This is a genomic window from Streptomyces sp. NBC_00775 (assembly GCF_036347135.1).
Classification (GTDB): domain Bacteria; phylum Actinomycetota; class Actinomycetes; order Streptomycetales; family Streptomycetaceae; genus Streptomyces; species Streptomyces lutosisoli.
This window is the reverse complement of record NZ_CP108938.1, coordinates 2,801,031-2,858,701: the sequence shown is the minus strand read 5'-3', so window position 1 is coordinate 2,858,701 and position 57,671 is coordinate 2,801,031. Positions and strand designations below refer to the sequence as shown.

At 70.3% G+C, this 57,671-nt stretch carries 43 protein-coding genes (1 of these 43 only partly in view); 31 read left to right on the top strand and 12 right to left on the bottom strand.

What is annotated here, in order from left to right:
- On the top strand, nucleotides 1–1,193 hold the 3' portion of the coding sequence (locus OIC96_RS12720) for a sensor histidine kinase (RefSeq protein ID WP_330307719.1). Its footprint begins 214 nt before the window's first position; the window shows 1,193 of its 1,407 coding nt (coding positions 215–1,407); its start codon lies beyond the left edge, outside the window; it ends in the stop codon at nucleotides 1,191–1,193.
- A gap of 76 nt (nucleotides 1,194–1,269) precedes the next feature.
- On the opposite strand, the gene OIC96_RS12715 is transcribed toward OIC96_RS12720, so the two are convergent.
- The gene (locus tag OIC96_RS12715; protein ID WP_330307720.1) at nucleotides 1,270–2,268 is read right to left on the bottom strand and encodes a TAXI family TRAP transporter solute-binding subunit; all 999 of its coding nucleotides are present in this window, start codon (nucleotides 2,266–2,268) and stop codon (nucleotides 1,270–1,272) included.
- A 117-nt stretch (nucleotides 2,269–2,385) separates the two neighbouring features.
- Between OIC96_RS12715 and OIC96_RS12710 the strand changes: the two genes are divergently transcribed.
- From OIC96_RS12710 to OIC96_RS12700, 3 genes are all read left to right on the top strand, one after another.
- Complete coding sequence (locus OIC96_RS12710; RefSeq protein WP_330307721.1) at nucleotides 2,386–2,790, top strand: MazG nucleotide pyrophosphohydrolase domain-containing protein; 405 nt, start codon at nucleotides 2,386–2,388, stop codon at nucleotides 2,788–2,790.
- Nucleotides 2,791–2,830: 40 nt separating this feature from the next.
- Nucleotides 2,831–4,357 carry a tRNA (N6-isopentenyl adenosine(37)-C2)-methylthiotransferase MiaB gene (gene miaB, locus OIC96_RS12705; RefSeq protein WP_330307722.1) on the top strand — a complete coding sequence of 509 codons (1,527 nt, stop codon included), beginning with the start codon at nucleotides 2,831–2,833 and terminating at the stop codon, nucleotides 4,355–4,357.
- 84 nt (nucleotides 4,358–4,441) lie between these two features.
- Nucleotides 4,442–5,170, top strand: a complete 729-nt coding sequence (locus OIC96_RS12700; protein WP_330307723.1) for a class III extradiol dioxygenase subunit B-like domain-containing protein — start codon at nucleotides 4,442–4,444, stop codon at nucleotides 5,168–5,170.
- A 247-nt stretch (nucleotides 5,171–5,417) separates the two neighbouring features.
- On the opposite strand, the gene OIC96_RS12695 is transcribed toward OIC96_RS12700, so the two are convergent.
- Together OIC96_RS12695 and OIC96_RS12690 are read right to left on the bottom strand one after the other, a co-directional pair.
- Nucleotides 5,418–5,681: an antitoxin gene (locus tag OIC96_RS12695; RefSeq protein ID WP_330307724.1), complete on the bottom strand. Its 264-nt coding sequence runs from the start codon at nucleotides 5,679–5,681 to the stop codon at nucleotides 5,418–5,420.
- 24 nt (nucleotides 5,682–5,705) lie between these two features.
- Entirely contained in the window at nucleotides 5,706–5,900 is a 195-nt protein-coding gene (locus OIC96_RS12690; protein WP_330307725.1) for a gliding motility protein, read from the bottom strand.
- A 246-nt stretch (nucleotides 5,901–6,146) separates the two neighbouring features.
- Here OIC96_RS12690 and miaA point away from each other — a divergent pair, with 246 nt between their 5' ends.
- The 6 genes from miaA to hflX all read left to right on the top strand — a co-directional run bounded on the left by miaA (nucleotide 6,147) and on the right by hflX (nucleotide 14,491).
- Nucleotides 6,147–7,085: a tRNA (adenosine(37)-N6)-dimethylallyltransferase MiaA gene (gene miaA, locus OIC96_RS12685; RefSeq protein WP_327432195.1), complete on the top strand. Its 939-nt coding sequence runs from the start codon at nucleotides 6,147–6,149 to the stop codon at nucleotides 7,083–7,085.
- 107 nt (nucleotides 7,086–7,192) lie between these two features.
- The gene (locus OIC96_RS12680) at nucleotides 7,193–7,729 is read left to right on the top strand and encodes a hypothetical protein (RefSeq protein WP_330310311.1); all 537 of its coding nucleotides are present in this window, start codon (nucleotides 7,193–7,195) and stop codon (nucleotides 7,727–7,729) included.
- Between the two features lie 100 nt (nucleotides 7,730–7,829).
- Complete coding sequence (dapF, locus tag OIC96_RS12675; RefSeq protein ID WP_330307726.1) at nucleotides 7,830–8,699, top strand: diaminopimelate epimerase; 870 nt, start codon at nucleotides 7,830–7,832, stop codon at nucleotides 8,697–8,699.
- A 302-nt stretch (nucleotides 8,700–9,001) separates the two neighbouring features.
- On the top strand, nucleotides 9,002–11,215 hold the full coding sequence (locus OIC96_RS12670) for a RelA/SpoT family protein (protein ID WP_330307727.1): 2,214 nt from the start codon (nucleotides 9,002–9,004) through the stop codon (nucleotides 11,213–11,215).
- A gap of 109 nt (nucleotides 11,216–11,324) precedes the next feature.
- Nucleotides 11,325–12,821, top strand: a complete 1,497-nt coding sequence (locus OIC96_RS12665) for a M1 family metallopeptidase (protein ID WP_330307728.1) — start codon at nucleotides 11,325–11,327, stop codon at nucleotides 12,819–12,821.
- 173 nt (nucleotides 12,822–12,994) lie between these two features.
- A complete protein-coding gene (gene hflX / locus OIC96_RS12660) occupies nucleotides 12,995–14,491 on the top strand; it encodes a GTPase HflX (RefSeq protein ID WP_330307729.1) in 1,497 nt (498 codons plus the stop codon).
- 113 nt (nucleotides 14,492–14,604) lie between these two features.
- Here hflX and OIC96_RS12655 read toward each other — a convergent pair whose 3' ends face one another.
- The 3 genes from OIC96_RS12655 to OIC96_RS12645 form a co-directional block, all read right to left on the bottom strand.
- Nucleotides 14,605–15,780 carry a trypsin-like serine peptidase gene (locus tag OIC96_RS12655; RefSeq protein ID WP_330307730.1) on the bottom strand — a complete coding sequence of 392 codons (1,176 nt, stop codon included), beginning with the start codon at nucleotides 15,778–15,780 and terminating at the stop codon, nucleotides 14,605–14,607.
- Between the two features lie 190 nt (nucleotides 15,781–15,970).
- A complete protein-coding gene (locus OIC96_RS12650) occupies nucleotides 15,971–17,200 on the bottom strand; it encodes a trypsin-like serine peptidase (protein WP_330307731.1) in 1,230 nt (409 codons plus the stop codon).
- A gap of 263 nt (nucleotides 17,201–17,463) precedes the next feature.
- On the bottom strand, nucleotides 17,464–19,032 hold the full coding sequence (locus tag OIC96_RS12645) for a carbohydrate-binding protein (protein ID WP_330307732.1): 1,569 nt from the start codon (nucleotides 19,030–19,032) through the stop codon (nucleotides 17,464–17,466).
- Between the two features lie 402 nt (nucleotides 19,033–19,434).
- Here OIC96_RS12645 and OIC96_RS12640 point away from each other — a divergent pair, with 402 nt between their 5' ends.
- The 5 genes from OIC96_RS12640 to OIC96_RS12620 all read left to right on the top strand — a co-directional run bounded on the left by OIC96_RS12640 (nucleotide 19,435) and on the right by OIC96_RS12620 (nucleotide 28,491).
- A complete protein-coding gene (locus tag OIC96_RS12640) occupies nucleotides 19,435–20,979 on the top strand; it encodes a diaminobutyrate--2-oxoglutarate transaminase family protein (RefSeq protein ID WP_330310312.1) in 1,545 nt (514 codons plus the stop codon).
- 476 nt (nucleotides 20,980–21,455) lie between these two features.
- Nucleotides 21,456–23,432: an IucA/IucC family protein gene (locus tag OIC96_RS12635; RefSeq protein ID WP_406502130.1), complete on the top strand. Its 1,977-nt coding sequence runs from the start codon at nucleotides 21,456–21,458 to the stop codon at nucleotides 23,430–23,432.
- A 39-nt stretch (nucleotides 23,433–23,471) separates the two neighbouring features.
- Nucleotides 23,472–24,389: a GNAT family N-acetyltransferase gene (locus OIC96_RS12630; protein ID WP_330307733.1), complete on the top strand. Its 918-nt coding sequence runs from the start codon at nucleotides 23,472–23,474 to the stop codon at nucleotides 24,387–24,389.
- A gap of 57 nt (nucleotides 24,390–24,446) precedes the next feature.
- Complete coding sequence (locus OIC96_RS12625; RefSeq protein ID WP_406502131.1) at nucleotides 24,447–26,426, top strand: IucA/IucC family protein; 1,980 nt, start codon at nucleotides 24,447–24,449, stop codon at nucleotides 26,424–26,426.
- An 88-nt stretch (nucleotides 26,427–26,514) separates the two neighbouring features.
- A complete protein-coding gene (locus OIC96_RS12620; RefSeq protein ID WP_330307734.1) occupies nucleotides 26,515–28,491 on the top strand; it encodes an ATP-dependent DNA helicase in 1,977 nt (658 codons plus the stop codon).
- Between the two features lie 635 nt (nucleotides 28,492–29,126).
- On the opposite strand, the gene lexA is transcribed toward OIC96_RS12620, so the two are convergent.
- Complete coding sequence (gene lexA / locus OIC96_RS12615) at nucleotides 29,127–29,903, bottom strand: transcriptional repressor LexA (RefSeq protein WP_189188217.1); 777 nt, start codon at nucleotides 29,901–29,903, stop codon at nucleotides 29,127–29,129.
- A gap of 518 nt (nucleotides 29,904–30,421) precedes the next feature.
- On the opposite strand from lexA, the gene nrdR reads away from it, so the two are divergent.
- The 3 genes from nrdR (at nucleotide 30,422) to OIC96_RS12600 (ending at nucleotide 34,936) form a co-directional block, all read left to right on the top strand.
- Complete coding sequence (gene nrdR / locus OIC96_RS12610) at nucleotides 30,422–30,976, top strand: transcriptional regulator NrdR (RefSeq protein ID WP_330307735.1); 555 nt, start codon at nucleotides 30,422–30,424, stop codon at nucleotides 30,974–30,976.
- Between the two features lie 150 nt (nucleotides 30,977–31,126).
- Nucleotides 31,127–34,030: a vitamin B12-dependent ribonucleotide reductase gene (locus OIC96_RS12605; RefSeq protein WP_330307736.1), complete on the top strand. Its 2,904-nt coding sequence runs from the start codon at nucleotides 31,127–31,129 to the stop codon at nucleotides 34,028–34,030.
- Nucleotides 34,031–34,246: 216 nt separating this feature from the next.
- A complete protein-coding gene (locus OIC96_RS12600) occupies nucleotides 34,247–34,936 on the top strand; it encodes a DUF6215 domain-containing protein (RefSeq protein ID WP_330307737.1) in 690 nt (229 codons plus the stop codon).
- 132 nt (nucleotides 34,937–35,068) lie between these two features.
- Here OIC96_RS12600 and OIC96_RS12595 read toward each other — a convergent pair whose 3' ends face one another.
- Nucleotides 35,069–35,602 carry a TerD family protein gene (locus OIC96_RS12595; protein ID WP_330307738.1) on the bottom strand — a complete coding sequence of 178 codons (534 nt, stop codon included), beginning with the start codon at nucleotides 35,600–35,602 and terminating at the stop codon, nucleotides 35,069–35,071.
- 155 nt (nucleotides 35,603–35,757) lie between these two features.
- On the opposite strand from OIC96_RS12595, the gene OIC96_RS12590 reads away from it, so the two are divergent.
- From OIC96_RS12590 to OIC96_RS12580, 3 genes are all read left to right on the top strand, one after another.
- Entirely contained in the window at nucleotides 35,758–36,363 is a 606-nt protein-coding gene (locus tag OIC96_RS12590; RefSeq protein ID WP_327432209.1) for a DUF4937 domain-containing protein, read from the top strand.
- 104 nt (nucleotides 36,364–36,467) lie between these two features.
- Entirely contained in the window at nucleotides 36,468–37,127 is a 660-nt protein-coding gene (locus tag OIC96_RS12585) for a histidine phosphatase family protein (RefSeq protein WP_330307739.1), read from the top strand.
- Nucleotides 37,128–37,139: 12 nt separating this feature from the next.
- Complete coding sequence (locus tag OIC96_RS12580; RefSeq protein WP_330307740.1) at nucleotides 37,140–38,069, top strand: ADP-ribosylglycohydrolase family protein; 930 nt, start codon at nucleotides 37,140–37,142, stop codon at nucleotides 38,067–38,069.
- Between the two features lie 429 nt (nucleotides 38,070–38,498).
- Here the strand turns inward: OIC96_RS12580 and OIC96_RS12575 are convergent, their stop codons facing one another.
- The gene (locus tag OIC96_RS12575) at nucleotides 38,499–40,055 is read right to left on the bottom strand and encodes an MFS transporter (RefSeq protein ID WP_330307741.1); all 1,557 of its coding nucleotides are present in this window, start codon (nucleotides 40,053–40,055) and stop codon (nucleotides 38,499–38,501) included.
- 172 nt (nucleotides 40,056–40,227) lie between these two features.
- On the opposite strand from OIC96_RS12575, the gene OIC96_RS12570 reads away from it, so the two are divergent.
- The 3 genes from OIC96_RS12570 to OIC96_RS12560 all read left to right on the top strand — a co-directional run bounded on the left by OIC96_RS12570 (nucleotide 40,228) and on the right by OIC96_RS12560 (nucleotide 42,402).
- The gene (locus tag OIC96_RS12570) at nucleotides 40,228–40,839 is read left to right on the top strand and encodes a TetR/AcrR family transcriptional regulator (protein ID WP_330307742.1); all 612 of its coding nucleotides are present in this window, start codon (nucleotides 40,228–40,230) and stop codon (nucleotides 40,837–40,839) included.
- A 166-nt stretch (nucleotides 40,840–41,005) separates the two neighbouring features.
- A complete protein-coding gene (locus OIC96_RS12565; RefSeq protein WP_330307743.1) occupies nucleotides 41,006–41,707 on the top strand; it encodes a ribonuclease HII in 702 nt (233 codons plus the stop codon).
- Nucleotides 41,708–41,775: 68 nt separating this feature from the next.
- A complete protein-coding gene (locus OIC96_RS12560) occupies nucleotides 41,776–42,402 on the top strand; it encodes a hypothetical protein (RefSeq protein WP_330307744.1) in 627 nt (208 codons plus the stop codon).
- Between the two features lie 375 nt (nucleotides 42,403–42,777).
- Here OIC96_RS12560 and OIC96_RS12555 read toward each other — a convergent pair whose 3' ends face one another.
- Both OIC96_RS12555 and OIC96_RS12550 read right to left on the bottom strand, forming a co-directional pair.
- Entirely contained in the window at nucleotides 42,778–43,410 is a 633-nt protein-coding gene (locus OIC96_RS12555) for a hypothetical protein (RefSeq protein ID WP_330307745.1), read from the bottom strand.
- Between the two features lie 223 nt (nucleotides 43,411–43,633).
- Entirely contained in the window at nucleotides 43,634–45,838 is a 2,205-nt protein-coding gene (locus OIC96_RS12550) for a RecQ family ATP-dependent DNA helicase (RefSeq protein ID WP_330307746.1), read from the bottom strand.
- Between the two features lie 133 nt (nucleotides 45,839–45,971).
- On the opposite strand from OIC96_RS12550, the gene OIC96_RS12545 reads away from it, so the two are divergent.
- From OIC96_RS12545 to OIC96_RS12515, 7 genes are all read left to right on the top strand, one after another.
- Entirely contained in the window at nucleotides 45,972–47,627 is a 1,656-nt protein-coding gene (locus OIC96_RS12545) for a DUF4192 domain-containing protein (protein ID WP_330307747.1), read from the top strand.
- 681 nt (nucleotides 47,628–48,308) lie between these two features.
- Nucleotides 48,309–50,270, top strand: coding sequence for a glycogen debranching N-terminal domain-containing protein (locus OIC96_RS12540; RefSeq protein WP_330310315.1), 1,962 nt, complete (start codon nucleotides 48,309–48,311; stop codon nucleotides 50,268–50,270).
- Nucleotides 50,271–50,401: 131 nt separating this feature from the next.
- Nucleotides 50,402–51,160, top strand: a complete 759-nt coding sequence (locus tag OIC96_RS12535; protein WP_327432220.1) for an NUDIX hydrolase — start codon at nucleotides 50,402–50,404, stop codon at nucleotides 51,158–51,160.
- A gap of 123 nt (nucleotides 51,161–51,283) precedes the next feature.
- Complete coding sequence (locus tag OIC96_RS12530) at nucleotides 51,284–53,044, top strand: ABC transporter ATP-binding protein (protein WP_330307748.1); 1,761 nt, start codon at nucleotides 51,284–51,286, stop codon at nucleotides 53,042–53,044.
- A gap of 162 nt (nucleotides 53,045–53,206) precedes the next feature.
- Nucleotides 53,207–54,094, top strand: a complete 888-nt coding sequence (locus OIC96_RS12525) for a FadR/GntR family transcriptional regulator (RefSeq protein WP_330307749.1) — start codon at nucleotides 53,207–53,209, stop codon at nucleotides 54,092–54,094.
- A 429-nt stretch (nucleotides 54,095–54,523) separates the two neighbouring features.
- Nucleotides 54,524–56,062: an RNA polymerase sigma factor gene (locus tag OIC96_RS12520; RefSeq protein WP_330307750.1), complete on the top strand. Its 1,539-nt coding sequence runs from the start codon at nucleotides 54,524–54,526 to the stop codon at nucleotides 56,060–56,062.
- A 131-nt stretch (nucleotides 56,063–56,193) separates the two neighbouring features.
- Nucleotides 56,194–57,012, top strand: coding sequence for a S1 family serine peptidase (locus OIC96_RS12515; protein ID WP_330307751.1), 819 nt, complete (start codon nucleotides 56,194–56,196; stop codon nucleotides 57,010–57,012).
- 188 nt (nucleotides 57,013–57,200) lie between these two features.
- On the opposite strand, the gene OIC96_RS12510 is transcribed toward OIC96_RS12515, so the two are convergent.
- Nucleotides 57,201–57,434, bottom strand: a complete 234-nt coding sequence (locus OIC96_RS12510; protein ID WP_330307752.1) for a DUF7455 domain-containing protein — start codon at nucleotides 57,432–57,434, stop codon at nucleotides 57,201–57,203.
- Nucleotides 57,435–57,671 lie beyond the last annotated feature (237 nt).

Below are 57,671 nucleotides of genomic sequence, written 5' to 3'. Positions count from 1 at the left end.
CCCTGCGCAAGGAACTCGCCCGCTACTACAGCGTGTACGGCATCCGGGCCGGTGTCTTCTACCGCAACGGCACGGCCATGGCCAACGCGCCGGATGCCTGGCTCCTCCCCAAGACGGGTGAGGGACGCGACGCCTTCAACGAGGCGCGCCTGAGCCGTCGCAGCCATGACCCGCGGCAGGTCTGGCCGTGGCAGCGCCACCGTCTCGTCGTGGCCTCCCCGGTGATCAGGGACGGCGACGTCATGGCCGTCGTCGTCACCGACTCGCCCACCGGGCAGATGCGTTCGAAGACCCTGCACGGCTGGCTGATCATCGGCGCGGGCGAGGTGTTCGCGATGCTCCTCGCCCTCGGTGCCGCGCTGCGCCTCACCGGCTGGGTGCTCAGACCCGTACGCGTCCTCGACGCCACCACCCACGACATCGCGACCGGACGCCTGAAGTCCCGGGTCGCGGCCGCCGGCGGTCCACCGGAACTCAGGCGCCTGGCCCGGTCGTTCAACGAGATGGCGGACAACGTCGAGGACGTGCTGGAGCAGCAGCGCGCCTTCGTCGCCGACGCCTCGCACCAGCTGCGCAACCCGCTCTCCGCGCTGCTGCTGCGCATCGAGCTGCTCGCCCTCGAACTGCCGGAGGGCAATGAGGAGATCGCCTCGGTCCGCACCGAGGGCAAGCGCCTCGCCCAGGTCCTCGACGACCTCCTCGACCTGGCGCTCGCCGAGCACGCCGAGGCGGACCTGTGCCTCACCGACATCGGCGCGCTCACGGCCGAGCGCGTGTCGTCCTGGCAGCCGCTCGCCGAGAGCAAGGGCGTGCGGCTGGCGGGGACCTGCCCGGCCACCACCGCCTGGGCCGATCCCATCACGCTGTCGAGCGCCCTGGACGCGGTGATCGACAACGCGTTGAAGTTCACGCCCGAGGGGGAGAGCGTCGAGGTGAAGGTCGCCTCGAACGGCGAGGTCTCGACCGTCGTGGTCACCGACGGCGGCCCCGGCCTCAGCGACGAGGACCTGGCCCGCATCGGCGACCGCTTCTGGCGCAGCACCGGGCACCAGAACATCAAGGGATCGGGCCTCGGTCTGTCGATCTCACGCGTGCTGCTCTCGGCGGGCGGCGGCTCCATCGCGTACGCCCACAACGAGCCGCACGGCCTGAGGGTGACGGTGACGGTGCCGAGGTCGGGGCCGGCCACCTGAGCGGCTCGCCGGGGACCGGGGAGCGCCGACGAGATACGCATGCCGCACCACGTGAACGGCTATGCGAGGCGAACGGCTAAGGCTTGATCGACCGGTAGTAGCGTCGCGCGCCTTCGTGCAGCGGCAGCGGATCCGTGTAGATCGCCGTGCGCAGGTCCACCAGCTGCGCCGCGTGCACCCGGGCGCCGATGTGGTCGCGGCTGGCGATCACCGTGCGGGTGAGGGCCTCGGTGAGGTTCGCGTCCGCGTCCTCCCGGGTGATCAGGAAGTTGGCCACGGCCAGCGTCTGCACGGACGAGCCGCGCTGCGCCTTGGGGTAGGCATCGGCGGGCATCACCGCGGCCCGGTAGTAGCGGGCGGCGTCGCCCTGCTCGTGCAGCTTCTTGATCAGGCCACTGCCGATCGGCACCAGCCTGATGTCGTACGCCTTCGAGAGCTCCAGCACGGGGCTCGTCGGGAGGCCACCCGACCAGAAGAAGGCGTCGATCTTGTGCTGTTTCAGCAGGTCGGGCATGGTCGCGATGCCGTCGGCCAGCGGCTCGATGTCCTTGTCGGGGTCGAGTCCGGCCGCCTGGAGCACATGGTTCGCTATCAGCCGCACCCCGGAGCCACTCGGCCCCACGGCGACCTTCTTGCCCCGTAGGTCCGCCACGGACCGTACGGACGACGAGCGCGGGACGACCAGGTGCACATAGTCGTCGTAGAGCCGGGCGCAGCCGCGCAGCCGGCCCGATCCCGGCTTGTTCTGCAGTATGTACGTCTCCACCGCGTCGGCCGCCGCGATGGTGAAGTCGGCCTTGCCCGTCGCCACACGCCGGACGTTCTCCTGCGACCCGTCGCTGTCCAGCAGCTGTACGTCCAGGCGCGGCATGTCCTTGGCGATGGCACCCTTGAGGAGCTTGCCGTACTTCTGGTAGACCCCGGTCGGGCTGCCCGTACTGAAGGTGATCGTCCCGCTCGGGGACTCCTCGCCCAGCGGCAGCAGCCACCACAGCAGCAGCCCGAAGACCGCGAAAGCGGCCGCCGAGCCGAACAGCGCGCGGCGCCGGCCGATACGGGGGAGTGCCTGGAACATGCGCGCGATCCTGCCAGCACGGGGGCGGTCCTGACCAGGGCGGGGCTCTGACCTGGCCAGGGTGCCGAAGCCGTCGGGCGCTCCAGGGGCCCGGCCTCCCGTCGATAGGCTCGTCGGATGCAGCCCTCTCCCGCCTCCCTGGTCCGTGAATTCCACCGCGCCTTCGGCCTCGACGCCCGCAGCACGCCGACAGAGGTCTCCCCGGAGCTGGCCGCCCACCGTGGCGAGCTGCTCGCCGAGGAGGCCGCGGAAGTCGCCGAGGTCTCGGTCACCGGCCCGCTGGACCGGCTGGCGCACGAGCTGGCCGACGTCGTGTACGTGGCGTACGGCACCGCGCTCGTCCACGGGATCGACCTCGACGCCGTGATCGCCGAGGTCCACCGGTCCAACATGACGAAGCTGGGCCCCGACGGCCGGGTCGCCCGCAGGGACGACGGCAAGGTCCTCAAGGGGGAGCACTACCGTGCCCCGGATGTCTCGGAGATCCTCCGCAGCCAGGGCTGGAGGGCCGCTGAGGCATAGGGCGACGGGAGCCACTCCGGGCACCGCCTACCCTTGTCACATGAGCAGCAGCGACCGGAGCCAGGCAGTGGACGTTCAGGAACCCAAGACTTACGAAGTACGCACTTACGGGTGCCAGATGAACGTCCACGACTCCGAACGGCTCTCGGGGCTCCTGGAGGGCGCCGGTTACGTGCGCGCGCCCGAGGGTTCGGACGGTGACGCGGACGTCGTCGTCTTCAACACCTGCGCCGTACGGGAGAACGCCGACAACCGGCTGTACGGCAACCTCGGCCGCCTCGCCCCGATGAAGACGAAGCGTCCCGGGATGCAGATCGCCGTCGGCGGCTGCCTCGCGCAGAAGGACCGCGACACCATCGTGAAGAAGGCGCCCTGGGTGGACGTCGTCTTCGGGACGCACAACATCGGCAAGCTGCCGGTCCTCCTGGAGCGCGCCCGCGTCCAGGAAGAGGCGCAGGTCGAGATCGCCGAGTCGCTCGAGGCGTTCCCGTCGACGCTGCCGACCCGCCGCGAGAGCGCCTACGCCGCCTGGGTCTCCATCTCGGTCGGCTGCAACAACACCTGCACCTTCTGCATCGTCCCGGCGCTGCGCGGCAAGGAGAAGGACCGCAGGACCGGCGACATCCTGGCCGAGATCGAGGCTCTGGTCGGCGAGGGCGTCTCCGAGATCACGCTGCTCGGGCAGAACGTCAACGCTTACGGCAGCGACATCGGCGACCGCGAGGCCTTCAGCAAGCTGCTGCGGGCCTGCGGGCAGATCGAGGGTCTGGAGCGCGTGCGCTTCACCTCGCCGCACCCGCGCGACTTCACCGACGACGTGATCGCCGCCATGGCGGAGACGCCGAACGTGATGCCGCAGCTGCACATGCCGATGCAGTCCGGCTCGGACACGGTCCTGAAGGCGATGCGCCGCTCGTACCGCCAGGACCGCTACCTGGGGATCATCGAGAAGGTGCGGGCCGCCATCCCGCACGCGGCGATCACCACCGACATCATCGTGGGCTTCCCCGGCGAGACCGAGGAGGACTTCGAGCAGACCCTCCACGCGGTCCGCGAGGCCCGCTTCGCGCAGGCGTTCACCTTCCAGTACTCCAAGCGCCCCGGAACCCCGGCGGCCACCATGGAGGGGCAGATTCCCAAGGAGGTCGTCCAGGCGCGCTACGAGCGTCTCGTCGCCCTCCAGGAGGAGATCTCCTGGGACGAGAACAAGAAGCAGGTCGGCCGCACCCTGGAGCTGATGGTCGCCGAGGGCGAGGGCCGCAAGGACGGCGCCACGCACCGCCTCTCCGGCCGCGCCCCCGACAACCGCCTGGTCCACTTCACCAAGCCCGACGAAGAGGTGCGCCCCGGCGACGTGGTCACGGTCGAGATCACGTACGCCGCCCCGCACCACCTCCTCGCCGAGGGCACCGCCCTGAACGTGCGCCGCACGCGCGCGGGGGACGCCTGGGAGAAGCGCAACGCCGCGGAGGCCGCGAAGCCGGCGGGTGTGATGCTGGGGCTGCCGAAGATCGGCGCTCCCGCGCCGCTGCCGGTCGCCACAGGCAGTGGGTGCGGCTGCGACTGAGTTCCTGAACTCACGGACGTGCCGATCGAGACGTACTGACCGAGGAGTGACGCTCGGCCGCTCAGCGGGGTTACGCTGCCGATCATGCTTGTAGCCGCCGCAGTTCTTCCCTGTCCGCCGCTGCTTGTCCCCGACGTCGCCGCCGGCGCGGCGCCAGAGCTGGACGCCGCGCGCGCCGCGTGCACGGACGCGCTCGGTGTACTCGCCGCCTCCCGACCCGACCTGCTGGTCGTCGTGGGCCCCGCCGAGCAGAGCGGGCGCGGACCGCACCCGCAGGGCACGCGGGGCTCGTTCCGCGGGTTCGGCGTCGATCTCGACGTACATCTCGGGGGCGACCAGCTGAGCCCCGGGGCGTCGGAGCGTGAGCTGCCTCCCTCGCTCGCCGTCGCCGCGTGGCTGCTGGAACGCACGCGCTGGTCCGAAGCGTCCGACGCTCCCGTCGAGGGGCTCGGCGTGGGGGAACCTCTCGCGGCTGAGCGGTGTATCCAAGTGGGAGGGGAAATCGTCGGGCGGGCCAAGCGGGTGGCACTGCTGGTGATGGGCGACGCCAGCGCGTGCCGGACGCTCAAGGCGCCGGGCTATCTCGACGAGCGCGCGGCGGGCTTCGACGCGGAGGTCGCGCGTGCGCTGGGCGCGGCGGACGTGGCGGCCCTCAAATCGCTGGACGCCGAACTGGCGCACGAGCTGAAGGCCTCCGGGCGAGCTCCCTGGCAGGTCCTCGCGGGCGCGGCGGAGGGCGCCGGGCTGGGCGGCGCGCTGCTCTACGACGATGCGCCTTACGGGGTGGGGTATTTGGTCGCGGCCTGGTCCTAGCGGGCCTTCTGAAGAAAGTCGCCGCTCTCTGGGCCGTACGGGCGTGTACGGGGTCTCCGGGCTGTCTCCGCGGTCAGTGACCACACAAGCGGGAACCGGGTCTCCGAGCGGACCCCGGCGTCAGTGGCCGTAGCGGTGTGAGCGTGGGTTTCCCGGCGGACTCGATCCTCAGGAGCCCTACGGGCCAGGACACGGCGGACGGCCGGGAGCCCTGAGTGCTCCGCGGCCGTCCGCCGATGTGTGTCGCTCAGGATGCCGGAGGCGGGGACGGTGCGTCCGGCGGAGGCGTGGCGCCGCCACTGTCCTTGTGCGCGAGTCGGTCCATGGCGCCCTTCGCCTTGCCCGTGCCCGTCTGGATCTTGTCGCTGTACTTGTGCTTGGTCTTCTCGTCGACCACCTTCGCGGCCTTGTCGAGACTCTGACCGACCTTGTCCCCGTGCTGCTGTGCGAGGTCAGAGACCTTGTCCTTGGCAGGCGCAAGCTTGGCTTTCAAATTGTCCAGGAGACCCATGGTTCACCTTCCCTCGCGGGCCAGTTACTTGCGGGCGCCCTCGCCTGCCTCATTGTCGGCGGCCTTCTCGGCGGTCTGTTGCTGGGGGATCTCGACGTCGTCCGCGGCGGCGGCTTCGGCGGTCTCCTCCGCCGGCGCCTCGCTCTCGGCCGGGGATGAACCCTTCGCCTCTTCCGCCACCTCCGCCTCGGTCTCGGCCGTCAGTGTGTCGGCCTGCACCTCGGCGGTTGACGCCTCCTCCGTAGCCTTCGACCTCCGGAGAAGTCGTGCAAAAACGCCCATATCCACTCCATACGTTACTCGTGAGGGCGAAATCCCGCGTTGCCCGGTGCGTCCCATTGCGTCGCCCGGGTCACCGGTCCTCGAAAACCGGCGGCTGGAACCTCGCAACAGGCAACGACCCCGGACGCGTGGCGTCACGTAGCTCGTTCGAGGAGAGGTCGTGAGGTTTGCGAGACTGGGGCGGTGAGTAGCGCACCCCCCGCCCCCCGGGTCATCGCAGTCGTCGGACCGACCGCGGCAGGAAAGTCCGATCTGGGCGTTTTCCTTGCCCAACGTCTCGGCGGCGAGGTCGTCAACGCCGACTCCATGCAGTTGTACCGAGGGATGGACATCGGCACCGCCAAGCTGACGCCCGAGGAGCGGGGAGGGATCCCGCACCACCTCCTGGACATCTGGGACGTGACTGTCACGGCCAGCGTCGCCGAGTACCAGCGGCTCGCCCGCGCCCGTATCGACGCGCTGCTCGCCGAGGGCCGCTGGCCGATCCTGGTGGGCGGCTCCGGGCTGTACGTCCGCGGGGCCGTCGACAACCTGGAGTTCCCCGGCACCGACCCCGAGGTACGGGCCCGCCTGGAGGAGGAGCTCACCCTGCGCGGCTCCGGCGCGCTGCACGCGCGGCTGGCCGCGGCGGACCCCGAGGCCGCCCACGCGATCCTGCCCAGCAACGGCCGCCGTATCGTCCGCGCCCTCGAAGTCATCGAGATCACCGGCAAACCCTTCACCGCCAACCTCCCGGGCCACGACTCGGTGTACGACACCCTCCAGATCGGCGTCGACGTCGCGCGCCCCGAGCTCGACGAGCGCATCGCGCGCCGGGTCGACCGGATGTGGGAGGCGGGGCTCGTGGACGAGGTGCGCGCGCTGGAGGCGCACGGCTTGCGCGAGGGGCGCACGGCATCGCGTGCGCTCGGCTATCAGCAGGTGCTCGCGGCGCTCGCGGGGGAGTGCACCGAGGAAGAGGCGCGAACCGAGACCGTGCGCGCTACCAAGCGCTTCGCGCGCCGTCAGGATTCGTGGTTCCGGCGCGACCCGCGCGTGCATTGGCTCAGTGGGGCTGCGGCGGATCTCACAGAACTCCCGCAGCTCGCACTGGCGTTGGTCGAACGACCGGTTACAGCCTGATCACGTCCTGGCATCGGGACGCTCCGGCCGTCATCCCGGCCTCCGACGCCGTGCCATCATCGAGCTTCGATCGACCAGTGAAGTCCGAGTTGGGAGGGCGCGTGGCGATGGAGGCCGGCCCTCGCGACACTGCACGAGACACTGAGCACGGGACCGATCCGGACGGAGATCGTCCGGGCATCGATCCTGATGTGGAGCGCCTCGACATCGACCCGGACGGAGAGCGTCTGAGCTCCGACGGGCCCGAGGACACCCCGGGCGGGGTGACCGCCGACGGGCCCGGGCCCGACGAGATGTCCGCGGGACCCGAGGTGGAGGTCGAGCTGCGCCCGCAGCGCAGGCTGCGCATCTGGCAGCTCGCGCCCATCGTGACGCTGGCCGCGATCGGTTCGCTGATGTTCGCCTTCCCGCTGGCCTTCGAGTTCGGTGACGGCGGTGCCGTGGTCGCCATGCTCGGTCTGCTGATCTGCTCGTGCGCCGCGGGCTGGGGAATGATGGCCGCCCGCCGGGTCGGCTACACCTGGCCGGGCTTCCCGCAGCGCGGCTCCGGGCGCCGCCCGGACTGGCGGATCGTGATCGCGTACGTCGTGGTGGTCGCGATGGTGGCGGTGCTCGCCGTGGGGCGCGTGGCCCGGCTGCGCTGAGCCCACCGCGGCCCAGCTGCTCAGGCCCCACCACGTGACCGGTCTGCTCTGATCACCCCGCGCGGGCCGGAGTGTCGTACCGACCCCTTACGATCGAGGAATGAGCACGCGGATCGCCTTCCTCAAGGGCCACGGGACCGAGAACGACTTCGTGATCATCCCGGACCCGGAGAACGCCATCGACCTGCCCCCGACCGCCGTCGCCGCCCTGTGCGACCGCCGCGCGGGCATCGGCGGCGACGGTCTGCTGCATGTCGTACGGTCCGCCGCGCACCCCGAGGCCAAGGCGATGGCAGCCGAGGCGGAGTGGTTCATGGACTACCGCAACGGCGACGGCTCGATCGCGGAGATGTGCGGCAATGGAGTGCGTGTGTTCGCGCACTACCTGCAGCGTGCCGGGTATGTGGCCGAAGGAGACATCGCCGTCGCCACGCGCGGGGGAGTGAAGTCCGTGCACCTCTCCAAGGACGGAGATGTCACCGTCGGCATGGGCAAGGCGCTCTTCCCCGAAGGGGACGTCACCGTGAGCGTCGGCGAGCACAGCTGGCCCGCGCGCAACGTCAACATGGGCAACCCGCACGCCGTCGCCTTCGTGGAAGACCTCGCGCAGGCGGGCGACCTGTTCACGCCGCCGCCGTTCAGCCCGGCGTCGGTGTACCCGGACGGGGTCAACGTCGAGTTCGTGGTCGACCGGGGCCCGCGCCACGTCGCCCTGCGCGTCCATGAACGCGGTGCCGGAGAGACCCGCTCATGCGGCACGGGCGCGTGCGCCGTGGCCGTCGCCGCGGCCCGCCGTGACGACGCCGACCCGGCCGTGACCGGCACCCCGGCGACGTACACCGTCGATGTGCCCGGCGGACGCCTGGTGATCACCGAGCGCCCGGACGGCGAGATCGAGATGACGGGCCCCGCGGTGATCGTCGCCGAGGGCGAGATCGACGCGGAGTGGCTCGACGCCGCGCAGCGCTGAGCTTGCGCCGCCGCACCTCTGTGGGACCCGGCGCCGTACCTTTCGGCTCTTCTGCGCCGGGCACCGGCCGAGCACCCTGACGCTCGCACCGTACGCCACGGCTGTTCCAAAAGTTCGAAACCGTAAACCCCTGAACCTTCGCTCGAATGGGTGATCCGTTTCACGCTCGGCGAGAGGCGGTCAACCGGGCGTGGTGGGCTCGGTAGCATCAAGCACCGGCCCGGACGGGGGATCGATGCCATCCCCTGAGCCGTGTTCGCCATGGGGCACCCGTCCGCCGGTCTACGCAGCCGGAGGTGCCCATGAGTGCGGAGGCGACGAATCCCGCGACGCCAGGCCCTGTAACGCCCTCCCCCAAGCTCTCGGCCTCTCCCCCGCTCCCGACTTCGCTCGAGCGGGGGGACCCCCATGAGCAGGGGGTGCCCCCAACGCACCGCAGGAAGGGCCGTCCCCGGATCGACCTGCGCCGCCTGGGCCGGGCCGCGCTGCTCGGCCCCGCGGCCCGCGACCGGCTGCCCGACGCCATCGGCCACGTGGCCGAGGCCCACCGCGCCCACCACCCCGACGCCGACCTGGAGCCGCTGCGCCGGGCGTACGTCCTGGCCGAGTCCTCGCACCGCGGCCAGATGCGCAAGAGCGGCGAGCCGTACATCACGCACCCGCTCGCCGTGACCCTGATCCTCGCCGAACTCGGCGCGGAGAACACGACGTTGACCGCCTCCCTGCTCCACGACACCGTCGAGGACACGGAAGTGACGCTCGATCAGGTGCGGAAGGAGTTCGGCGACGAAGTCTGCTACCTGGTCGACGGCGTCACCAAGCTGGAGAAGGTCGACTACGGGGCTGCCGCCGAGCCCGAGACGTTCCGCAAGATGCTGGTCGCGACCGGCAACGACGTCCGCGTGATGTCGATCAAACTCGCGGACCGGCTGCACAATATGCGGACCCTGGGCGTCATGCGCCCCGAGAAACAGGCGCGCATCGCCAAAGTGACCCGGGACGTTCTGATCCCGCTCGCCGAACGCCTCGGTGTCCAGGCGCTCAAGACCGAGCTGGAAGACCTCGTCTTCGCGATCCTGCACCCCGAGGAGTACGAGCACACCAGGGAGCTGATCGCCGACAACGCGGCGCGCGACGGCGACCCGCTCGCGGAGATCGCCGATGAGGTGCGCACGGTTCTGCGTGACGCCGGGATCCAGGCCGAAGTCCTCATAAGGCCACGGCACTTCGTCTCCGTGCACCGCGTGTCGCGCAAGCGCGGTCCGATGCGCGGCGCCGATTTCGGACGGCTCCTGGTGCTCGTGAACGAGGACGCCGACTGCTACGGAGTGCTCGGCGAACTGCACACCTGCCTCACCCCGGTGGTCTCGGAGTTCAAGGACTTCATCGCCGTCCCCAAGTTCAACCTGTATCAGTCGCTGCACACGGCCGTCGCGCGCGGGGACGGCGAGGTCGCCGAAGTCCTCATCCGCACCCACCAGATGCACAAGGTCGCCGAGGCCGGGGTCATCGCGCTCGGCAATCCCTACGCTCCTCCTTCGGAGGAGCAAGCGGACGGCGACGCGGAGCGCCCCTTCGACGGCGAGCGCGCCGACCCCACCCGCCCCGGCTGGCTCTCCCGCCTCCTTGACTGGCAGGAAGGCGCCCCGGACCCGGACACGTTCTGGTCCACGCTGCGCGAAGACCTGGCGCAGGACCGCGAGATCACTGTCTTCCGCGCCGACGGCGGCTCGTTGGGCCTTCCCGAGGGCGCCAGTTGTGTGGACGCGGCGTACGCGCAGTACGGCGAGGACGCGCACGCCTGCATCGGTGCCCGCGTCAACGGCCGCCTGGCGACGCTGAGTACCGTCCTGAGGGACGGCGACACCGTCCAGCTCCTCATGGGGCAGGACCCCGCCTCCGAGCCCTCCAGAGAGTGGCTGGAGCACGCGCACACGGCTGCCGCGCGGATCGCCATCCAGCGCTGGATGGCCGCCCACCCCTCACCCAGCGGCACGGAGACCCCGGAGGCGCCCCCCGCGACCCCCCGGCCGGCCGCCGACGCGCGCGCCGCACGGCCCTCCGCGAACGCCGTCGTCGACCAGCCCGGCGCGTCCGTACGACTCGCGGGCTGCTGTACGCCCGTACCGCCCGACGAGGTGACCGGCTTCGCCGTACGCGGGGGTGTGGTGACCGTGCACCGCGTGCAGTGCGCCGGAGTGGACCGCATGAAGAGCGGGGGGCGCGCGGAGGTCGGCGTGCGCTGGGGTGACACCACCGAGTGCCGGGTCACTCTGGTCGCCGAGTCCTTCGGGCGCCCCCATCTGCTCGCCGACCTCACCGAAGCCATCGCCCTGGAGGGCGTCGCCATCGTCTCGGCGACCGTCGAGCCCCCCAGCCAGCAGCGCGTGCGCCACACGTACACGCTCCAACTCCCGGACGCGGCGCACCTCCCCGGGCTGATGCGGGCGATGCGCAACGTGCCGGGGGTGTACGACGTGAACCGGGCGCAGCATCAGGCGGCGGCCGCCCCATGAGCCCCGGTATCAGCCGGCGGCCGCGCAAAAAGCCTCCGTACCGACCCGTTCGGGTGGGCCGGGCGCGAGTCGTCACCGCGGGACGGGTGAGCGCTGGTAGCCGTGGTGCATGCTGCTCACCCCCCGCCCAAGGATTCCTCGTCCCCGAACCCGCCGCATCAAGGCGGCGCTGCTCGCCTCGGCGGTCTCCGTCTGTCTGATCGCCGCGAGCGCCCCCTCACCGGCCACGCCCCTGGGTGTCGGCGACCGCCTCTTCCCGCACCTGGGCAACCCCGGATACGACGTCGAGTCGTACGACCTCGCCTTCACCTACCCCGGCACCAACACCCAACCGCTCGCGGCCGTCACCACGATCGACGCCGTGACGTCCGCCCGGCTCGACCGGATCAATCTCGACTACGCGCACGGAAAAGTGGGATCGGTCGAGGTCAACGGGGTGCCCGCGGCGTTCACGAGCGCCGGGGAGGACCTGGTCGTGACGCCCGCGGAGCCGCTGCCGGCGGGCAGCTGGATGCGCGTCACCGTGCACCACACCAGTGACCCGGTCGCCGCCAAGGACCAGGACGGCGGCTGGGTGCAGACCAAGGACGGGCTCGCGATGGCCAACCAGGCCGACGCCGGACACCTGGTCTTCCCGTGCAACGACCACCCCTCCGACAAGGCGATGTTCACCATCCACGTGACCGCGCCCAACGGGTACACGGCCGTCGCCAACGGTCTGCCGGTCGGAGCGGACCGTACCCGCCGGTCCACCACCTGGACGTACCGCACCGAGCACCCCATGGCCACCGAGCTGGCCCAGGTGTCCATCGGACGCTCCACCGTGCTGCACCGGAGCGGGCCGCACGGCCTGCCCGTACGCGATGTCGTGCCCACCAAGGACCTCAAGACGCTCGAACCGTGGCTCAAGAAGACCCCCGACCAGATCGCCTGGCTGGAGGGGAAGGTCGGCCGCTATCCGTTCGAGACGTACGGGCTGCTCATGGCCCAGGCGCGGACGGGCTTCGAACTGGAGACACAAACACTCTCTCTCTTCGAGAGAGACCTCTTCACCGAGCCGGCCTACCCGAAGTGGTACGTCGAGTCGATCATGGTGCATGAGCTGTCGCACCAGTGGTTCGGCGACAGCGTCAGTCCCCGCGCCTGGTCCGACCTGTGGCTCAACGAAGGGCACGCCACCTGGTACGAGGCCCTGTACGCCGAGGAGAAGGCGCACAAGCCCATGGAGGCACGGATGAAGGCGGCCTACCGCGCGTCCGACTCCTGGCGGGCCGCCGGAGGGCCGCCCGCCGCGCCGAAGGGACCCAAGCCCGGCCAGAAGATCAGCATCTTCCGGCCGAACGTCTACGACGGCGCGGCGCTGGCCCTGTACGCGCTGCGCCAGGAGATCGGGCGCCCCGCGTTCGAGCGTCTGGAGCGGGCCTGGGTGGGCGTGCACCGCGACGGGGTCGCCTCGACGGCCGACTTCGTGGATCTCGCGTCCGGTATCGCGGGCCGCGATCTGAGCGGATTCTTCCAGGGGTGGCTGTACGGGAAGACGACACCGCCGATGCCCGGCCACCCGGACTGGAAGAGCGACGCCCCGCAGGCCCGTAAGGGCGCCTGATAAGTCGCGTGACGAGACGGGCCGTGCCGTGCGACCATCTTCGAGCCGGCGGCGCGGCCCCTCGGGGGGTTGGCCCGGCGGAAACCGGGAATCTCCCGGTGGCCTCGGACGTTGTTCTCTGTGACGGGCGGCGTCCGTCGCCGCATCGCTGACCCCATCGACGTAAGGATCCAATGACCTCCTCTTCTTCCCCTTCCCAGGACGCGCAGAGCTTCGCGCAGAACTACCCCGAAGGTCTTCGGGCCGATGCCCTGATGGAAGAGGACGTCGCCTGGAGCCACGAGATCGACGGAGAGCGGGACGGCGAGCAGTTCGACCGCTCCGAGCGCGCGGCCCTGCGTCGCGTGGCGGGCCTTTCCACCGAGCTCGAGGACGTCACCGAGGTCGAGTACCGACAGCTCCGCCTGGAGCGCGTCGTACTCGTCGGCGTCTGGACCACGGGGACCATTCAGGACGCGGACAACTCGCTCGCCGAGCTGGCAGCACTCGCGGAGACCGCGGGCGCGCTCGTGCTCGACGGCGTCGTCCAGCGCCGTGACAAGCCCGACGCGGCCACCTACATCGGTTCCGGCAAGGCCAATGAGCTGCGGGACATCGTCCTGGAGACCGGCGCCGACACCGTGATCTGCGACGGTGAGCTGAGCCCCGGCCAGCTGATCCACCTCGAAGACGTCGTCAAGGTCAAGGTCATCGACCGTACGGCCCTGATCCTCGACATCTTCGCTCAGCACGCCAAGTCCCGAGAGGGCAAGGCACAGGTCGCGCTCGCGCAGATGCAGTACATGCTGCCGAGGCTGCGAGGCTGGGGTCAGTCGCTGTCCCGTCAGATGGGCGGCGGCAAGGGCGGCGGCCTCGCCACCCGTGGTCCCGGTGAGACGAAGATCGAGACGGACCGGCGCCGTATCCGCGAGAAGATGGCGAAGATGCGCCGGGAGATCGCGGACATGAAGACCGGCCGCGAGATCAAGCGCCAGGAGCGCCGTCGCAACAAGGTGCCCTCGGTCGCCATCGCCGGATACACCAACGCGGGCAAGTCTTCCCTGCTCAACCGCCTCACGGGCGCGGGCGTGCTCGTCGAGAACGCGCTGTTCGCGACCCTCGACCCGACCGTGCGCCGGGCCGAGACCCCGAGCGGGCGGCTGTACACGCTGGCCGACACGGTCGGGTTTGTACGCCACCTGCCGCACCACCTGGTCGAGGCGTTCCGCTCCACCATGGAGGAGGTCGGCGACTCCGACCTGATCCTGCACGTGGTGGACGGCTCGCACCCGGCGCCGGAGGAGCAGCTGGCCGCCGTGCGCGAGGTGATCAGGGACGTCGGCGCGACCAAGGTGCCCGAGATCGTCGTGATCAACAAGGCGGACGCGGCCGATCCTCTGGTGCTCCAGCGGCTGCTGCGGATCGAGAAGCGCTCCATCGCCGTCTCGGCCCGTACCGGCCGGGGCATGGCGGAACTGATCGCGCTCATCGACAACGAGCTGCCGCGCCCCTCGGTCGAGATCGAGGCGCTCGTGCCGTACACCCACGGCAAGCTGGTGGCCCGCGCGCACAACGAGGGCGAGGTCATCTCCGAGGAGCACACCCCGGAGGGCACGCTGCTCAAGGTGCGGGTGCACGAGGAGCTGGCGGCGGATCTGACGCCGTACGTTCCGGCACCGGCGCTCCCGTAGCGACGGACGCACACCGTCGTAAGACCGTATGAAGGCCCGCCCCCTTTCCCAGGGGGCGGGCCTTCATGGTGCGTACGCGCACAGGACCTTCGTCGTGTGTACGCGCGGGGCGCCTACTGGCCGCCGTACTCCTTGCTCATGGTCTCGTAGAGCTGCTCGGCGCCCTTGCCCAGCTGCGGTCCCGCCAGCCAGGTGTTGTCGGACGGGCCGATCGACGTGTTCGAGACGAGCTTCGTCTCGCCGTCGACGACGCGGAACCAGCCGCCGCCGGACGAACCGTCGGTCATGGTGCATCCGATGCGGTACATCGTCGGCAGGGTCGGGTCCAGCGAGAGCCGGCCCGGCTTGTCGACGCACTTGAACATGTTCAGACCGTTGTACGGCGGTGCGGCCGGGTAGCCCCAGGCGCCCATCGCGCTGACGTCCTGGGCGGACGGTGCGGAGAAGTCCACGTCCAGCGCGTTGCCGACGGTCTCCTCAAGGGACTTGGTGCCCTGCTCCGGCTTCACGTGCAGCACGGCGTAGTCGTACGGAGCGCCCGCGCCGCCCGTCTCGTCGCCGCCCGAGATCCACTCGTTCGAGGTGGAGGCCCAGTCCGCCCACCACTGGCCGTACGGGGCGATCTCCGACGCCGTGGCGCTGCCCAGCTCGGACTCGGACTTGCCCTGGTCGTTGTAGGAGGGCACGAAGGCGATGTTGCGGTACCAGCCGCCGCTGCCGCCGGCGTGCACGCAGTGGCCGGCCGTCCACACGAGGTTCGACTTGCCGGGGTGGTTCACGTCCTTGATGACCGTGCCCGAGCAGACCATCGAGCCCTCGGGGGAGTCGAAGAAGACCTTCCCGACCGGAGCGGCGTAGTCGTGGTACGGAGTCTTCTCGGCCTTGGCGTCGACCGGCGCCGGATCCGGGTCGCTGATGCCCTGGTCGGCCGCCGCGTCCTTCGCCGAGATCGTCTTGTCCGGGTCCTTGGCCGACGTCATCCGCTCGGGCTTCCACAGCCCCTCGATCACCGGGTTGACGAAGTCCTTGGCCTCACTGAGCCACTTGTCCTTGTCCCAGTTCTTCCAGCCGCCCTTCGCCCACTGGTCGACGTCGATGCCGTGCTCTTTGAGCTTGTCCTTGATGTCGTCCGGGATCTTGATCTTGTCGTCGCCGCTCTGCGACGAGGAGGCGGGGGAATCACCGCTCGCCTTGTCGTCACCCGAGTCGCAGGCGGTGGCGGTCAGTGTCAGGACCGCGACCAGACCGGTGGCGGCGAGGAAGGTGCGCCGCCTTCTTGAGGAACGCATGGTGTTGAAACCCCCGATGGTGCCGTTGTGTCATGTGCTCGTCGGGCGAAGGCGGGCCCGCCGCGGAACCCCGCTCGAACGCGACACCCCCACCATGTCCGTGCAGTTGGGGACGAACGGCGGTGGGCCGTCGAAGGTGCCCGTGAGCGGGCCCACCGCCGTCTGTCCGATCCCTGTTACGTCCTGCGCGTCACTGCCCGGCGAACTTCCCGCTCACCGAGTCGTACACACCCTTGGCCACATCGCCCAGCCGCGGACCCGCCAGCCAACCGGACTTGACCGGTCCGATCGAGGTGTTGGACACCAGCGCGGGCTTGCCGTCCGAACCCGTGGCCACCCAGCCGCCGCCGGACGAACCACCGGTCATCGTGCACCCGATCCGGTACATCGTCGGGTCGGACTGCGCGACGGACAACCGTCCCGGCTTGTCCGTGCACTGGTACAGCTTCTGGCCGTCGAACGGTGCCGCCGCCGGGTAACCCGTCGCCGTGATGCTCGACACCTTCGGCACGGCCGGAGCCGAGAAGTTCACCGGAAGCGCCGAACCGACCGTCTCCTCAAGGGACTTGCCGCCACTGCCCTTCTCCGGAGTCACATGCAGTACGGCGAAGTCGTACGAGGCTCCCTGGCCGCCCGTGGAACCGCCCTGCTCGATCCACTGGTCCGAGGTCTGCGCCCAGTCGCTCCACCAGACACCGTACGGAGCGACCTCCGTCCGGGCGGCCTTCTCCAGCTGGGCAGCCGTCTCGCCGGAATCGTTGTACGACGGCACGAAGGCGATGTTGCGGTACCAGCCGCCCTTCTTGCCGGCGTGGACACAGTGGCCCGCGGTCCACACGAGGTTGGACTTGCCCGGATGCGCCGGGTCCTCGACCACCGTCGCCGAGCAGACCATCGTGCCCTCGGGGGAGTCGAAGAACACCTTGCCCGCCTCGGGCGCGTTGGCGTGGTACGCGGTCTTCACGGCCTGCGCGGTCACGGCGGCCGGAGTCGGGTCCGTGACGCCCTGGTCACCGGAGAGGTCGCTGTCGTCGACCCCGTTGTTCTTGTCCGGGTCGTCGGCGCCGCGCATCCGGTCCGGGTCCCACAGCCCCTTGATGATCGGGTTGATGTAGTCGTCGGCCTCGCGCAGCCAGTCGTCCTTGTTCCAGTTCTTCCAGGCGCCTTTCTTCCACTTGTCGATGTCGATCCCGTGCTGCTTGAGCTTGTTCTTGATGTCGTCCGGGATCTTGATCTTGTCGTCGCCGCTCTGGGTGGCGGACGCGGTGGAACCGCCGCTCGCCTTGTCGTCGCCCGAGTTGCAGGCGGTGGCCGTCAGCGCCAGCGCCGCGGTGAGGCCGACGGCGGCCAGCACGGGGGAGGTTCTGCGGCGCGCGCTCCTCCCTCGACGAGCGGCGAAGGGCGGGCGTATCGATCGCATGGTGTAACTCCCCCTGAGCGTATGGGAACTGAGCGCTGCACGGCTGAACGGTTCGTTCGGCACGGCTGAACGGCACCAAAGACTATGCGGTCGCTGTGGGGGACATCTGCCGGAACGGCAACGGTTTCGCTACGGGCTGTCTCACCACCTGCGTCCAGTTGCGGACGCGTAGGGCGGGAACAGCGGACCGGCCCGTCCGGGTGAGGCGGACGGGCCGGTCAGGGGCATCACCGGCCCCGGCACGCTCGACGGGGCCGAGCCGGTTACGGCGTCACCACGGTGCCGCCGAATGTGACGGCGAGGTGGCCGTCCGAGGCGTAGGACCAGCCCAGGGCGCCGGAGTACGAGGAGCAGCGGGACCCGTTCGAGCCGGTCCAGAACTGGTTCGAGCTGTCGGCGTCACCGATGGTCTTGTCGTTCGAGCCGCTGACGCTGAACCGGCACGAGGTGTTGGTCCGGAACACCGAAGTGCCGGCGTCGAACGAGAAGTTGCGCTCCGCGTTGTCGATGCTGGCGTTGTTCGAGATGGTCATCGTGCCGGGGTTGCTGTTGTAGGTGAACCCGTGATGGCCGTTGCCGTAGGCGATGCTGTGCTGGACGACGTGGTTGACCGCGATGTCGTCGCCGCCGAGCTTGTAGCCGTTGCGGTCGCCGTTGGAGTTCACGGTGCCGTCGGAGAGCGTGCCGTTGTTGTAGGACAGGGAGTACTCGATGGTCACCGGGCCGATGGCACCCGTGTCGGTCTTGGTGTAGAGGTCCCAGCCGTCGTCGATGTTGTTGTGGGAGACGTCGTACCGGAAGACGTTCCCGGTGCCGGTGGTGAGCTTCGCGGCGAAGCCGTCGGCGTCCTCGCCGTCGGAGTCGGCGTTGTCGTGCGACTCGGCGCTCACGATCAGGTTGTTGGACGGCCACTGGGAGCTGGGGGTGCTGGAGGAGATCCGGCCGAGCTGCAGCCCCGTGTCGCGGTTGTAGCGGGTCACCGTGCGCTCGATGACGTTGTTGCTGCCGCCGACGTAGATCCCGTTGTCACCGGCGTGCTCGACGACGATGCCGTAGACGTGCCAGTACGAGGCGTTCAGCTGGAGCCCGCGGTTCGACGAACTCTCGCTCTGCGCCGAGAAGTTCAGCACCGGGGTCTCGCCCGGGTAGGCGGACAGGGTGGTGCGGGCGCTGGAGGTGCCGTCGGTGCCGGCCGGGACGGTGACCGTGGACGAGTAGCCGTACGTCCCGCCCCGCAGGTAGATCGTGCCGCCGGAAGTGATGCGGCTGATCGCCGAGGTGAGCGTCGTCGGGGCCGACTCCGTTCCGGCCGCGCTGTCGGTGCCGCTCGGGGACACGTACAGCACGGTGCCCGCCGCCGTCCCGGACACCTCGGCGTCGAGGTAGTCGACGTTCGGCAGTCCGGCTGAGCCGGTCGGGTTGAGCCGGATGGTGTTGCTGCCCGCGGCCACCGGGACCGTGAGCGTTTTGGTCGTCCACGTAGACCAGGCGCCAGTGCCCTCGAACGACGCCGACGTGGCCGTCGAGCCGTTCACGATGATGTCCGCGGGCCGTGCACTGGTGGTTCCGTTGGCGAAGCCGACGTTCAGTGTCGCCGTGCCCGCGCTGGCGGCGTTCACGGTGAACTGCGCGTACGCGCCGACCGCGTTGGTGCCGTTGCAGAACCCGCTGCCGGAGTAGCCGGCCCAGTCGGAGTCGAGGGTGCCGGTACAGACCGCCGGGGAGCTCTCGGCCTCGTAACGGGTGGACGCGGCCTGCGCCGTGTTGCCGGACAGTGCGATGAGCGCGCCGGCTAACAGGCCGACGGACGCGATGACTGGTCTCAGTTGCATCGTTCGCCTCCAGGTTGGTTGTTTCGTCTGAACAGGGGTGGGGCCGACCCCTTTCTGCCGCGGTTGTGGGTGTGGCAACGTGACAGGTGGGGAAAGCGCTTTCATCGAAAGTTAAATGCGTGTGACGTGAGCGCGTCAATAGACGTGTACGTGATTTTTGTTCACGAACATGAACCTGAATGTGAGCTGCTGTCGAGGGTGGGGCGAGGGCTGTGGACCCCGCCGAGATCGCTCACGGTTCCGTCTCGGCAAGGATCTTCGACTCACCCGCTTCCCCGCGCGGGCCGCGTCGTTGGTACGTACGGGGGACCTGCCGCCTGCGCTCAGAGCCCCCTGCCAACTCGCCTCTGGACAGCGGGAGGACCTGTAGTCGTGGCCGTGACCGAGTCTGCGGTGGTGCCGATGGGGGCGCCCGGAGTTTCTGAGGGGGCGCGCGAGGGGGGTCCGGGAGCGTCCGAGGGGGCGCGCGCGGCGCACGAGGGGATTCTGCGGCGCCAATCGGCGCGCGAGTCGGCGGCGCGCACCTATGCGCGCGCCCTGCCGATCGTTCCCGTGCGGGCGCGCGGGCTGACGATCGAGGGAGCCGACGGGCGCCGCTATCTCGACTGCCTGTCGGGCGCCGGGACTTTGGCCCTCGGACACAACCATCCAGTGGTCCTGGAAGCGATCAGAAAGGTCCTCGATTCGGGGGCGCCGCTGCACGTCCTCGACCTCGCCACGCCCGTGAAGGACGCCTTCACCACCGAGTTGTTCCGCACGCTGCCGCCCGAGTTCGCCGCCCGCGCGCGGGTCCAGTTCTGCGGACCGGCCGGGACGGACGCGGTCGAGGCCGCGTTCAAACTGGTGCGCGCGGCGACCGGGCGCACGGGGATGCTCGCGTTCACCGGTGCCTACCACGGGATGACCGCGGGGGCGCTCGAAGCATCCGGCGGCGCGACCGAGGTACGTGTCGCGCGCCTGCCCTATCCGCAGGACTACCGCTGCCCATTCGGCGTCGGCGGCGACCGCGGCGCCGAACTCGCCGCGCGCTGGACCGAGTCGGTGCTCGACGACAGCAAGTCGGGCGTACCGCGCCCCGCCGGGATGATCCTCGAACCCGTCCAGGGCGAGGGCGGGGTGATTCCCGCCCCCGACGAGTGGATGCGCCGGATGCGCGAGATCACCGCGTCGCGCTCCATCCCCCTGATCGCGGACGAGGTCCAGACCGGAGTGGGCCGCACCGGCGCCTTCTGGGCGGTGGAGCACAGCGGGATCACACCGGACGTGATGGTCCTGTCCAAGGCCATCGGCGGCAGCCTGCCGCTCGCCGTCGTCGTCTACCGCGACGAGCTCGACGTCTGGCAACCCGGCGCCCACGCGGGCACGTTCCGCGGCAACCAGCTCGCGATGGCGGCGGGCACGGCGACCCTCGCGTACGTCCGCGAAAACGGTCTCGCCGAGCGCGCCGGGACTCTGGGTGCCCACATTCTGGCCCAACTCCGGAAACTCGCCGACGAGCTCCCCTGCATCGGCGACGTACGCGGTCGCGGACTGATGATCGGCGTCGAACTCGTCGACCCCGAGGCGGCTGCCCCGCATCCCGCTGCCGACGGCCCTCGCCCCGCCGCCCCCGAACTCGCCGCCGCCGTCCAGAGAGAGTGCCTCCGCCGCGGCCTGATCGTGGAACTGGGCGGCCGCCATTCAAGCGTGGTGCGCCTCCTGCCCCCGCTGACCATCAGCGACGAACAGGCGACCGCGGTGCTCGACCGACTCGCGGACGCGGTGGCGGCGGTGGCGCGTGGGGACTCGGGGCGTGGCGGGGAGGGAACACGCGGAGGCGAGGGACCTCGCGGTGTCGATTCCCCTCGCGGTGTTGAAAGACCTCGCGGTGCCGACGAGGCTCGCCGCGCTGACGAGCCCCGTGGCGAGGGCGGACTTCGCGGTGACGGACCGGGACTGGGGCGCTGACGGACGCCGTAGTCCTGGGAACGCTGAGGGGGCGCTGTCGTGTCTCGATGTGTTGGCCGCCGTGACGGGTTCGACGTCCGTCGTACGACGCTGGGGCCGCGGGATCGCACTATCGCTCAGCCCGCCAGCCAGGCCGACGAGCCTGACCGACGAGCCTGACCGGCCAGGCAGGCCGACGAGCCAGACCGGTGAGGCAGACCGGCCAGGCCCAGCCCGAGCAGCGTCGAACCGCCTCAGCCTATTTGTTCCCCTCCACCCTGATCAGGCCAGCTCCACCCGAACCACCCCGCCAGGACCTGTGCCCCTCACTCCTTGAAGTCCAGCCTTGAAGTCCAGACGCCTCGCGCAGACCCCCGCCATCTCGACCCGAACCCCCACCCCCACCCGAAATCAACCAAGAACGCCAAAGGCCCAGCGCACGCCAGTACCGTCCCGGTTCGTCGCCGCACGAGCCCGAACGCCCCCAAGGAACTCTCGTGAACGCCACCCCCGTACCCGACGGCCGTCCCCAGATCCACGAGCGAGCGGCCCGTGGCACGCAGACCCCGCTTGTGCCGGGGGCCGAATCGGTCCCCCGGCAGAAGAAAGGGGCCGGGGAGTCCGAGCGGCTGCGCGGCGCCACCGCCGATCTGCTGGAGCATCCCGACACGCAGACCGCGGCCCAGGCGGCGGCCGTCGAGAACCTGCTGCGGTGCTGGGTACGGGAGAACAACCTGCCCGCCCCCGACGACGGCACCCTCCGCATCCCCCTCTCCGCCAGCGGCACGACCCTTCTGATCCCTGTCCCCTACTGGTCCGCCACCGGCTGGCACCGCTTCGGCCTTCCCTACCTCGCCGACGCCCCTGACGAGGCGCCGCCCGCCGATGCGGTCACCGTGGCGGCATTGATCGCACGACAAGTGGCTCCCGGCGCATCGGCAGCCACCCCCGTCGACCCGGCAGGCGCCACCGTCGACCCTCGGGCCCTCCACAGCCCGGCCGGTGACGGCGCCGACCTCGTCGGCCGCGTCGCCGACTCCGTCCGGCGCACCGCCGTGTTCCTCCGCGACCGCAGGGAACACCCCGCCGACGAGCCCGACCTCTTCCTCGCCGCAGAGCAGGCGCTCCTGCTCGGCCACCCGCTGCACCCCACACCGAAGGGCCGAGAGGGCCTCTCCGAAGCCGAAGCCCGGCTGTACTCACCCGAATTGCGCGGCTCTTTCCCCCTGCACTGGATGGCGGTCGCACCCTCGGTGCTCGGAGCCGACTCAGCGTGGACGGAGCGCGGTCGTCCCGTCTCGGCGGAGCAACTCACCGCACGCCTGGCCGGCGGTGGGCTGTCGTTGCCCGACGGTTTCACTGCCGCCCTGCCGCTGCACCCCTGGCAGATGCGCGAGGTCCGGCACCGTACCGAGACCGCGGCCCTGCTGGACGCCGGGCTGCTCCAGGACCTCGGCCCGCAGGGCGCCCCATGGCACCCCACCTCCTCGGTCCGCACCGTCTACCGCGCCGGCGCCCCCGCGATGCTGAAGCTGTCGCTGGGCCTGCGCATCACCAACTCCCGTCGTGAGAACCTCCGCAAGGAACTCCACCGTGGCGTGGAGGTCCACCGTCTGCTGCGCAGCGGCCTGTTCAAGCAGTGGCAGGCCGCCCACCCGGGCTTCGACATCGTCCGCGACCCGGCCTGGCTCGCCGTCAACGGTCCGGACGGCAGCCCCCTGCCCGGGCTCGACGTGATGATCCGCCACAACCCGTTCAGCCCGACGGACGACGCGTGCTGCGTCGCGGGACTGGTCTCGCCCCGGCCGCACGCCCAACCCGGCGCAGGGAGCCCGGCACAGGGCCGGCCCCTCATGCGGTCCCGGCTCACCGAGATCGTCACCGGTCTCGCCGGGCGCACCGGCCGCCCGCGTGGCGCCGTGGCCACCGAGTGGTTCCTGCGCTATCTGGAGCAGGTCGTACGCCCCGTGCTCTGGCTGGACAGCGAGGCGGGAATCGCTCTGGAGGCACACCAGCAGAACACCCTGCTCCTGCTGGACCCCGAAGGCTGGCCCAAGGGCGGCCGCTACCGAGACAACCAGGGCTACTACTTCCGCGAGTCACGGCGCGCGGAACTCGATGCCCGGCTGCCCGGCATCGGCGAACACAGCGACACGTTCGTCTCCGACGAGGTCACCGACGAGCGCTTCGCCTACTACCTCGCCATCAACAACGTGCTCGGCCTCGTCGGCGCGTTCGGCTCCCAACGCCTCGCCGACGAAGAGCTGTTGCTCGCGGCCTTCCGGCGCTTCCTCGGCGACGTGGCTTCCGGCCCGGCCCGGCTGCGCACATCCCTGCCGGCCCACCTGCTCGACTCGCCCGTCCTGCGCTGCAAGGCCAACCTGCTGACCCGGCTGCACGGCCTCGACGAACTCGTCGGTCCCGTCGACACCCAGTCCGTCTACGTCACCATCTCCAACCCCCTTCATTCCTGAGGAACATGACCCACCCCGTCTCCTGAGAGGAGCGTCGCCGTGCCTCCCACCGATGCGAGCACCGACGCCGGTACCGCCCCCGTCACCGAACTCGGCGCCGAACTCGGCACCGACACAGGGACCTGCTCGGGTCCCAGTTCGGGCTCCGGTGCGAGCACGGACAGCGAGGACACCCTTGACCTGCGCCTCCCCGACGAGCTCATCGCGCTCTTCGCCGCGGAATCCGGGGCACAGGGCAGGCCCACGGGTGACGCCACAGGCGGCGTCATGGGAAAGGCCATGGCCGACACCACGGGACAGGCCCGGGCCCTGCGCGAAGTCACGGGGGAAGCCTCGGGAGACCGTCGGGGCATGGCGGAGACCTCTGCCGTCGCCCCGGCCGACGACGACCTGCTCGACCGCGTCGGTGGCTGGGGGCCCACCCTTACGCCTGTGGGCGTCTTCCAGCTGGTCCCCGTGCGGGTCGAGCGTGATCTCCCGCTCATCACCCGCTGGATGAACGACCCTGCCGTCGCGGAGTTCTGGGACCTGGCGGGGCCCGAGTCCGTGGCCGAGGAGCATCTGTGTCTCCAGCTCGACGGCGACGGACGCAGCGTCCCCTGCCTCGGGGTACTGGATGGCAGCCCGATGAGCTACTGGGAGATCTACCGCGCGGATCTCGATCTCCTGGCTCGCCACTACCCCGCCCGACCGCACGACACCGGAATTCACCTCCTCATCGGCGGTGTCGCCCATCGTGGGCGAGGCCTCGGCTCCACCCTGCTCCGAGCCGTCGCAGACCACGTACTGGACAAGCGCCCCTCATGCGCTCGCGTCGTCGCGGAACCCGACCTTCGCAACACCCCCTCCGTCTCCGCTTTCCTGAGCGCCGGCTTCCGGTTCTCCGCCGAGGTCGATCTGCCCGACAAGCGGGCAGCCCTCATGGTCCGAGACCGGGCCCTGCGCGATCTGTTGTAGCGCCGTCACTTTTAGTACACCGCTCGTCCCGATCCGGTTCCCTGTCGAGGAGTCCCCGTGCCGAATTCATCCGCCACCCCGGCCTCCGGAGAGTCGCCCACGCTGTACGACCCACCTGAGCTGAGCAAAGACGGGTGGGAGCAGGCCGGACGCCGCCTGCTCGCCAAGATGATCGGCGAGTTCGCGTACGAGGGAATCATCCGGCCGGAGCCGGAGCCGGAGCCGGACCTGCGGCGGGTGGCGGAGCCGGAGGGGACGCTCACGCCGGCCTCCGCGCCTGCCACTCCTCCCCTCCCGTCCCCGGCTGCCTCAGTCCCGTCCGCGCCCCTGGCCTCGGTCCCGAACCCCGAGGGGAAACCGACTTCGCCCGACAGCCGCTGCGCCCCGTACACCCTCCGCCTGGACGCCGGTGGCATCCTGTCCTTCCGCGCCCGCCGTACCGCGTACGACGGTTGGCGCGTGGACCCCCACTCGCTCACCCTCACTGAGGGAGGGGCGGAGCCCCGGCCCTTCACCGACCCGGTCGGCTTCCTCACCCGTGCCCGAGGCACGTTGGAACTCGACGGAGCGACGCTCGGCCATGTCATCCGTGAGCTGAGCACCACCCTGGCCGCCGACGCGCGCCTCGGCCACAACGCCCTCGCGGCGGCCGAGCTGGCCGACCTGGGATACGCGGAACTGGAAGGCCACCAGACCGGGCATCCCTGGATCGTGCTGAACAAGGGCCGGCTCGGCTTCTCCGCGCGAGACGCCGCCGTCTGGGCACCCGAGGCACGCCGGGCGACGGCCCTTCCGTGGATCGCGGTGCACACCACGCTCGCCACCTATCGAGGTGTCACCGGCCTCGACACCGCCGCACACCTCTACGCGCGCGAACTCGCCCCCGCCACCAGGGAGTCGTTCGACGGATTACTCCGCGCGCGCGGGCTCGCACCGGAGTCGTACCTCTATCTGCCCGTGCACCCCTGGCAGTGGGACGACGTCGTGCTGCCCCTCTTTGCGCGCCACGTCGCAGCGGACGCGATCGTGCCGCTGCACTCGGACGGTGATCTGCGTCTGCCTCAGCAGTCGGTCCGTACGTTCCTCAACGTGTCGCGCCCGGACCGGCACACCGTGAAGCTCCCGCTGTCCGTCCTCAACACCCTGGTGTGGCGCGGCCTTCCGACGGAACGGACGCTCGCGGCCCCCGCCGTCACCGCCTGGATGCACGCCCTGCGCGACGCCGACCCGTTCCTGCGCGACACCTGCGGGGTGATTCTGCTCGGCGAGGTCGCCTCGGTGACCGTCGGACATCCGGTGTACGACGCCCTCCCAGAAGTGCCCTATCAGTACAAGGAGCTACTCGGAGCGATCTGGCGTGAGCCGGTCTCCCGCCATCTGGCCCCCGGTGAACGTGCCCGCACGCTGGCAGCGCTGCTGTACACCGACCCGGAGGGCCATGCCTTCACGGCGCAGCTGGTCGCCCGCTCGGGACTGGCTCCGAAGGTCTGGTTGCGACGCCTCTTCGCCGCACTCCTGCCGCCGCTGCTGCACTGCCTCTATCGGTACGGCACTGTGTTCAGCCCACATGGAGAAAACGCGATCGTTGTCTTCGACGACCATGACGTACCGGTCCGGCTCGCGGTGAAGGACTTCGTGGACGACGTCAATGTGAGCGCGGAGCCCCTGCCCGAGCATGCCTCCATGCCGGACGACGTACGGAACGTGCTGCTCACCGAGCCGCCCGCGTTTCTGACCCAGTTCATCCATTCAGGGCTCTTTGTCGGAGTGTTCCGCTATCTCGCACCGCTCTGCGAGGAGCAACTGGGCGTTCCGGAGGACCTTTTCTGGTCCCTTGTCCGAGCGGAGATCATTCGCCATCAGGCGCGCTTTCCCGAGCTCAAGGAGCGTTACGAGATGTTCGACCTGCTCACTCCCCGGATCGAGCGCCTGTGTCTGAACCGAAATCGGCTGCACCTCGATGGCTACCGCGACCGCCCCGAGCGCCCGCACGCCGCCGTGCAGGGCACTGTCCCGAACCCCCTCCACCAGCCTTGATCACCGGGTCCGTACTCGTCTTGATCACGTCCGTCGGCCCCACCTTGATCGCTCGATTGTCAGTGGCGCCCCGTAGGCTGGCACCGCTATGACAAAGCCCTCACTCCCCGAACTCCTGCATGCTGCCGTCACTGCCGTCGGCGGTACGGAGCGCCCTGGCCAGGTGACCATGGCCGAAGCCGTCGCGGGCGCCATCGACGACAGCTCCCACCTGCTGGTCCAGGCGGGCACCGGCACCGGAAAGTCGCTCGGCTACCTGGTGCCGGCGCTCGCGCACGGGGAGCGCGTGGTCGTGGCGACCGCCACCCTGGCGCTGCAGCGGCAGCTCGTGGAGCGTGACCTGCCGCGCACCGTGGACGCACTGCATCCGTTGCTGCGCCGCCGCCCCGAGTTCGCGATGCTGAAGGGCCGCTCCAACTATCTGTGCCTGCACCGCCTGCACGAGGGTGTGCCGCAGGAAGAGGAGGAGGGCCTCTTCGACCAGTTCGAGGCGGCCGCGCCCACCAGCAAGCTGGGCCAGGACCTGCTGCGGCTGCGGGAGTGGTCGGACGAGACCGAGACCGGCGACCGCGACGACCTCACGCCGGGTGTCTCCGACCGTGCCTGGGCCCAGGTGTCCGTCTCATCCCGGGAGTGCCTGGGCGCCACGAAATGCGCCTACGGAGCGGAGTGCTTCGCCGAGATGGCCCGCGAGCGCGCCAAGCTCGCCGAGGTCGTCGTCACCAACCACGCGCTGCTCGCGATCGACGCCATCGAGGGCGCGCCGGTCCTCCCGCAGCACGAGGTGCTGATCGTCGACGAGGCCCATGAGCTGGTCTCGCGGGTCACCGGCGTAGCGACCGGCGAGCTCACCCCCGGCCAGGTCAACCGAGCCGTCCGGCGCGCCGCGAAGCTCGTGAACGAGAAGGCCGCCGACCAGCTCCAGACCGCCGCCGAGGGCTTCGAGCGGCTCATGGAGCTGGCGCTGCCGGGACGCCTGGAGGAGATCCCGGAGGACCTCGGGTACGCCTTGATGGCGCTGCGCGACGCCGCCCGAACGGTGATCTCGGCACTCGGTTCCACACGCGACAAGTCCGTCCAGGACGAGGACGCGGTACGCAAGCAGGCCCTGGCCTCGGTGGAGACCGTGCACGACGTGGCGGAGCGCATCACCAACGGCTCCGAGTGGGACGTCGTCTGGTACGAGCGCCATGATCGCTTCGGCGCTTCGCTCCGCGTGGCTCCCATGAACGTGTCCGGGCTCCTCAGGGAGAAGCTTTTCGCTGACCGGTCCGTCGTTCTAACCTCCGCGACGCTGAAGCTCGGCGGTGACTTCAACGGCGTGGGGGCGTCGATGGGGCTCGCCCCGGAGGGCACGGAGGGCGAGGATCTTCCCCAGTGGAAGGGCGTCGACGTCGGCTCGCCCTTCGACTACCCCAAGCAGGGCATCCTCTATGTCGCCAAGCACCTGTCGCGCCCCGCGCGGGACGGCGATCGCGGGGACATGCTGGACGAGCTCACCGAGCTGATCCAGGCCGCCGGTGGCCGCACACTCGGCCTGTTCTCCTCGATGCGGGCGGCCCAGCTCGCGGCCGAGGAGCTGCGGACGCGTATGCCCGAGTACCCGATCCTGCTGCAGGGCGAGGAGACGCTCGGCGAGCTGATCAAGAACTTCGCGGCCGATCCCAAGACCTGCCTCTTCGGCACGCTCTCGCTCTGGCAGGGCGTGGATGTCCCGGGCCCCAGCTGTCAGCTCGTCGTCATGGACAAGATCCCCTTCCCGCGCCCCGACGACCCACTGATGAGCGCCCGCCAGAAGGCGGTCGAGGACAACGGTGGCAATGGCTTCATGGCGGTGGCCGCCACCCACGCCGCGCTCCTCATGGCCCAGGGCGCCGGCCGCCTGGTACGGGCGACGGGGGACCGGGGTGTGGTTGCCGTACTCGACCAGCGCCTGGCCACGGCCCGCTACGGCAGCTATCTGAAGGCGTCCTTGCCCGACTTCTGGTACACGACGGACCGCAACCAGGTCCGTAGGTCACTCGCCGCGATCGACGAGGCGGCGCGGAAGGCGGAGGACGCGTAGCGCCTGGCGGCGGGCGATCGGGCGGCGCGCTGGTCACGGGGCCGCACGGGGGCCGCACGGGCGGCGCGACTCGCGGTGTCCGTGCCGACGGCGAGGGTATTCGGGCCGATGCTGAGGTGTCGGGCCCGGTGCTGGGAGCGAGGTCATGCTTCCGGCGGCGCTTTCGCCTGGGCACACCAACTCCACCAGCCCCTGTCGGGCACCGCGGTCAAGGGTTCCCGTACGTGTTGCTGCACCGCCCCTCGCACGGGACGGGCCGCTCCGTTGCCCGCCCGGTGGGCAACGCATGCCCTGCCAAGTCATCGCCGTCTGCCAGGCGACCCTGCCAACACTGGCTCAGAGTTCCCGTGCGCGCAGGCCGCGCGCAGGGCGGCGAACTGTACGTCCCGAGCCTCCGTCAGAGAGCGCATCTCCCTGTTCAAGACCCCGCCGGGTATCGGACGGCGCGCCGCGTGCCGAGCCCTCAGGCCAGGGAGGCCGCGAGCGCCCAAAGCCCCGGCCGGGGAGGCGCGCTCCCCATGCCGAAAGTCCCCCGCCAGGAAGACGCTGAAGACACGGCAGGGCCCCGGAACCGGCGCAGTTGGTCCCGGGGCCCGGTCAGGGGCGGGGCGGAGCGTCCCGTCCTCCGCGGGTTGTCACACCCGCCGCAGCACTGCCACGACCTTGCCGAGGATGGTCGCCTCGTCGCCGGGAATCGGCTGGTACGCGGAGTTGTGCGGCAGCAGCCACACGTGCCCGTCCTCGCGCTTGAAGCGCTTCACCGTGGCCTCGCCGTCCAGCATCGCGGCCACGATGTCGCCGTTCTCCGCGACCGGCTGGCGGCGGACCGTCACCCAGTCCCCGTCGCAGATGGCGGCCTCGATCATCGAGTCACCGACGACCTTCAGGACGAACAGCTCGCCGTCACCGACCAGCTGGCGCGGGAGGGGGAAGACGTCCTCGACCGACTCCTCGGCGAGGATCGGGCCACCGGCCGCGATACGGCCGACGAGCGGCACGTACGACGCGGCCGGCTTGCCCGCCGTGTCGGTGGGCTGGACCGAGGACTGGTCGGAGCCCCGGACCTCGTACGCACGCGGGCGGTGCGGGTCGCGGCGCAGAAAGCCCTTGCGCTCCAATGCCATCAGCTGATGCGCGACCGAGGAGGTGCTGGACAGGCCGACCGCCTGCCCGATCTCCCGCATCGACGGCGGGTAGCCGCGCCGCTGTACGGAGTCCCTGATGACCTCGATCACCCGGCGCTGCCGGTCTGTGAGCCCCGAGCTGTCCGCGCGGATGCCTGGAGGTCGGCCTGGCAGGGAGCGCTTGGGTCCCTCATGATTCACGGCTTCGTTCATCGCATGCACCGGCTCGAGTCGGCCCTGGGAGCGGTCCTGGGCAGTGATGGTGGCACTGTCTGCGGTGGTGGTCACGTCGGCCCCTCTCGATGGTCTCCCTGCTGGACAACGGTAGTTGCTTTCGAAAGGTTGCGCCAAACACACGTTCGAGTGAAAAAGCGCGGATTGCCTGACGTGATCATGTGTCTGGGTGTATGGCTCGGGACGCACCTGGCGGACAAAAGGACCCATTGCTGTACTCTTCACCGCCGGGGCGATGAGCGTGCCAGCAGATGTGGGCCACGACCCAGTCTGCCATCCGGCACCCCGCCAACCAGGTACCGACCCCCTGTCTGCACGGCCATCACGGTATCTCCGCGTGTCCGGGATCGGTATGACCGTGCGGCACATGCCAATACGCGTGCGACACGCGCGTCGTGGGCCAATTTGCGCGCTGATCCCCACATCTAGTGGTTGGATTGCAACAGCAGCCCAGAAGTTGTGGTCCCCCGGGTCTTCGGGCCCTCGGTCATCGCCTATGCTTGGGGCTGCTTCGAGGGGCCCAAGGGGTCTCGCGAGGTCTATGAGTCGTGCTGTGAAGGAGGGTTGGAGCCATGCACTGCCCCTTCTGCAGGCACCCTGACAGCCGCGTCGTCGACAGTCGTACGACCGATGACGGCACGTCGATCCGCAGGCGCCGCCAGTGCCCCGACTGCTCCCGTCGTTTCACGACCGTGGAGACGTGTTCGCTGATGGTGGTCAAGCGCTCCGGCGTGACCGAGCCCTTCAGTCGCACCAAGGTCATCAACGGTGTGCGCAAGGCATGCCAGGGGCGGCCCGTCACCGAGGACGCGCTCGCCCAGCTCGGCCAGCGGGTCGAGGAGGCGGTGCGGGCCACCGGAAGCGCCGAGCTGACCACTCACGACGTGGGGCTGGCCATACTCGGCCCGTTGCAGGAACTCGACCTCGTCGCCTATCTGCGGTTCGCGTCCGTGTACCGGGCGTTCGACTCGCTCGAGGACTTCGAGGCCGCCATCACGGAACTCAGGGAAGAGACGAGGCAGCGCCCCGCCGCGGACGAGGAAGTCGCGGACGCGGAGCGCCCGGAAAGCGACCGCGGGTCCGGAGGGGCTGTCCAGGTCCCCGTGCCCGCCAGCGCCGCCGACTGACGCGAAGGCCGACTCGGGTCGGCTGATCGGCGGCGACCACAGACCTGCTCCGCGGGGCCGCGTGAGCGGCGCGCGCAGCATCAGACACACACCGTGCCACGGGAAGAACGAGGCACTTCAGGGCGTTTTAGCCCGATACAGGGAGGCGGCATGACAGAGACGGCGAGCGGTCCGGCACGAGGTTCCCGCGCCAAGGGCGGAACCAAGGCCAGCAAGGGACTGCGCATCGAGCGCATCCACACCACCCCCGGCGTGCACCCGTACGACGAGGTGGAGTGGGAGCGCCGTGACGTCGTCATGACCAACTGGCGCGACGGCTCGATCAACTTCGAGCAGCGTGGCGTCGAGTTCCCCGGCTTCTGGTCGGTGAACGCGGTCAACATCGTCACCAGCAAGTACTTCCGCGGTGCTGTCGGCACCCCGCAGCGCGAGGTGAGCCTCAGGCAGCTCATCGACCGCATCGTGAAGACGTACCGGAAGGCCGGTGAGGACTACAAGTACTTCGCCTCGCCCGCCGACGCCGAGATCTTCGAGCACGAGCTGGCGTACGCCCTCCTGCACCAGATCTTCAGCTTCAACAGCCCGGTCTGGTTCAACGTCGGCACGCCCCAGCCCCAGCAGGTCTCCGCCTGCTTCATCCTGTCCGTCGACGACTCCATGGAGTCGATCCTCGACTGGTACAAGGAAGAGGGCATGATCTTCAAGGGCGGTTCCGGCGCCGGCCTGAACCTCTCCCGCATCCGCTCCTCCAAGGAGCTCCTCTCCTCGGGTGGCAACGCCTCGGGTCCCGTCTCCTTCATGCGTGGTGCCGACGCCTCCGCAGGAACGATCAAGTCGGGTGGCGCCACGCGCCGCGCGGCCAAGATGGTCATCCTCGACGTCGACCACCCCGACATCGAGGACTTCATCGAGACCAAGGTCAAGGAGGAGGAGAAGATCCGCGCCCTCCGTGACGCGGGCTTCGACATGGACCTGGGCGGCGACGACATCACGTCCGTCCAGTACCAGAACGCCAACAACTCGGTCCGCGTGAACGACACGTTCATGAAGGCGGTCGAGGAGGGCGGCAAGTTCGGTCTCACCTCCCGTATGACCGGCGAGGTCATCGAGGAGGTCGACGCCAAGGAGCTCTTCCGCAAGATGGCTCAGGCCGCCTGGGCCTGCGCCGACCCGGGCATCCAGTACGACGACACGATCAACCACTGGCACACGTGCCCGGAGTCCGGCCGTATCAACGGCTCGAACCCGTGCAGCGAGTACATGCACCTGGACAACACGTCCTGCAACCTCGCCTCGCTGAACCTGATGAAGTTCCTGAAGGACGACGGCAAGGGCCGCCAGTCCTTCGAGGTCGAGCGTTTCGCCAAGGTCGTCGAGCTGGTCATCACCGCGATGGACATCTCCATCTGCTTCGCGGACTTCCCGACGCAGAAGATCGGTGAGAACACCCGCGCCTTCCGTCAGCTGGGTATCGGTTACGCCAACCTCGGTGCCCTCCTGATGGCGACGGGCCACGCCTACGACTCCGACGGCGGCCGCGCCCTCGCGGGTGCCATCACCTCGCTGATGACCGGTACGTCGTACAAGCGTTCCGCCGAGCTCGCCGCGGTCGTCGGCGCCTACGACGGCTACGCCCGCAACGCGCAGCCGCACCAGCGCGTCATGAAGCAGCACTCCGACGCCAACGCCGTGGCCGTCCGCGTGGACGACCTGGACACGCCGATCTGGGCCGCCGCCACGGAGGCCTGGCAGGACGTGCTGCACCTCGGTGAGAAGAACGGCTTCCGCAACGCGCAGGCCTCGGTCATCGCCCCGACCGGCACCATCGGTCTCGCGATGTCCTGCGACACCACCGGCCTTGAGCCCGACCTCGCGCTGGTCAAGTTCAAGAAGCTGGTCGGCGGCGGCTCGATGCAGATCGTCAACGGCACCGTGCCGCAGGCCCTGCGTCGCCTGGGTTACCAGGAGGAGCAGATCGAGGCGATCGTCGCCCACATCGCCGAGAACGGCAATGTGATCGACGCGCCGAGCCTCAAGCACGAGCACTACGAGGTCTTCGACTGCGCCATGGGCGAGCGCTCCATCTCCGCGATGGGCCACGTCCGCATGATGGCCGCGATCCAGCCCTGGATCTCCGGCGCACTCTCCAAGACGGTCAACCTGCCGGAGACGGCGACCGTCGAGGACGTCGAAGAGGTCTACTTCGAGGCGTGGAAGATGGGCGTCAAGGCGCTCGCGATCTACCGCGACAACTGCAAGGTCGGCCAGCCCCTCTCCGCGAAGACCAAGGAGAAGGAGAAGGCCGAGGTCACGGCCAAGGCCGAGGAGACCATCCGTACCGCGGTCGAGAAGGTCGTCGAGTACCGCCCGGTCCGCAAGCGCCTCCCCAAGGGCCGTCCCGGCATCACCACCTCCTTCACGGTGGGCGGCGCCGAGGGCTACATGACCGCCAACTCCTACCCGGACGACGGTCTCGGCGAGGTCTTCCTCAAGATGTCGAAGCAGGGCTCCACCCTCGCGGGCATGATGGACGCCTTCTCGATCGCCGTCTCGGTGGGTCTGCAGTACGGCGTGCCTCTGGAGACGTACGTCTCGAAGTTCACGAACATGCGCTTCGAGCCGGCCGGCATGACGGACGACCCGGACGTGCGGATGGCGCAGTCGATCGTCGACTACATCTTCCGTCGCCTGGCGCTGGACTTCCTGCCCTTCGAGACGCGCTCCGCGCTCGGCATCCACTCCGCCGAGGAGCGTCAGCGTCACCTGGAGACCGGTTCGTACGAGCCGTCTCTCGACGATGTCGATGTCGACGTCGAGGGCCTGGCTCAGTCCGCGCCCCGTGCGCAGGAGCTGAAGGCGGTCGCCACCCCCAAGGCCGAGGTCGAGGCGGCCGAGCCCGCCCCGAAGCAGGCCCACACCAGTGCCGAACTGGTGGAGATGCAGCTGGGCATCCAGGCGGACGCCCCCCTGTGCTTCTCCTGCGGCACGAAGATGCAGCGGGCCGGTTCCTGCTACATCTGCGAAGGGTGCGGGTCGACCAGCGGTTGCAGCTGATTGCGGCTGATGTCGGACGCCTGCTAGGCGGATGAACTAGCTGGTCAGGGCGGTGGAGCTGATATCCGGGCTCCACCGCCCTCGCCGTTTTCCGGCCCAGGGCACGCGCATGTCCGACAACCCGGGGAAATTCTCATTTCCGCGCGAAACGATCACCGGTTAGGCTCCCCCATCGCGCACAGGGCGTGCACAGGGCGCGCACGGCGGGGTGGGGGCATGGTCGGCGATCTCGGGGAATCCAAGAAGGGCATGAGCGCGGGGGCGCAGGCCGTCGCGGCGGTGGTGATGGTCGGAGGCCTCGCGGGTGTCCTGTGGGGGCTGCAGGAAGCGTCCAGTCACAACGCGGATGACGACAGGCCGGCGGCTTGCTCGGGCGGGCACGACGCCCGGTCGTCGAAGTACGTCTCGGGAGCACAGCTGTGCGCGGCGCTGAACCGCCCGGACCTTCCGGCGCTCCTTGGAACGCCGGACGAGCACGCGGAGACCGCCGGCGGCAGCAAGAGCTCGGTCACCCTCGCCGACGGCACCAAGATCGCTGCCCCCGAGGCCAACGTGGATCTGATGACCTACTCCGTGAAGCTTTCGGCGTCGTACGACCATCTTCCGGTCGCCGACACGATCGGCTACCTGGGCGAGAGCGCTGAGAAGAAGACGGTCCTCGGTCACCCGGCGGTCCTCTACTCGGACCGGACCATCGCCATCACCTTCAATCTCGGCGGCGGCAAGGCCGACAGCGGCCCCGGCGGCAGCGCCCGCCGGCTGCTGGTCGCCGGGAACGCGAAGGACGGCGGCGGCTCGTTCGAGATCGACATCTGGCGCCAGGACGACGTACCGCCCGACGACGCGGCGTTGTTCCGCGTCGCCGAGAAGGTGCTGCCGACGATCCCGGGCTGGACCGCCGGCTGACGAGCCCCTCACGCCGAGCGCTCACCAGAAGCGCTGAAGGGCGGCACGGCCACCGGCCGTGCCGCCCTTCAGCGTTATCGCGGTCCTAAGGAGAGGCCCGTTTCGGAAATTGGGGTCCCCAGGGAATGCGGTTCAGGCTTCCGAAGGGTTGCCCATGACCCTGGCGAAGGTCGCCGGGTCCGTGTCGTAGCCGTGGATGCCGGGGTGGAAAGTCCACTCTTCGGAGTCGTCGCGTACGAACTCCCCGACCGTAGCGGCCGTCGCTCCCAGGACGTCGCCGAAATTGTCCTCCGCCAGAACGGTGTAGCCCTCACGCATGCGAAAGCCGGGATTGAGTACACCCACGAACGTCTTGTGGCCGGCGCGCTGTTGGATGAGGACGCCGACCACCACGCGCGCGTAGCGGCTGTTCAGGCGGTCCAGCTCCAGCGTCATGACCTCGTCCCAGCCGAAGCCCTTGCCGTCCTTGCTGTCCCGGTTCAGATAGATGGTGCCGTCCGGCGAGCGGCTGTCGAAGTGCACTACGTAGACCGGCTTTTCGTTCGGGTCGGTCGACAGATAGGTCGCCGCGATGATGTCGAGATCGGTCGCGGGCTCACCGACAGGACTCGGATCCCACTTCACCGCCAACTCAACCTTGCGGATGCCCTTGTTGAGACCGTTCATCAGATCTCCCCTCCCCGTTCCCCATGTGCTGCCTGGCCCAACTACCCTGCGATCAGGGCCGGTTGTCCATCGTGCCACGCACGCCGGGGCGCTCGCGCGGATGTACTCCGCCGGAGCGTGACCGGCGCCACGCTCCGTGGCCTTACGATGGCGCGGTGCTGGTCAAGTGGATTCGCTGCACCGTGGTCGACCGCCGCGGTTTCGAGCGGGGGCAGCGAAAGTGGGCGGGGCTTCTGGGGGAGCCGGGTTTCCGGGGACAGGGCGGGGGATGGAGCCGGGGGCGGTCCGGCGTCGCGCACATCTTCGCCTTCTGGGAAAGCCGTGCCTTCTACGACTCCTTCATGGCCCGCTCCCACGATCGGCTCGCCGCCGCGCAGTCGGGCACCTTCAAGGACTCGCAGGTCAAGCTGTTCGATCACCGTTTCGACGTGAAAACCGGCTTCGAGCCGCGCTTCACGGACGCCGACCTGGTACGAGTGGCCCACTGCCGGATCCACGAGGAGCGGGCGGAGCACTTCGCGCTGATGCAGGAGAAGGTCTGGAACCCCGCGATGGCGGGCTCGCCCGGCATGGTGCGGGGCCTGTTCGGTGAGGCACCCGGCCATGAGTTCCTGATCCTGTCCATGTGGCAGTCGGCCGCGGAGCACGGCAAGTACCGCGCCGAGCGAGTGGAACGCCTCGCGCTGCGCGCCCAGATCGAGGCCGATGTCGCGGCCCTCGCGGGCGACATCGTGGAACTGGAGCCCAGCTGGACGGTCTGAGGGGGCCGTCCGCGGTGGTTCCGGTGGGCAAGAACCGTGTGACCTACGCCGTATGGAGCCCGTACGAGTGCTCGATCGGCCCTCACACGATCTAGGGTCTTGGCATGGCTCGACCACGGCGCATCGTCCTTGTCCGGCACGGCGAGTCGGCGGGCAATGCCGATGACACCGTGTACGAACGCGAGCCCGACCACGCTCTGGCGCTCACCGAGAAGGGGTGGCAGCAGGCGGAGGACACGGGCAAACAGCTGCGGGAGCTGTTCGGACGGGAGCGCGTAAGCGTTTACGTGTCCCCGTACCGCCGCACCCACGAGACGTTCCGCGCCTTCCACCTCGACCCCGAACTCGTACGGGTGCGCGAGGAGCCGCGACTGCGCGAGCAGGACTGGGGCAACTGGCAGGACCGCGACGACGTACGCCTTCAGAAGGCGTACCGCGACGCGTACGGGCACTTCTTCTACCGCTTCGCGCAGGGCGAGTCCGGTGCCGACGTGTACGACCGGGTGGGCGGCTTCCTGGAGAGCCTGTACCGGAGCTTCGAGGCCCCCGACCACCCGCCGAACGTGCTCATTGTGACCCACGGCCTGGCCATGCGGCTGTTCTGCATGCGCTGGTTCCACTGGACGGTCGCGGAATTCGAATCGCTGTCGAACCCTGGGAACGGAGAGACGCGAATGCTCGTTCTGGGGGAGGACGGCAGGTACACGCTTGACCGGCCTTTCGAGCAATGGCGTGATCCGGAATCGTACGGAGTCACCGGATAGAGTGGCAGGGCGATGACCGCTGACTCCTCTCCCGACAGGCGCTTGGACCGCGCCCTGGCCAGCCTGCGCGGACTCGCGGTGGGAGACGCGCTGGGCTCGCAGTACTTCGTGCCCGCGAACTACCCGCTGCTGAAGCGCCGTGAGCTGCCGCCCCCTTCCTGGCAATGGACCGACGACACCGAAATGGCCTGCTCCGTAGTGGCCGTTTTGGCCGCGCATCACCGAATCGACCAGGACGAACTGGCCCGCTCGTTCGCCGAGCACCACGACTTCGACCGCGGCTACGGGCCCGCGGTCAACCGCCTGCTGCGGCAGATCCGGGAAGGCGGCGACTGGCGCGAGCTGGCATCCGCCCTCTTCAAGGGCCAGGGCTCGTGGGGCAACGGCGCCGCGATGCGGATCGCCCCCTTGGGGGCCTGGTACGCGGACGACCCGGAGCAGGCGACGCACCAGGCGGAGATCTCGGCGTACCCCACGCACCAGCACCGCGAGGCCGTGGTCGGCGCCATGGCCGTCGCCGCGGCCGCCGCACTGGCGGCCGACCCGGCGGGGCCGCCGAGGGCCGAGGCGCTCCTGGACGGCGTCATCGCGCTCGTACCGCGCAGCGCCGTCGGCGCCGGGCTGCGGCGCGCCCGGGACATGCTCGACTACGGGGACACCGCGACCGTGGCCGCAGTACTGGGCTGTGGGCGGCGTACGTCGGCGCACGACACCGTGCCGTTCGCGCTCTGGTCGGCGGCCCGGGCCCTTGGTGACTACGAAGGGGCCTTCTGGGCCACCGCCCAGGTCGGCGGCGACGTGGACACGACCTGCGCCATCGTGGGCGGCGTCGTCGCCGCCGGGAAGGCGGGAGCGCCCCCGAGCACGTGGCTGGAGCGTACGGAGAGGCTGCCGGACTGGGTTTCGGGTCCCGCGTACGGGCGTACGACGAGCGGCGCCTAGGCGCGTACGGCCCGAGGGGCGCCCAGGGCGGTCGTACGGCGCTTCAGGCGGCCCAAGGGCCGGGGATCCGGAGGAACCCCGGCTGACGTCTCCGCGGCCGTCTCAGGGGCGGCGACGCGTGCGGCCGAGGTCTCTGCCACGGGCCTGCCACAGCCCGGCCGACGGCACCCCCTGGGGCGCCGTGCCCCAGGGACGCCCTGCCCGCCACGCCGCCTGTGGATCATGGCGGGCGTGCGTCGACGGGACAGCGTAGGGCTCTGGCTCGGACTGGTCGTGGTGCTCATCACGTACAGGCGGTACCGAGGAAGCTCGTGGTGCCGCCGGTGACCAGGGAGCCCGCCGCTCTCCGGTCGTCCTGCGGATGGCCGGAGAGCGGCGGGCTCGCCGTCAGGTTCCCCCGGGCCCGGTCCGGCCTCCGCGGTGTCGTCGTCAGCCCCCGGCAGGGCCTGCCGTGCCGGCGAGGGCGTCCATGTCGCTCTTGCGGACCCGGATCACCAGCACGGCCGTGATCAGGGCCAGCAGGGCCATCGCGGCCGCCGGAATGAAGGCCGTCGAGATGCCCTCGGCGAGCACCTGGTGACCCCAAGGAGCGGGCAGCTGGTGGGTCTTGGCGAATTCCGCCTTCTGTTCGGGCGAGCCGTCCGTCAGGAACTTGGGCATCTGCTTCTCCGCCTCGTCACGGCTGGCCGAACCGAAGACCGTGGTGAGGATGGAGAGGCCCAGCGAACCGCCCACCTGCTGCGTGACATTGAGCAGACCCGAGGCAGCGCCCGCCTCGTGCTGGGCGACACCCGAGACCGCGGTGACCGTCAGCGTCACGAAGTTCAGGCCCATGCCGAAGCCGAACAGCAGCATCGGGCCGAGCACTCCGCCGACGTACGAGCTGTCAGGGCTGATGAACGTCTGCCAGCCGAGCCCGAGTGCGACGAGCGTCGAGCCGACGAGCATGAACGGCTTGGGGCCGAGCACCGGCAGGAACCGCTGCGACAGACCCGCGCCGACCGCGATCGCGACCGTCACCGGGAGGAAGGCCACACCGGCCGAGATCGGGCTGTACCCCAGCACGTTCTGCACGAAGAGCACGATGTAGAAGAACATCCCGAACATCGCCGCCGCCAGGCTCAGCATGATCACATACGTGCCCGAGCGGTTGCGGTCGGCGAACATCTTCAGCGGTGTGATGGGCTCCTTGGCCCGCGTCTCGATGACCCCGAAGGCCACCAGCAGCACCACGGCCGCGCCGAACGACCCGATCGTGACGCTGTCCCGCCAACCGTCCTCCGAGGCGCGGATGAAGCCGTACACCAGGGACGCCATTCCGGCTGTCGAGGCGAGCGCACCCGCGATGTCGAAGCGCCCGGGGTGGCGTTCAGACTCGTTGATGTACATCGGCGTGAGTACGGCGATCAGCACACCGATGGGTACGTTGACGAAGAGGACCCAACGCCAGTCGAGCCACTCCGTGAGCATGCCGCCGGCGAGCAGACCGATCGCTCCACCGCCGGCCGAGACCGTGGCGAAGACGGCGAACGCCCGGTTCCGCTCCGGGCCCTCGGGGAATGTGGTGGTGATGAGCGCCAGCGAAGTGGGCGACGCGATCGCGCCACCAACGCCCTGCAGGGCACGCGCGGCCAGCAACTGCCACGGTTCCTGGGCGAGTCCGCCGAGCAACGAAGCGAAGGTGAACAGCAGGATGCCGGTCATGAAGACCCGGCGCCGACCGAGGATGTCACCTGCTCGGGCGCCGAGAAGCAGCAGGCCACCGAAGGTGAGGGTGTACGCGCTGACCACCCACGTCAGGTCGGTCGTACTGAACTTGAGCGCGTCTTGAATGTGCGGGAGCGCGATGTTCACAATCGTCGCGTCGAGTACCACCATGAGTTGGCAGGCCGCGATGACGGTGAGTGCGATGCCGGGATGCCCCTCCCGGCGGGCCACTCCCGACTTCGGGCGCTCTGGGTCCTGAATCAACTGAGAGGTTGTCACTATGGGTCCCCCACAAGTGCGTTAGTGAACGCTCGCGTTCACTGCCGCGTCAACGGTAGTGAGTCCCCAACAGTGAACGCAAGCGTTCACTGAAGTCGCTGCCGCATGGCGTCAACTCGATCGCTCTTCTCTCCCCGAAAATCCCGCTCCCCTGCACAACGGAGACAGTCAGATGGTTACTTCGCGTTGGACGGCCGCCCCCGCTCAGACGGCCTCCTCGCGCCGACGCGGTGCCGTACTCGAGCGCGCGATCCTCGAGGCCGCGCTGGAACAGCTCGGCACGGTCGGCTGGAACGGCCTCACGATGGAAGGCGTCGCCGCGCGTGCCCAGACCGGCAAGGCCGCGGTCTACCGCCGCTGGCCGTCCAAGGAGGACCTCGTCGCGGACGCGCTCCAGGCCGGACTGCCGAGCCCGGAGGAGGCGCCCGACCTCGGGAGTGTCCGGGAGGACCTGCTGGAACTGTGCCGGCGGGTGCGTGAGGCGATGTACTCGCAGCCCGGATTCGCGCTGCGTTCAGTGCTTCACGAATGCGATGTGGCTCAGGCTGAGCGCTTTCACCGCGTGATCCTCGGCGGGGTCGTCGAGCCGACCATGCATCTGCTGCGAGAGGTCATCGACCGGGGAATCGAGAGGGGAGAGGTGCGTCCCGACGCCGCGAACGCCTACGTTTTCGACGCCATCCCGGCGATGATGATGTACCGCTCCAAGGTGTGCGCGAGCGAATGGAGCGAGCGGGATCTGGAGGAGATGATCGACCAGCTGATGGTCCCGCTGCTGCGATAGCGGGCCGCCTGATCGACCCTCGTACGGACGCCCTGGTCGACCCTGCCACGGACACCTTGACGGACCCCGACGCGGACACCCTGGTGGACCCGGATGCGAGCACCCCGGTCGCTCGGGGAAACCGGGGTGTCGCGAGGGCCTTCGGGCGGCGTAGGCTGAGGGCGCCATGCCGTACGAACCACCGACCCACACCGTCGAGCGCTCCCTCCGCGCCACGACCGGAGCGAAGATCATTGCCGGTGTCGACGAGGTGGGCCGCGGTGCGTGGGCCGGCCCTGTCACCGTCTGCGCCGCCGTCACGGGACTGCGCCGTCCGCCGGAAGGGCTCACCGACTCCAAGCTGCTGACCGTCAAGCGGCGTACCGCGCTCGCCGCGGAGTTGGAGAAGTGGGTGACGTCGTACGCCCTGGGGCATGCCTCTCCGGAGGAGATCGACGACCTGGGGATGACGGCCGCGCTGCGACTGGCGGCCGTGCGTGCACTGGAAGCGCTGCCGGTCCGTCCCGACGCGGTGATCCTCGACGGGAAGCACGACTATCTCGGTGCTCCCTGGCAGGTCCGTACGGTGATCAAGGGCGATCAGTCCTGCGTCGCCGTCGCGGCGGCTTCGGTGATCGCCAAGGTTCAGCGCGACAAAATGATGGCCGAACTGGGCATCGACCATGCAGACTTCGGTTTTGCGGCCAATGCCGGGTACCCGTCGCCGGTCCACAAGGCCGCGCTGGAGGAGCGGGGCCCCACCCCGTACCACCGGTTGTCGTGGGCGTATCTTGATGCGCTGCCCCAGTGGCGGCACCTCAAGAAGGTCCGCAGCTGGGCGAACGGAAACGTTCCGGAGATCGAGGGCCAGCTCGGCTTCGATTTCTGACGGTTCCGCTCGCACTCATGTGCCACCCGCCGACGCGAGTCGCACCGGCGTTTGATAGATATCAGCTCATGCCTCTCATTCCCGAGGAGCCTCAGATTCACGAGAGTGCCCAGGGTCCCCGCGCGACTCCGGCCAGTGGCCGCACCGCGCCGACCCCCCGTCCCGTACCCGGCCCCCGTCCCGCGGCTCCGCCGCGTCCCGGCCGTCCGGGTCCTGTCCGGCCGATGCCGGCCCAACGCACCCCGCGTGAGCCGGTCGCGGCCTCGCCGGGACCCTCCGCCCCGGCGGCCGCACCCGCTGCCGCCACCCCGCAGATCCAGCTGATCCCGGCTTCGGCCGAGGGAGCGCTGGACGCCGCCGAAGAAGCCGTCGACCTGCTGCTGGAGTCGGGCCGCGCCCCCGGTGAGGTGCTGGTGATCACCACCGGCGAACCGCACCCGTGGGCCGCGCACGAACTCTCCTTCGGCGAGGCCGCGTACTGGGCGCAGCACGACTCGGGCGACGACGTCTTCTACGCCGACGCCTCCGTGGCGGGCCGGGCCGCGTCCCGTCCCGTGGTCGTGGTCGCCGTCAACGGTGGTCCCGACACCGCCGCCGCCACCGCGCTGCCACTGGCCCTCGGCCGGGCCGGCGCCCTGCTGATCGTCTGCGGCGACCCGCAGCAGATCAACTCGGTGCTGGGCGCGGGGGTCTGAGCGGGTTCCGGACGCCGTCCGGGATCCGTTCGGGGGGACGCTGAGGGTGCCGCTGCGGCGGCACCTGCACGGCGGGCGTTTCGGCCTGCCTGTGGCGCGTCCCGTATCCCCGTACGAGGGGGGTGGCGCTTTGCCGCACGCCCCTCGCGTGTGTCGTGTGTCCGTCGCCTGTGCCGTACGTCTGTTGTACGGCCCTGGAGCGGGCCTTTGCGTGGCGGTGCCCCGTCCATCGCTGAACCACCGCTGGGTCATCTCACGCTTGCCTGCCCGGCTGCCCGGCTGCCCGGCTGCCCGGTGTGCGGTGGGCACGGCCGTGCGGTGGGATGCGTGGTCCGCGCTCTCCACCGGTTGGTTCAGCGACTCAGGGGCGGCGTTTCAGCGGGCGGCTGCCCGGCGCAGAACCTCCGACGCGACGCCTCCGGTGCGTGGCAGTGGCGGCAGCGCCTCGCCCGCGAAGAACTCCGGTGGTGAGTCCGTGTTGGGGCGGCGTCCACCGCGGCCCTCGCCGAGGACCTGCCAGCCGTCACGCGTCAGGGTGATGTAGGCCCCGCAGCGCAGCCCGTGGAGTGTGCAGGCGTCCCGCAACCCCCACATCCACGCCCCGTCCTCCTCCGTCCAACGCGCGTCGCCGTCACGGCAGTAGAGCAGCACCGCCGTACGCACCGGGGTGCGGCGCCGCAGGTCGTGCGGGATGACCCGGCGCAGCTGCGCGAGCAGCGCGTTGCGGAACATCCAGCCGTCGGCCGGAGCCGGACGCCGGATGAATGAGGCGCTCGCCGCCAGCCGCTCGTCCGGATCGAGGACAGCCACGACCGCGGTCGAGGGCCTGGGCCGGTGCCGGGCGTGCAGTCCGCTGACGACCTCTCGGGGATTGCGCAGCAGCGGAATCCCGGCGGAGGCCCACTCGGCGGGTTCGAGCATCCGGGTCAGCGGGTTGGTGGAAGCGGCGGACAGGTCGGCAGACGTCGACATGGATGCCGCCGAGGACGGAGCGAATCCGAAGGTCACGGTCCTCCCTTCGGCTACGCGCCCACACTGCGGGCGGGGTCGGACTTGGGGGAGCGCACGCCGCAGCAGAGCCCTACCGGACCACGGGCGAGCCGTGCGGGGAGCGGACCTCAATTCTTCCTGTCGAACTTGGTTGCGGCAACGAGCAATTGGGGCCACGGACCGTTTTCAGGCGATGCGTCGCCTATATCCCTGCCCAGTGTTTCGCCCAGCGATGCGTGAGTCACGCTTGCACGGCGAGGACCAGCGGCAACACCCCCTGCGCACCGGCTCGGCGAAGCATGCGCGCGGCCACGGCGAGTGTCCAGCCGGTCTCCGTCGCGTCATCCACGAGCAGTACGGGACCGCCCGCTTCTTTCAAAGCGGCGGCCAGTTCCGGCGGGACGGTCAGCGCCCCGTCGAGCGCCTTCAGCCGCTGGGCGCTGTTGCTCCGGGAAATCGGTGACGCCTCACCGACGTATTCCACGGACCCCAGCAGCGGCAGCCGACCGATCTCCGCGATCCGGGCACCGAGGGACTGGATCAGCTGCGGCCGCGTACGGGAAGCCACGGTCACCACGCCGACCGGGCGCGGCTGCGCGTCGGGCTGTCCCGAGGCCCAGCCGCCGGGTCCCTTCGCCCAGTCGGTCAGCACACCGACCACAGCCTTGGCGACATCGTCCGGTACGGGTCCGTCCGGGGCCTGGGGTGCGAGCATCGGTCGCAGCCGGTTGCCCCAGCCGATGTCCGAGAGTCGACCCAAAGCGCGCCCCGGAGCGGCCTGTTCGCCGGCCGGGATACGTCCCTTCAGCTCGATGCCGACCGCGGGCAACCCCGTCGGCCACATCTTCCGGGGCTCGACGTCGACGCCCGCGCGGCCGAGCTCGCCGTTGGCCGCGTCCAGTGCCGCGGGGGACACGGACGCCTCGAACCGCGCTCCCGCGCAGTTGTCGCAGCGCCCGCACGGCGCCGCCCCCTCGTCGTCCAGCTGCCGCCGCAGGAACTCCATCCGGCAGCCGGTCGTCGTGACGTAGTCCCGCATCGCCTGCTGCTCGGCCGCCCGCTGCTTGGCGACCCAGGCATAGCGCTCGGTGTCGTACGTCCACGGAGTGCCTGTGGAGATCCAGCCGCCCTTGACCCGGTGCACCGCCCCGTCCACGTCGAGCACCTTGAGCATGGTCTCCAGACGGGACCTGCGCAGCTCCACGAGCGGCTCGAGGGCGGGCAGCGAGAGCGGCCGGCCGGCCCCGGCCAGGGCGTCCAGAGTGCGGCGCACCTGCTCCTCCGGAGGGAAGGCGATCGATGCGAAGTACTCCCAGATCGCCTGGTCCTCCTTGCCCGGCAGGAGCAGCACCTCGGCGTGTTCCACACCGCGGCCCGCGCGCCCCACCTGCTGGTAGTACGCGATGGGGGAGGAGGGTGAGCCCAGGTGCACCACGAATCCGAGGTCGGGCTTGTCGAAGCCCATGCCCAGCGCGGACGTGGCGACCAGGGCCTTGACGCGGTTGGCGAGCAGGTCCTCCTCGGCCTGCTGGCGGTCCGCGTTCTCCGTCTTCCCTGTGTACGACGCCACCGTGTACCCGCTCTGGCGAAGGAACGCGGTGACCTCCTCGGCGGCGGCCACCGTGAGCGTATAGATGATGCCCGAGCCCGGCAGGTCGTTCAGGTGCTCGCCCAGCCAGGCCATCCGGTGGGCGGCGTCGGGCAGCCGCAGCACGCCGAGGCTCAGGCTCTCCCGGTCCAGCGGACCGCGCAGGACGAGCGCGTCCGTGCTGGCTCCGGTGCCCAGCTGCTCGGCCACGTCGGCCGTCACGCGCGCGTTGGCCGTCGCGGTGGTGGCGAGGACCGGGACGCCGGGCGGGAGGTCGGCGAGCATCGTGCGCAGCCGGCGGTAGTCCGGCCGGAAGTCGTGGCCCCAGTCGGAGATGCAGTGCGCTTCGTCGACCACGAGCAGGCCGGTCGCCGCGGCCAGCTTGGGGAGCACCTGGTCGCGGAAGTCGGGATTGTTGAGCCGCTCCGGGCTCACCAGGAGAACATCGACCTCGCCGGCGGCGACCTCGGCCTGGATCGTCTCCCACTCCTCCGTGTTGGAGGAGTTGATCGTCCGCGCGTGGATTCCGGCGCGGGCGGCCGCCTCCACCTGGTTGCGCATGAGCGCGAGCAGCGGTGAGACGATCACCGTGGGTCCGGCGCCCCGCTCACGCAGCAGCGCGGTCGCGACGAAGTACACCGCGGACTTGCCCCAGCCCGTGCGCTGAACGACCAGGGCTCTGCGCTTGTCGGCCACCAGCGCCTCGATGGCGCGCCACTGGTCCTCGCGCAGCCGGGCCTCGCCCGACCGGGCGCCGACGAGGCGGGCCAGTACGGCATCGGCCGCGGTACGCAGGTCTTCATCGACCGCGTCGCGCAGATTTTCGGTGGCCGTGGGTCGCGGGTCTTCGTTGGTCATGGCCCCATGCAACCCGATGGGTCGGACATCGCGCGAACGTGCCCGTCGAACTGTGGACATCTTCTGTCGTGGTCATGGTCGGAGTTATCCACAGGTCGAAGCGGAATTCTGTGATCCGCGGGATGGTCACGGCATGACGAATCACGACGAAGCGGCCGGCAGGTCCGGCGACGAAGACATCTGCGGGCTCGGCGGGCTCGGCGGGCATGACGGGCACGACATGTGCGGCGGAGGTGGGGAGCGCCACGGGCAGAGGAGGCCAGGCGGTCGGTCCGGGGACGAAGGGCACGAGCTGCCCGGCGGGCATTCCGGCCAGGGCGAGTACACCGCGTGCGCGGGGCACGGCGTCACCAGGACTCCCGGCACTCCCGGAGGCCCGGGAGTTCCCGGCGGCGAGCATCAGGTCACCCTGCGCACACCGGCCGAACTGGCCGACGCGCTGCCCTACTTGCTCGGGTACCGGCCCGAGGACAGCATCGTGCTGGTCGCCCTGCACGACCGGGAGCGGCGCGGCCGGTTCGGCGGCCGTGCGCGGCTCGGCATCCCCGCCCACGCGGAGGACTGGCCGTCCGTGGCCGAGCAGTTGGCGCAGGGCCTGGTGAAGGGAAGCGAGCGCAGAGGCTCCCGGCCCGAGAGCATGGTCGCGTACCTCTGCCAGGAACCGGGCAGCGGTGAATCGGGACGGGAGGTCATGGAGCGACTGCGCCCGCTCGCGCAGTTGCTGCGCACGGCATGCGGCCGCCTCGACGTCCCGGTGATCGAGGCGCTCTGCATCTCCGACGGTCGCTTCTGGTCGTACACCTGCCCGGGCCAGGGCTGCTGTCCGCCGGAGGGCGAGTCGATGGGGCTGCCCGGAACGTCCGTCCTGGCCGCCGCCGCGACCTATGCGGGCCTTCAAGTACGCGGATCCCTGCGGGAACTGACGGCCAGGCTCCTTCCCTGGGAGTCGGCGGCCGCGCAGGAGCAGGAGGTCGCGCTCGACATGGCGAGCATGGCTCTGGTCCCGAGGATCCTGGACGGCGAGAGTCGCGCGGAGGTGGCGGAGGAAGCCCTCGAACTGGCCCGGCGGATCATCGGACGCCTAGCCGACGCTCCACCCGTGTCCGGCACACGTCCGGCCGACCTGCGCGACGACGGACTCCTGGAACACGAGGAAGCCGCCACGCTGATCCTCGGCCTCCAGGACCGCACTACCCGTGACCGCGCCGCGGAGTGGATGGAAGGCGACGAGGCCGTCCCGGCCCTGCGCCTGTGGCGGGCCCTGTCCCGCCGCTGCGTCGGCCCCTACCGCGAGCACGCCGCCGCACCCCTCACGCTCGCCGGATGGGTCGCCTGGTCCACGGGGGACGAACTGGAGGCCCGAGAGGCCCTCGCCATGGCGCTCGGCGCCGATCCCGACTACCTCTTCGCTCGCCTCCTGCACCAAGCGTGCAACGAGGGCCTGGACCCGGAGTCCATCCGCCGCTGCCTGCGCGCGGAGCGCACCGGCCGTGCCCCGGAAGCGGAGGAGCCTGCCGGTCCCACGGCGCCGCTCACATCGGCTGAACCGACACCTGGTCCCCGGCTGCCCGGCGTCGCCACCCGGCGCCGACGCCGGCCGCGCCCGGCAGGGAACGGCGGAGTGCGTCCGAGCCGACGCGGCCCTGGGACACCGAGCGATCGCCGACGCAGGCCCGCCGATGAGGTCTCGCCCGCCGGGGACGGACCGGGGCGCGCGGCCGAGGGCACGAGCGGTCGGCCACGGGCGCGCCGGGACGGCGATCGGCAGGGTGCGGGGGAGGACGCGTGAGTGCCGGGACGGGGGTGGGGCGGGGCGGCTCGGGTTCGGCGAGCGGGTGCCCGGCGCTGGTGCGGGGACTCGCTCAGGGGTGGGCGAGTGGGGTGCCCTGGGGGAAGTGTTCGTCCAGGCGCGGCGTCGCGTGGCGGCTCGACTCCTACGGAGCCGCTGGGGACCGCTGCTCTCGCCGCGCGGAGGCTGGGCGCCGTTCCCGCCGCATCGACGGCGAACGGCACTTCCCTCCCGTGGATGCCAAGCGGCGCGTGCTTCCAAACGCCGGCGTCGGCTTCCGCGTGCGCACCGAGCGTCCGCCGAGCGGGCGCGTGGCATGCCCGCCACCCCACCGCCATTCGGTCGGCTTCCCCGGCCGAGGGCGTGACCCCGGGCGGGGCCGCTCCGTTCACCTGAGTGGCGGAACCCATGGCCGGGTCGCGCCGCCGCAACGCCCCCGACCCTACGGAGCCCCCCACCCGGCGCCGAGCGCGCTCAAGGCGCACCGAGCGCGGAGGAAGCTGCCTCATGCCCTTGCCCAACCCCTCCTCGGCCCCCGACGGCGACCTTCCGCCCTTGCGAAGGATCGCGCAGCCCGCCATGCGTCGGGGCGACCCGTCGGCCCCGATCGCGGGAAGGGACAGCGGCTCGGCCTCCTTCACGGGGGCGGGCGGTCCCGTGGCTCCCCAGGCGTCGCTTCCCATGTGGCGCCGGACCGTGGACCTGCCGCCCGCCCACACGGCCCTGATCTGTGTCGCCCTGCCAGGCCTGGCGATCTCCACGGAGCAGGGGCAGTTGACCGGCCGGGGGCTGGAGGGGTTTTACCGGGCGGGGCGGCGTATGCTCTCCCGCTGCCAGGTGAGTGTCGCGGGCCGGGAACCGCTCGCTGTGCAGGCCCGGATGGTGGCGGCCGACCAAGCCCGCTTCGTGGGGACGCTGCGCGCATCCCCCGACGCCGGCCCGGATCCGGACGTGCTCGTCGAACGGACCCGGTACGCGGACGGCACCGAGCGGATCACCCTGCAGAGCGCGGCCCCTCGTACCCTCCACCTGCCCGTCGAGGTCGCCCTCGGTACGGATCTCGCGGAACTCGGCTCGGTAGCCTCGGGCCGAGCCGGGCCCGAACTGCCCGCCATTGTCCACGACTCCGGCCTGCGGTGGTCCTGCGCCACGGGGCACTCGGCCGTCACCGCCGACCCGCCGCCCACCGACGCCCTGGCCTCCGCGGGACTGCTCCGCTGGGAGCTCGAACTGCCGCCGGGCGGCACCCGGAGCGTGGAGCTGCGCGTACGGCCGGACGGTGCGGGACCCATCAGAGCGGCGGGACGCGGCGCGGCGAGCCCGTTCGCCCCGGCCCGGGCGGCGGGCGACGACCCGAGGGTCCGGCCACTCCTGCGTACCTGTGTGGAGGACCTCCAGGCGCTGCTGCTGCGCGACCCGCGGTACCCGTCCGACCCGCATCTCGCGGCGGGGGCTCCCTGGCGGTGCGGCCTGGCACCGGCGGAGGCGCTTGTCGCGGCACGGATGACGTTGCCGCTTGGTACCCGCCTCGCTGCGGGCACCCTGCGAACTCTCGCCCGCACCCAACTCGCCGGACCGGGAGCGCGGTCCGGTCTGATTCCCGGCCCGCGCCGGGACGGGGGGCCGCATCTGCCACCGGGCTGCACCGCGACCGAGGCGACCCTGCTCTTCCCCGTGCTCCTCGCGGAGGCCCGGCGCTGGGGACTGGCGCAGCAGGAGGTCGAGGAGCTGCTGCCCACGGCCGAGCGGTGCCTCACCTGGCTGCGGACCACCGTCGGCGACGGCAACTATCTGCCCGACCCACACCCCGGCGGGCCGCTGCGCTGCGAGACACAGGCGCACGCCCACCGGGCGGCACTCCTGGGCGCGGATCTGCTCGACGCGCACGGTCGGCCAGGTGGCGCGGGGCTGCGGCAGTGGGCCCAAGAGCTGCGCACGGCGTTCCGCGACGACTTCTGGGTCGAAGACCGGGCAGGCGGCAGACCGGCGGCCGCCCGCGCCCCGGACGGGCGCCTCGTGCCGTACCTCGGATCGGGCACCGCCCACCTCCTCGACACCGGTCTGCTCGGGTCCGGGGTACTGGCCCCCGGTCTGCTCGACAAAGTGCAGACCGAGCAGCTCGCGCGGCTGCTCGGCGGTCCGGCCTTGGATTCGGGCTGGGGGTTGCGCAGCCTGGGGGCCAAGGAGGCGGCGTACAGCCCGTTCGGCCACCGTGGTGGTGCCGTGCGTGTCCAGGAGACGGCGATCGCCGTCGCGGGGCTGGCCGCCGCGGGCTACGAGAAGGAGGCGAGCTCGCTGCTGCGGGGCGTACTGGCGGCGGCCGAGGCCTTCGGGCACAGGCTGCCGGAGATGTACGCGGGGGAGCAGCGCACGGAAGGGAGCGCCCCGCTGCCCCATCCCGCTGCCTGCCGACCGGCGGCCACGGCAGCGGCCGCCGGGGTGCTGCTGCTCACCTCCCTGGCCGGGATCCGCCCCGACGCCCCGGCCGGAACGGTGACGCTGCGTCCGGTCCGCAGTGCGCCGCTGGGGGAGATCGGGCTGACGGGACTGCGGATCTCGGGTGCCCCCTTCTCCGTACGCGTCAGCAGGCTCGGCCTCGCCATGGTCGAGGAGGCCGCCGACGGACTGCAGTTGGGGGTGTGACCTTGCGGGGAGCGTCCATGGACGGCGCCCCATAGCAGCCCGTGGGCGCCGTATCGGACGGACGTGGATCAACCGTGGATGCGGCTGACGAAGGGAGTGTTTATCGTCAGGCAGACGACTATGATCGCGGCATGCCCTACGACCCGTCGGCCTTTCCGCCCTTTGCCGTGACCGTGGACCTGGTCGTGCTGACCGTGCGCCGCCATGCCCTGTGCGCGCTGGCGGTACGGAGGGGCGAGCAGCCGTTCCAAGGGCGGTGGGCGCTCCCCGGCGGCTTCGTGCGGCCCGACGAGGATCTGGGCCAGGCGGCGGCGCGCGAGCTGGTCGAGGAGACCGGGCTGTGCGCCCACGACCCGTCCGCGCCCGCACAGGACAACGGCGCGCACCTGGAGCAGCTGGCGACATACGGCGACCCCAAGCGCGACCCTCGGATGCGCGTCGTCAGCGTTGCCCACCTCGCACTTGCTCCTGATCTGCCGGCGCCCCGGGCCGGCGGCGACGCCAACAGCGCGCGCTGGGCGCCTGTCGAGGAGCTGTTGCAGCAGGGCGGCTACGGGCGCGACGGGGAACAGGCGGCACCTCTGGCCTTCGATCACGCGCAGATCCTCTCGGACGGCGTCGAGCGCGCCCGGTCCAAGATCGAGTACTCGTCGCTGGCCACCGCCTTCTGCCCGACCGAGTTCACTGTCGGTGAGCTGCGCCGTGTGTACGAGGCGGTGTGGGGCGTGGCGCTCGACCCACGCAACTTCCATCGCAAAGTGACGGGCACGCCGGGCTTCCTGGTGCCCACGGGCGGTACGACCACGCGCCAGGGCGGTCGCCCCGCCCAGCTCTTCCGCGCGGGCGGTGCCACGCTGCTCAACCCGCCGATGCTGCGCCCCGAGGTCTGACCAGGGCGGGGGAGGCGGGAACCGGCGGTGAGGGCCGGGGTGTGCTCGCAGGAGGTGTGAGGCCTGCCGAGGCGAGCCTCAAGGTGCCCGGAAAACCGGAAATGTCGCGCTATCTTGCTGAGAGTGATCCAGGCCATCGGACTGACCAGCAACCCTCGCAAGGAGCTTCCGCCCGCCGTCGACGACGTGTCCTTCGAGGCGCGTGCGGGCCGTGTCACGGCGGTCCTCGGAGCGCCGGGCGCAGGCAAGACGACGGCGCTGAAGCTCATGCTCGAACTTCAACAAGGTCGCGGAATCACCTACTTCAGAGGCCGCCCGCTGCATCGGATCGCCCATCCGTCGCGTGAGGTCGGCGTGCTTCTGGGCGAGGTGCCCGGCCATCCGGCGCGGACGGTCCGCGGCCAGCTCCGGATGCTGTGCGCCGCCGCAGGCGTGCCCGTGCGACGCGCGGACGAAGTGCTCGAAGTGGTCGGGCTCGTCAGCCTTCGGGACGAACGCCTGGGCACGCTCTCGCGCGGCATGGACCGACGCCTGGGCCTGGCGTGCGCACTCCTGTCCGACCCGCACACCCTTGTCCTCGACGCCCCCGCCGACACACTCGACGCCCGTGAAGGGCGCTGGCTGCACGGAATTCTGCGCGCGCACGCCGCCCAGGGCGGCACCGTGCTGTTCACCACGGACGACCCCAAAGAGGCCGCGCGAACCGCCGACCAGGTCGTCACGCTGGAGGAAGGCAGGCTCGTCGCCGACCAGGAGGCCGCGGACTTCGCGCGTACCCGGCTCCGCCCCCGGGTCGCCGTCCGCAGCCCGCACGCCGTCCGGCTCAGCGCCCTGCTGACCAAGGAGGCCCGCACCGCACAGCGCTCCGTCGAGGTCGTACGTGAGGAGGGCAACCGGCTCTCGGTGTACGGCAGCACCTGCGCCGACGTCGGCGAGACCGCCTTCCGGCACGGCATCCTCGTGCACCAACTCGCCGACGAGATCGGCGATATGGGGCCGGTCTCAACGCCGTCCGGCGAGGGGGACGCCCCTGAGGCCGGCGAGCCGCGCCAGGCCGAGACGCTGGCCGCGAACGCCCTGCCTCCGCTGCCGCCGCCCATCGCCGTACGACAAGCCCCGAGCCCGCTGCGTCCCCTGCGCTACGAACTGCGGCGCGCCGCCGGAGTCGGCACCGGCTATCTCACTGCGGCCGCCGTTCTCGTCACCTCGGCCCTCCTGTCCGTACTCCTGGCCAGAATCGGTCACACGCCACAGCCGCGCCTCCTGGCCGCGTGGCCACGGGAACTTCCCTTGCCACCCGCCGCGCTCGGCGCGGGACTGCTCGGCGCCATCGCCTTCGGCGAAGAGTTCCGCCACCCCGCCCTGGCCGCGGACCGCGGTACCGTCCCCCGCCGGCTGGGACTGCTCGCCGCCAAACTCCTCGTCGCCTCGACGACCGCGCTGATGCTGGCCTTCCTCACCCTGGGATGCGACCTCGAAGTGCTCTACCTCGTCTACGGACGGGAGCTCACCGACGTTCCCTCGGACTGGCTTTCGCTGGGCGCCAGTTGGATCGGTCTCGTGGTGGGCTGCTCCTGGGCGGGTGTGCTGGCCGCAGGCATCTTCCGGTCCACGACCGCCGGGCTCGCCGCGGTGCTCGCGGTGCCGATCGTCGTCGTACCGCTCGTACAAAAGGCCTTGGCGGGGCCGTCTGTGCGGACCGCGGCAGGGTTCCCCTGGAGGCTGCGCGAGCTGGTGCTGATGCAGTGGCCGTTCGGAGGTGAGCGCTATCTGGCGGCCGGGGTGCGGGTGCTCGCCCAACCCGTGGGCGGTGCGCTGATGTTGTCGCTGACCGCCCTGCTCTGCGCATATCTGCTCACGACCCTGCGGAGCAGGGTCCGATGACGACCGTCCGCGCCCTTCCGTTTCCGCTGTGCGCACAACTCCCCGAAGAACGCCCATTTCTTTCCGATAAGGCGTCAATTGCGACGGGGTGAGCGATCACCCTTTCGTGTGCTTTTCACCAAAGACCTCAAGGGAGTTGGAGCCAGCGCCGACAAAGGATCCGTGAGTACCCTTGCGCAGACCATGATGACCGCCGCCCGCTCCGCAGACTCCGGCCTGGCCGGCCCGGGCGAACTCGACCGCTACCCGTATGCCGAGGCTCCTGGCGCCGACCGTGTGGGCGTCCCCGCGTGGGAGAGCGCGGACCCGGAGCTGGGCCGTGTGGGCCGACGCGCCGCGGGCAGCCGCGGACGCGGGCTGCACGGCCAACTCGTCCAGCAGCTGGGCCAGATGATCGTCTCCGGTGACCTGGGCGCGGACCGCCCGCTCGTCCCCGAGGAGATCGGCCAGCGGTTCGAGGTCTCCCGCACCGTCGTGCGCGAGTCGCTTCGCGTCCTGGAGGCGAAAGGACTGGTCAGCGCCCGCCCGAACGTCGGCACGCGCGTGCGCCCCGTCAGTGACTGGAACCTCCTCGACCCGGACATCATCGAGTGGCGGGCCTTCGGCCCCCAGCGCGACGACCAGCGACGCGAGCTGAGCGAGCTGCGCTGGACCATCGAGCCGCTTGCCGCGCGCCTCGCGGCCGGGCATGGGCGCGAAGAGGTCCAGCAGCGGCTCGCCGACATGGTCGAGATCATGGGCCACGCCATGGCGCAGGGTGACTCGCTCACCTTCTCGCGGGCCGACGCCGAGTTCCACTCGCTGCTCATCCAGCTCGCGGGCAACCGGATGCTGGAGCATCTCTCCGGGATCGTGTCGGCCGCGCTCCAGGTCTCCGGCGGCCCCGTCACAGGCTGTGACCGGCCGAACGACGCCTCCATCGCGCACCACGCCCGCATCGTCGACGCCCTTGCCGCGGCCGATGGGGCCGGGGCCGAGGCGGCCATGCGGCAACTGCTTACCGTCCACCCCGAGGTGGAGCGCGTGGTGCCCGCGCCGCGCGAGCACTGACCGCGCACCGAGGGCGGCGCGGTCGGGGGCGTGTGTCCTCTCCTGGCATCGCTTGGCCGGCGAACCATCGCCCGTCGGACCCCGTCGGATCCTTCTGGGACCTGGCGGGGTCCGGCGGTGCGAAGGGGCGGTGAGTCTGTCGGCTGCGGCGATGAGTCCGCCGGCTGACCTCCTCTGACCGTATCTGGCCGCTTTTGAGCGCTTACGGGGTGTGACTCGGGCCACGCAGATTGGGCGTAACGCTCTTCGGAACAGCGCGATGACCTAAGAGGTGACAGCCGAGGAGGGAATACGGACGCCGTTTGCGGCGCTGTGCATCTTCCCGGCCCCCGCCCGCGCCGTCGGCCCATCCCCAAGTCGGCGGTCGTCGGTTCCTGTCCACAATGGATAGGGCCGGAAGCCGTTTTCCAACGTTCCGAGAGGTTGTTCGTGTCGGCCAGCACATCCCGTACGCTCCCGCCGGAGATCGCCGAGTCCGTCTCTGTCATGGCGCTCATCGAGCGGGGAAAGGCTGAGGGGCAGATCGCCGGCGATGACGTGCGTCGGGCCTTCGAAGCTGACCAGATTCCGGCCACTCAGTGGAAGAACGTACTGCGCAGCCTCAACCAGATCCTCGAGGAAGAGGGTGTGACGCTGATGGTCAGTGCCGCGGAGCCCAAGCGCACCCGAAAGAGCGTCGCAGCGAAGAGTCCGGCCAAGCGCACCGCCACCAAGACGGTGGCGGCCAAGACGGTGACCACCAAGAAGGCCACCGCCACCGCCGCGTCGGCAGCGCCCGTCGCCGGTGATCCGGCTGAGGACGCGTCCACGACGTCCGCCGCCAAGAAGACGACCGCCAAGAAGGCCGTCGCGAAGAAGACGGTCGCCAAGAAGACGGCGGCCAAGAAGACCACCGCCAAGAAGGACGACGCAGAGCTCGTCGACGACGAGGCCGCCGAGGAGATCCCGGGCGCCGGTAAGCCCGGCGAAGAGGAGGAGGAAGGGGCCGAGAACAAGGGCTTCGTCCTCTCCGACGACGACGAGGACGACGCGCCTGCCCAGCAGGTGGCCGTGGCAGGCGCCACCGCCGACCCCGTCAAGGACTACCTCAAGCAGATCGGTAAGGTCCCCCTCCTCAACGCCGAGCAGGAGGTCGAGCTCGCCAAGCGCATCGAGGCCGGTCTGTTCGCCGAGGACAAGCTGGCCAACGCCGACAAGCTCGCCCCCAAGCTCAAGCGCGAGCTGGAGATCATCGCCGAGGACGGCCGCCGCGCCAAGAACCACCTCCTGGAGGCCAACCTCCGTCTGGTGGTCTCTCTGGCCAAGCGCTACACCGGCCGCGGCATGCTCTTCCTGGACCTCATCCAGGAGGGCAACCTCGGTCTGATCCGCGCGGTCGAGAAGTTCGACTACACCAAGGGCTACAAGTTCTCCACGTACGCCACCTGGTGGATTCGTCAGGCGATTACCCGCGCCATGGCCGACCAGGCCCGCACCATCCGTATCCCGGTGCACATGGTCGAGGTCATCAACAAGCTCGCGCGTGTGCAGCGCCAGATGCTCCAGGACCTGGGCCGCGAGCCCACCCCGGAGGAGCTGGCCAAGGAACTCGACATGACCCCGGAGAAGGTCATCGAGGTCCAGAAGTACGGCCGCGAGCCCATCTCGCTGCACACCCCGCTGGGCGAGGACGGTGACAGCGAGTTCGGTGACCTCATCGAGGACTCCGAGGCCGTCGTCCCGGCCGACGCGGTCAGCTTCACGCTCCTCCAGGAGCAGCTGCACTCCGTTCTCGACACCCTGTCCGAGCGTGAGGCGGGCGTCGTCTCGATGCGCTTCGGTCTCACCGACGGTCAGCCGAAGACCCTCGACGAGATCGGCAAGGTGTACGGCGTGACGCGTGAGCGGATCCGCCAGATCGAGTCCAAGACGATGTCGAAGCTGCGTCACCCGTCGCGTTCCCAGGTGCTGCGCGACTACCTCGACTAGGTCTCGCCGTCCGTCGCTGAGGGCCCGACTCCCGAAGGGGAGCCGGGCCCTCAGCGCGTGTGCGGAGTGCGTGCCCGCGCGTAGTGGATCACTCTGGGTGTTCCATGACCATCCCGGAGTGAGGAGCGCGCATGCGCCGTCCCTTTGCCTCAGTGCTGGCCCTCGCGGCCGCCGCAGCCGTGATACCGCTGGCGTCCCCCGCTCCGGCGGCGACCGACAGCGTCGTCATCGGCGGCTACCCGATCGATATCTCCGAGAGCCCGTGGACGGTGGCGCTGTCCAGCCGTGACCGGTTCGGGGGTACGCGCGCGGGACAGTTCTGCGGAGGAGTGGTGATCGGCCCGTCCACGGTCCTGACCGCGGCCCACTGCCTGGGCACGGACGTCCTGGGGGCGCCGCCGCGCGAAGTACGTGACCTGAAGGTCATCGCGGGCCGCGGGGACCTGCTGTCGAGCGACGGCAAGGAGATCCCGGTGCGCGACGTCTGGGTCAACCCGGATTACGACGGCTATACGAACGCCGGGGACTTCGGTGTGCTCACGCTCACCGCCCCGCTTCCCGAGAGCTCGGTCATCCGTATGGCGCCCTCCGGAGACCCCGCGTACAAGCCGGATACGGCCGCCGTGGTCTATGGCTGGGGTGATACGACCGGTGGTGGCGACTACGCCCACGGTCTGCGGGCCGCGCGCGTGAACGTGCTCCCTGATGCCGCCTGTGAGCGGGCCTATCCGGGCACCGCGGACGGCGCATATGCTCCGGCGTCCATGCTGTGCGCCGGAGAGGTCGCGGGCGGGCGTGACGCCTGTCAGGGGGACAGCGGCGGGCCGCTGGTCGCCCAGGGGCGGCTCATCGGCCTGGTGTCCTGGGGAAGCGGCTGTGGGCGCGCCGGGAGCCCAGGGGTCTACACGCGAGTCTCGGACGTGGTCCGGAAGCTCGGTGGGGGCCGCTGAGGACGATGGACGCGGTACCAGTGCGTGTGTGTCGCTGAGCGCCACGGGCGATGCGGTACGCGTACGGGGGTGCCGCTGAGTACGACGGACGATGCGGTATGCGTACGGGCGGCCACTCCCTGTGTCCAGGGAGTGGCCGCCCGCTCACCGGCCTGATGCCGGCACTCGCTCGTCGTTGATGCGAAGTGTCAGCGTTCTTCTTCGTCGTTGACGCTTGCCGGAACGGACGTCAGTCGCTCCGTCTCGTCCTGTATCTCAGCGGCGATCTTCTTGAGTTCCGGCTCGAACTTGCGACCGTGGTGGGCGCAGAAGAGCAGTTCTCCGCCGCTCAGGAGGACGACGCGCAGATATGCCTGGGCGCCGCAACGGTCGCAGCGGTCAGCGGCCGTCAGCGGGCTCGCGGGGGTCAGAACAGTAGTCACGTCGCCTCTTCTCTAGCTCGACGAGCTGTCGTACCAGGGTCAACATCCAACCAGGCCGAAAACGTTCCCGCTCGTGGCTTTTCCTCGAAAATTTCTCTCCGGGGCGGCTGTCTGCTGCCGGGTGGCGGCGAATGAGCCGTATTTCGTGTCTTCGTGTCTTACGGGTTCGCGCAGTCTGTCAGGGTCAGTCCTCCCGGCTGGGTTGCCGGTTGTTCATGAGGACGTGCCCGGAGCCTA

Bases quoted from the DNA above. Each gene is read 5' to 3' on its own strand.
- OIC96_RS12680 (WP_330310311.1), top strand. From the start codon at position 7,193: ATGGAGGCCGGCCCTCGCGACACTGCACGAGACACTGAGCACGGGACC.
- OIC96_RS12700 (WP_330307723.1), top strand. From the start codon at position 4,442: ATGCTTGTAGCCGCCGCAGTTCTTCCCTGTCCGCCGCTGCTTGTCCCC.
- OIC96_RS12665 (WP_330307728.1), top strand. From the start codon at position 11,325: ATGCTGCTCACCCCCCGCCCAAGGATTCCTCGTCCCCGAACCCGCCGC.
- OIC96_RS12640 (WP_330310312.1), top strand. From the start codon at position 19,435: ATGGGGGCGCCCGGAGTTTCTGAGGGGGCGCGCGAGGGGGGTCCGGGA.
- OIC96_RS12560 (WP_330307744.1), top strand. From the start codon at position 41,776: ATGCCTCTCATTCCCGAGGAGCCTCAGATTCACGAGAGTGCCCAGGGT.
- OIC96_RS12580 (WP_330307740.1), top strand. From the start codon at position 37,140: ATGACCGCTGACTCCTCTCCCGACAGGCGCTTGGACCGCGCCCTGGCC.
- OIC96_RS12565 (WP_330307743.1), top strand. From the start codon at position 41,006: ATGCCGTACGAACCACCGACCCACACCGTCGAGCGCTCCCTCCGCGCC.
- OIC96_RS12715 (WP_330307720.1), bottom strand. From the start codon at position 2,268: ATGTTCCAGGCACTCCCCCGTATCGGCCGGCGCCGCGCGCTGTTCGGC.
- OIC96_RS12620 (WP_330307734.1), top strand. From the start codon at position 26,515: ATGACAAAGCCCTCACTCCCCGAACTCCTGCATGCTGCCGTCACTGCC.
- OIC96_RS12695 (WP_330307724.1), bottom strand. From the start codon at position 5,681: ATGGGTCTCCTGGACAATTTGAAAGCCAAGCTTGCGCCTGCCAAGGAC.
- OIC96_RS12670 (WP_330307727.1), top strand. From the start codon at position 9,002: ATGAGTGCGGAGGCGACGAATCCCGCGACGCCAGGCCCTGTAACGCCC.
- OIC96_RS12595 (WP_330307738.1), bottom strand. From the start codon at position 35,602: ATGAACGGTCTCAACAAGGGCATCCGCAAGGTTGAGTTGGCGGTGAAG.
- miaB (WP_330307722.1), top strand. From the start codon at position 2,831: ATGAGCAGCAGCGACCGGAGCCAGGCAGTGGACGTTCAGGAACCCAAG.
- OIC96_RS12710 (WP_330307721.1), top strand. From the start codon at position 2,386: ATGCAGCCCTCTCCCGCCTCCCTGGTCCGTGAATTCCACCGCGCCTTC.
- OIC96_RS12545 (WP_330307747.1), top strand. From the start codon at position 45,972: ATGACGAATCACGACGAAGCGGCCGGCAGGTCCGGCGACGAAGACATC.
- dapF (WP_330307726.1), top strand. From the start codon at position 7,830: ATGAGCACGCGGATCGCCTTCCTCAAGGGCCACGGGACCGAGAACGAC.
- OIC96_RS12650 (WP_330307731.1), bottom strand. From the start codon at position 17,200: ATGCGATCGATACGCCCGCCCTTCGCCGCTCGTCGAGGGAGGAGCGCG.
- hflX (WP_330307729.1), top strand. From the start codon at position 12,995: ATGACCTCCTCTTCTTCCCCTTCCCAGGACGCGCAGAGCTTCGCGCAG.
- OIC96_RS12550 (WP_330307746.1), bottom strand. From the start codon at position 45,838: ATGACCAACGAAGACCCGCGACCCACGGCCACCGAAAATCTGCGCGAC.
- OIC96_RS12570 (WP_330307742.1), top strand. From the start codon at position 40,228: ATGGTTACTTCGCGTTGGACGGCCGCCCCCGCTCAGACGGCCTCCTCG.
- OIC96_RS12585 (WP_330307739.1), top strand. From the start codon at position 36,468: ATGGCTCGACCACGGCGCATCGTCCTTGTCCGGCACGGCGAGTCGGCG.
- OIC96_RS12655 (WP_330307730.1), bottom strand. From the start codon at position 15,780: ATGCGTTCCTCAAGAAGGCGGCGCACCTTCCTCGCCGCCACCGGTCTG.
- OIC96_RS12540 (WP_330310315.1), top strand. From the start codon at position 48,309: ATGTGGCGCCGGACCGTGGACCTGCCGCCCGCCCACACGGCCCTGATC.
- OIC96_RS12605 (WP_330307736.1), top strand. From the start codon at position 31,127: ATGACAGAGACGGCGAGCGGTCCGGCACGAGGTTCCCGCGCCAAGGGC.
- nrdR (WP_330307735.1), top strand. From the start codon at position 30,422: ATGCACTGCCCCTTCTGCAGGCACCCTGACAGCCGCGTCGTCGACAGT.
- OIC96_RS12600 (WP_330307737.1), top strand. From the start codon at position 34,247: ATGGTCGGCGATCTCGGGGAATCCAAGAAGGGCATGAGCGCGGGGGCG.
- OIC96_RS12515 (WP_330307751.1), top strand. From the start codon at position 56,194: ATGCGCCGTCCCTTTGCCTCAGTGCTGGCCCTCGCGGCCGCCGCAGCC.
- OIC96_RS12535 (WP_327432220.1), top strand. From the start codon at position 50,402: ATGCCCTACGACCCGTCGGCCTTTCCGCCCTTTGCCGTGACCGTGGAC.
- OIC96_RS12645 (WP_330307732.1), bottom strand. From the start codon at position 19,032: ATGCAACTGAGACCAGTCATCGCGTCCGTCGGCCTGTTAGCCGGCGCG.